Below are 57,373 nucleotides of genomic sequence, written 5' to 3' on the forward strand. Positions count from 1 at the left end.
GCTCAAACAGATACAGGACGAAGGGAAGAAGGAGGAACATCAGTGCACCGCTGACGCGATGCAGGATGGATACCTTGCCGGCCCAGGGCAACCGGTATTTCGCGATCTGCGAGATACCGATGTTCCGGTATTCGGGCCTGGTTGACTGCAGCTTTTCCATGGGGGGCTGGATCTTTTCGTTGGATGGATTCGCCGCCTTGTCCTCGACAGCGTCGACGCGGTCATAGATACCGGGACGCTCTGGGCAAGGCGTGATACGCGGCATTCTGGCCCGTCCCTGATATACTGTCCAATATCTATCGCATCTTTCTGATATATATAACGGCAGATATCGCATGGAACTGCGGCATATTCGCTACTTCCTCGCAGTGGCCGACGAGCGCAACGTAACGCGGGCAGCCGAAAGGCTTGGCATCGGGCAGCCGCCTCTCAGCCAGCAGATTCACGCGTTGGAGGAGGAGCTGGGTGTCAAGCTTTTCCGCAGAACCGGGCATGGCGTGGTCTTGACAGAGGCGGGCGAGGCGTTTGCCACGGATGCCAGGCGAATCCTGCATGACACGCGCGCAGCCGTGGAGAAAGCGCAAAGCGCGGGACGGGGGGAAATCGGGCGCCTCAACATCGGATTTACCGGCTCTGCCGCGTTCAACCCGGTGGTTTCCAGACTGATCCGCGCTTATCGGCAGGATTACCCCAATGTCGTCCTGACCCTGGCGGAAGGAAATACGTCCGAGCTCCTTGCCTATCTCAACGATGGCCGGGTAGATGTGGCCTTTGTCCGATTGAGCGGGCAATCGCCGGCCGGGGTTCAGCTTCAGCACATTGCCGTGGAGCCAATGAAGGTCGTGCTCCCCGCAACGCATCCGCTTGCGAAGAAACGTCGAATATCGCTCGACGCATTGGCAGAGGACCATTTTGTTCTGCTACCGCGCGAAGCGAGCCCGACTTTGCATGATGTCATCGTCGGCGCGTGCAAGCAGGCTGGCTTCGATCCCATTGCTGGCCAGGAAGCACCGCAGCTCTCCTCGGTTGTGAATCTCGTTGCAGCGGAGTTCGGTGTGTCGCTCGTTCCTGCCTCTGTTTGCCAGATACAGGTGGAGGGAGTGGTCTATCGAGACATAGTCGGCACTTCCATCTCGATCCGCCTGGCACTGGCGTCGAGGATCGAGCCAACGCCTGCGAAGACGGCAAATTTTCTGGCGAAGGTCCCGGAGGCAGTGTCGACCGTGTCGCGTGCAGAAGCTCCCGCGCTTGATACGCAGGGTTCGCTGTAGCAACGGCTCGCCGATTCACCTGATTGTCGGAGTTGAACAAATGATCGGTTTTGCTCGACGCTTGCTCGTTCCTGGCCTGAGCGCCATGTTGCTGTCCTTCGCTTGCAGCCAGTCCTATGCGCAACAGGTTGTCAAAATCGGCGTGTCCAGTCCTCTTACCGGGATCAATGCCGCAAATGGCAAGGACATGGAGAACGGTGTTCGCCTCGCTGTCGAGGAAGCCAATGCGCAGCGCATCAGGCTAGACGGCCATAACGTCCGTTTCGAGCTCGCTTCGGTGGATGACCAAAGTGACCCGCGTATCGGCGTTCAGGTCGCCCAGAAACTGGTCGACGAGGGGGTGACCGTCGTTGTCGGGTATTACAACTCGGGCGTCGCACTTCCGTCCGCGCCGATTTTCGCCCGGGCAGGCATACCGGTGATCCATCCGGCGGCGACCAATCCGGCCATCACGCAGCAAGGCTTGAAGACGGTCTACCGCATCATTGCGACCGATACGCAAAACTCCGGTAACGCCGGGAAGTACGCAGTCAACGTCATGAAGGCGCAGCGCATTGCCGTGATGGATGACCGGACCGCGTTCGGCCAGGGGGCAGTGGACGAGTTTAAAAAGGCCGTCGCCGCTGCCGGTGGCAAAATCGCGATAGAGGAATACATCAGCGACAAGGCGGTGGAATTCAGCGCGCAGCTCACGAACATCAGGGGCGCCAACGCCGATGTCCTGTTCTTCGCCGGCGTCGACAAGCAGGCGGCGCTCATCGCGAAGCGGATGAGAGAGCTTCGCATGCGCACCCAGTTCGTCGGGAGCGGTGGCATCGCCGACAGTATCTTTCTAAACCTTGCTGGCCCCGCTGCGGAAGGCGCGATGGCCTGGGAATATGGACGGCCTATCGAAACGCTGCCGCAAGGCAGGGCCTTCATGCAGAAATTCAAAAAGCGCTTCGGCGCCGACAACCTCATCTATGCGCCATTCGCTTACGACGCCGCGTGGGTGGCCATCAACGCGATGAAACAGGCCAATTCCGCGAAGCCGGCCGAATTCTTGTCGGCGCTGCGGGCCACGCAATACGAGGGCATCACCGGGAAGATTGCCTTCGATGCGAACGGCGACTTGAAGAATCCGACCTCGACGCTCTATCAGGTCAAAGGTGGCCGCTGGGTTCCGGTAACGACGATCGGGGCGGAATGACGTGGCGTTTTCCCTCTTTACATGAGGGAAGTGCCAGGAGGCCTTCGGGGTATCGGTGCGGTGATCCAGCATTGAGTCATTTGCTGGCCGCCGTTACAGGATCACCTCTGATTTCGCGCCGGAACCGGGTTGGCGCGCGGCCTGTCCAGCGCTGAAATGCCCGCCGAAACGCTTCCTCGCTGGCAAAGCCGGGCTGCTCCGCGAGTATGGGGCGCTGCGTTGCCGATGTCCAAGACCCATAATGTCTCAACCCATACCTGGAGGGTATTGCGGGAACAGGCCACCGCTCAGATGAGCAGGCGATCGTCGGCGTATGGCCCACGGACCATGCACTTCAATGGTGGCACAATGTTTGTGCCCGCTCCCCCGTCATTGGCTTGGTGGACGCGCGCCTTGCGAGGTGGACAACATTGTGCTGACCCTGACAGACGTCTCCAAGACATACAACGGCGCCCGACCGCGCACGGTTCTCCGCGGAGTCAGTCTTGCGCTGGACGCCGGCGAATATATCGCCGTCATGGGTGAATCTGGCGTGGGCAAGTCAACGCTGCTCCACCTGATCGCCGGCCTGGATCGGCCCGACAGTGGCCGCATCCAGTTCGACGGACAGGACCTGGGCGAGCTGGACGACGATGCCGCAACCTTGCTGAGGCGGCGAAAGCTGGGGTTCGTGTTCCAGGCCTTCCATGTTTTGCCGAACTTGAGCGCGGCGCAGAACGTGGCGCTGCCTCTGCTGTTGAACGGCCTCGAGCGGGAAAAAACGTCGGCGCGCGTTGCCGAGATGCTCGCCGCGGTTGGGCTTGAGGGGCGCGAGGACAGTCTGCCGCGCGAGCTTTCCGGCGGGGAACTGCAGCGGGTGGCGATTGCGCGTGCGCTGGTACACCGGCCGATGCTGCTGCTGGCAGATGAGCCGACTGGCAACCTCGATCACGAGACGGCTGCGCGGGTGCTAAGCCTGCTGCGCGAACTGGTCAACGCAAACGGCACGGCCGCGATTATCGTCACCCACTCGGCACTGGCTGCGGCGACGGCGGATCGCGTCCTGCAGTTGACGCCAGCAGGATTGACGCCGATGGGGCCCCAGCCGCCGACGAGTTCGGCCGCCTAAGCCATGCGAACGCCAAGCTCACCCGGCCTTGCGCTACTGCTGGGCGAACTGCGCGCCCATCCCGGACGCGCCATCATCGGCATCCTTGCCGTGGCCATCGGGGTGGCAATGGGCTATGGCGTGCATCTGGTCAACCACGCTGCGCTGGCGGAGTTTTCCCAGGCGGTGCGCTCCTTGATGGGGAATGCCGATCTGGAGATCCGCGGGCCGCGCATGGGCTTCGACGAATCGCTCTATCCGCGCATCGCGGGCCTGCCGGAGGTGGCGGCGGCCAGCCCTGTGGTGGAAGTCAATGCGCTGGTGCCGGGGCGCACCGGTGCGCTGACGCTGTTTGGCATCGATGTGTTCCGGGCGGCGCCTGTCACACCCAATCTGATCGGGCGGCCCGCCGAAGAGGGCGCGGGCAAGCTCGACGTTCTCGATCCCGACGCCGTGTTCCTGTCGCCGGCGGCGCTGAGCTGGCTCGGCCTCAAGCCCGGGGACCCGCTCACCGTACAAGTCGGGCTGACCGCGCTTACGCTGCGTATTGCCGGCACGCTGCCGGCGGCGGGCGAGGGCATGCGCCTGGGCGTGATGGATATCGGTGCGGCGCAGTGGCGCCTCGACCGGCTTGGCCTGCTGCAGCGGATCGACGTCAAGCTCAGGCCGGGCGTGGACACGGGCAACTTTGCGCAAGCGCTGGCGGCGCTGCTGCCATCCGGTGTGGTGGCAGGTTCGCCGCAGGACAACGTGCGCCGGACTTCCAACCTGTCGCGCGCCTATCGGGTGAACCTGAACGTGCTTGCGCTGGTGGCGCTGTTCACAGGCGCCTTCCTGGTGTTCACGATGCAGGCTGTCTCGGTGCTGCGGCGGCGCTCGCAGCTTGCACTGTTGCGCGCCCTGGGGGTGACACGCGGTGGTCTGCTGCGGCTGCTGCTGGCGGAAGGCGCGGCGCAAGGCGCGCTCGGCGCGATGCTCGGCCTTGCGCTTGGCTTCGTCCTCGCCGCCGCGGTGCTCGGGTACGCGGGCGGCGATCTGGGCGGTGGCTACTTTGAAGGTGTAAGGCCCAGGGTCCGCTTCGACGCGCTGGCAGCGCTGATCTTCTTCGCGCTCGGCCTGTCGGCGGCGGTGCTCGGCAGTCTCGCACCGGCATGGGAGGCCGCACGCGCGCGGCCGGCGCAGGCGCTCAAGGCGGGCGATGAGGAGACACCGCTCAAGCGGCTACGCTCGCCGTGGACCGGGCTTGCTGCGATGGCAGCCGGGCTTGGGCTGACGCCACTGCGGCCGGTGGCGGAGCTGCCGGTCTTCGGTTATGCGGCGATCGCCCTGCTGCTGGTGGGCGCCATCCTGCTGATGCCATGGCTGGCGCAGCTTGTGTTCGGCTTGCTGCCCGCTTCGCGACAGGCTGTGCCGCAGCTTGCCCTGACCCAGCTCGCCGGCGCACCGGGCCGCGCGTCCATCGCCCTGGCCGGCATTGTCGCCAGCTTTAGCCTGATGGCCGCAATGGCGATCATGGTGTCAAGCTTCCGCAACTCGGTGGACGATTGGCTGCGCAATGTCCTGCCGGCCGACCTCTATTTGCGTGCTTCGTCAAGCGGCGATAGCGCGTATTTCTCGCTTGAGGACCAGGCGGCCATCGCCAGCGTCCGTGGCGTTGCGCGTGCCGAGTTTCTGCGTTCGAGCCAGATCCTGCTTGATCCCCGGCGTCCCCCCGTAACGGTCATTGCCAGGCCGATCGATCCGCGCAATCCGGGCGCACGGTTGCCGCTGACGGCTGCGCCCGTCGCGGCGCAGCCGGGTGATCCGCCGGCGGTATGGGTCAGCGAGGCGATGGTCGACCTCTATGGCTTCCGCCCGGGGCAACGTATCACGCTGCCGCTGCAGGGCCGGCCCGTCGCCTTCCTGGTGGGCGGCGTGTGGCGCGATTACGCACGCCAGTATGGTACGGTGGTGATCGGCCAGGAGGATTATCGGCGGCTCACGGACGAGCGGCGTGTCACTGACGCCGCCCTGTGGCTGGAGCAGGGCACCGGCCCGGCGCAGGTCAAGGAGAGGCTGCGCCAGCGCGTCGCCGGCGGTGAACACATGACCTTCGCCGAGCCCGGCGAGATTCGCACCATCACCCTGAAAATCTTCGACCGCAGCTTCGCGGTGACCTACCTGCTGGAGGGTATAGCGGTCATGATCGGCCTGTTCGGCATTGGCGCCAGTTTCAGCGCGCAGGCCCTGGCGCGCGCGCGCGAATTCGGCGTGTTGCGGCATCTGGGCTTCTTGCGTTGGCAGATCGGCGCGATGCTGGCACTGGAGGGCGCGTTACTCGCTCTGCTTGGCGCGGTAGCCGGTCTTGCGCTGGGATGGGTCATCGCCTTGATCCTGGTTCACGTTGTCAACCCGCAGTCGTTCCACTGGACCATGAGTTTGCATATGCCTTGGGCATTTCTCGCCCAGGTGGCGAGCGCGGTAGTGGTGGCGGCCTCGCTGGCGGCGCTGGCGAGCGGGCGGCAGGCGATGTCGCGTAGCGCCGTGCGCGCGGTGCAGGAGGATTGGTGAAGAGGCGCGCATTCCTGCTGTTGTTGCCGGGTTGCGGCGTGGCGGGCGCGGTGCGGGGCGCAGCGCCCGCTTATCCGCCGGTCGACGCAGGCCGAACCCTGGCCTTCCCGCGCGACCACGGCGCGCACCCTGACTATCGCATCGAATGGTGGTATGCCACCGGCTGGCTGCAGACGCAGGCAGGAGCGCCGCTCGGCTTCCAGGTTACGTTCTTCCGCTCGCGCCCGCCGTTCGACCAGGCCAACCCAAGCCGCTTCGCGCCGCAGCAACTGCTGTTCGCCCATGTCGCACTGAGCGATCCCGCGGCCGGCAAGCTCCAACACGACCAGCGCGCGGCGCGCAGCGGCTTCGGCCTGGCGCTTGCCGATACTGCCGACACCGATGTGTACATCGACAACTGGTCGCTGCGCCGAGAGACGACGGGGCGCTACCGAGCCAGAATTCCCGCGCGGGATTTCACGCTCGATCTGACAATGGAGCCAACCCAGGAGTTGCTGCTACAGGGCGAACGGGGTTACAGCCGCAAGGGCCCGCTGGCGGCCCAGGCGAGCTATTACTACAGCCAGCCGAGGCTCAAGGTGAGCGGCACCTTGAAGCGGCGCAGCATGCAGGAAACCGTGCATGGCACCGCGTGGCTGGACCACGAATGGTCGTCGACCTTACTGGCCGATGAGGCCGTTGGCTGGGACTGGATCGGCCTCAACCTGGATGACGGCGGCGCGTTGATGGCCTTCCAGATCCGGGACAAGGCGGGGCGCAAGTTCTGGGGAGGCGGCACGCTGCGCGGCAGCGACGGTCGCGTCCAGGTACTGGCTCCCGAAGCGGTCAACTTCATGCCGGCGCGCCATTGGCGCTCGCCTCGTACCGGCACGAGCTATCCGGTTGCCATGCGCTTGAACGCAGGCGATCTCACGCTCGAACTGGTACCGCTGATGGATGATCAGGAACTCGATAGCCGCGCGAGCACCGGCGCGGTCTATTGGGAGGGCGCGGTGACGGCGTTGCGGGGAGGCAAGGCGCTCGGACGGGGCTACCTCGAACTGACGGGGTATTTCCAGCGCCTCAAGCTTTGACTTGTGGCGCGGCCCGGGCGGAAATGCTCCTGGCTTGCCGCGCGGGTCGCCGTTATCTCTTGCTGGTCCATCCGATCCGATGCCGCTCCTGGCAGGCTTCGTGCCGCGCATCTTCTGCGACCCGGACCTTGTCAGAAGCGGGTGCCGCTTACTGGTTCTTCATCGCCTCGGCCAGCCGCGCAATGATCTCGCCTGGCGCTCAGATTTGCGTGGCTCGGCGCCGGCTTCTAGTCCAATCCCGTGTTTTTCAGGTTCGGCTTCAATTCGAACATTTCACGGACCTGGAACCCAGGATCCGCTCGGTATCCTCGCCGAGACGAGGGGCAGGCTTATAGATCGAAGCAGGTGTCCTGGAGAACAGGGCGGTCGGGCGGGTTGTTACCACGTCGCCTTCGGTGGGGTGCGTCATGGTCTGGAACAGCCCGGTGCTTTGTACCTGGGGGTGGGTCTGGATGGTGTGGATGGAATACATTGCCGCGACCGGGATATCCATCTCCCGGCACACGTCCATCATCTCCTTTGTGGTGTACTGCGCGGTGATGTTGCGCAGCTCCGCATAGATCGCCTGGATGTTCTTGTTGCGCTCGATCCGGCTGCTGATGTTGAACTGTTCGATGAATTCGCCGCGCCCGAAGCGGTGAAAGAAGGCCTTCCAGTGCTGCTCCGTATAGGGCAGCAGGGCGATGTACCCGTCCTTGGTGGGCGAAGGCTTGCGGCCGCCCTTGAGCAGGCGCGCATAGCCGGCGTCGCCAATGGGCGGCTGAAAGCCGTGCCCACCCAGGTGCTCCGTCATCGTGAAGGCGACCATGGTCTCGAACATCGGCACTTCCACATACTGGCCTTCGCCGGTGCAGGCCTTGTGGACCAGCGCGCCCAGGATGGCGTTGGCCGTCGCCAGGCCTGCGATCTTGTCGGCCAGCAAGGTGGGCGGGTATTCAGGGATGCCGCTTTCGTGCCCAACCAGATGGGCCAGGCCGCAGGCGCCCTGGATGATGTCGTCAAACGCGGGCTGGCCGGCAAAGGCGCCGCCCTCGCCAAAGCCGGTGGCGGCACAGTAGACAATGCCCGGGTTGATCTGCGCCACCGCATCGTAGCCGAAGCCCAGCCGCTCGATCGCCTTGACGCGGATGTTGTGCACCAGCACGTCGCAGCGGCCGATCAGCTGGCGCAGCTGCGCCTTGCCGTCTTCCGTCTTGAGATCGATGCACACCGAACTCTTGTTGCGGTTGATATTCATGAAGGTGGAACTCATGCCCGGCGTGCGGCTCACGCCGTTCGCACGCATCAGGTCGCCCTCGGGCGGTTCTACCTTGATCACCTCGGCGCCATAGTCCGCCAGCACCTGAGTGGCGACAGGACCCAGTACCACGGCGGTCAGATCCAGCACGCGGATCCCGGCAAGAGGGCCTCGGGGAGCGGCGTCCGGCTTCTTCTGGTCGTTCGTCGTGTCGTTTGCCTTCATGGTTGCCTTGCTTCTCATCGTTTTTACCTAGAGCAGATTCGTTGTATCCACTCTATAGTTTTGCTTGATCGCAAGCAAGTAAGGATAAACATGGATACGCTGCACATCACTGTCGGGGACCTGCCACCCGAATGCGAGGCGCTCCGGGAGGAGGCAAGAGCCTTTGCCAGGGAGCACATCACAAAGTATTCACGCGTCGAGCGCGCGCACAACTGGGCCGGCCGCGACCCGGATTTCTCCAGGAAGATGGGCGAAAAAGGGTGGCTCGGCATGACCTGGCCAACCGATGCCGGCGGCGGCGGAAAGAGCATGCTGGAGCGCTATGTGATGCTGGAAGAACTGCTGGCCGTAGGTGCCCCGATGGGCGCGCACTGGGCAGCCGACCGGCAGATGGGGCCGCTGCTCATCCGCTACAGCCGCGACAAGCTTGCTCCCAGAATCATCCCGCAGATCCGCCGGGGCGAGGCCTTCATTTGCATCGGCATGAGCGAACCGGACTCGGGCTCGGACCTCGCTTCCATCCGTACCCGCGGCACCAGGGTTGAAGGCGGCTGGAAGATCAACGGCCGCAAGGTGTGGACCTCGGGCGCGCACCATGCGCACTACATGGTGGCCCTGGTGCGCACCAGCGAACGTGGCGATGACCGCCACGCCGGCATGAGCCAGATCTTCATCGAGATGGACCGCCCCGGCGTGACGGTGCGGCCCATCGTCTCGCAGCTGGGCATGCGCATCTTCAACGAGGTGATCCTCGACGACGTGTTCGTGCCCGATGACCACCTGGTGGGCGAGGAGGGCAAGGGCTGGAGCCAGGTAATCAATGAACTGAAGTACGAGCGATCGGGCGCGGAGCGCTTCCTGAGCAGCACACAGCTGCTGCTGGAGATGCTCGATGCGGCGCAGGCAGGCAACCGTCAGCAGGCCGTGGCCATCGGCAAGGTGATCGCGCGCTATGCCACCTTGCGCCAGATGTCGCAGGGCATCGCGCTGATGATGGCCGAGGGGCAGGACCCGTCGCTGGCCGCCTCCCTCGTCAAGGACCAGGGTGCGCTGCTGGAGCAGTCGCTGCCGGACATTGCCTATGAGGTATTCCCCGACCGGCTGGGGGATGGAAGCGAGTTCGACCAGGTGCTGAACCTGGTGACGCTGGCGGCGCCATCGTTCTCGCTGCGAGGGGGCACGAGAGAGATTTTGCGCGGAATTATTGCGAAAGGACTGGGGCTGCGATGAGCGACAACATGATTGAAGAATCCGTCAAGCGACTGCTGGCCAACGAGGTGAGCCGCGAACTGCTGACCGCTGTCGAGGCTGGCGAATTTGCCGGCGGGCTGTGGCAAGCCATCGCCGACGCCGGCATGACCAAGATCCTCTGCCGCGAGGCGCATGGCGGCATCGAGGCCTCGTGGCCGGAAGCGTTGCCCCTGTTCTACCAGGTCGGCTATACCCAGGCGCCGGTGCCGCTGTCGCAGGCGGTGGTGGGGCAGTACCTGGCATCGCGCAGCGGGCTGGACGTGGCGGCCGACAGCGTGTTTGCGCTGGCCGCCGGCGCGCAGACGCGGGCACTGGCACTGGCCAGCAATGAGGCGGGGACACCCGCCACCCTCACCGGCACGATGACAGCGGTGAAGTGGGCGCGCCATGCCCGATGGCTGGTGGTGGAGGCGGCAGGCCATATCTGCCTGGTGGATGCCAAGGGGACTGGCGTGCGGGTGGAGCCAAAGGCCGATGCCGCATCGCTGCCGGCCGACAGGGTGGTGCTTGACCATGCCCCCGTGGCGCATGTGCTGCCTGCTGGCATTTCCGGGCTGAGCCAGCCGCTGGAAGTGTTCTACGCCGCCACCACCGCCGCGCAGCTGACCGGCGCGCTGGAATACGCGCTGGACCTGGCGGTGCAGTATGTGAAGGACCGCGTGCAGTTTGGCAAGCCCATTGGCAAGAACCAGGCCATCCAGCAGCAGCTTGCCGTGCTGGCCGGCGAGGTGGCCTGCAGCTACGCGGCTGCGACCACGGCGCTGCGCGATCTGCCCGCCATGCAGCAGGACAGCGCGCCGCAGGCTGAATTCAGCGCCGCCGTCGCCAAGGTGACGGCCAGCGACGCGGTGCGCACGGGTGCCTCGATTGCGCACCAGGTGCATGGCGCCATTGGCTTTACCTACGAATACCCGCTGAACTTTGCCACGCGGCGCCTGTGGGCGTGGCGTGCCGAGGCGGGCAGCAGCACCGAATGGGCAGAGCGCCTCGGCCAGGCGTTCATCCAGGCCGGCTCGGATCAGTTCTGGCCGCACCTGACCGCGCGCACCCTGCCGTCGGGGGATGTCCCGGCAACGCCGGCTGACCACCAGGCCCAACCCACGCATGCAGAAAGGACCACCACCCATGTCTGAGACGCCGAACCAGGCCATCCTGAACAGCCGCGACGGCCATGTCGCCATCATCGAGCTGAACCGCCCGCCGCACAATTTTTTCGATGTGGAAATGCTTGCCGGGCTTGCCGACGAGCTGGACCGGTTGCAGGCCGACAAGACCTGCCGTGCGGTGCTGCTGCAGGCGGGCGGCAGCGCGTTCTGCGCGGGGGCGGATTTTTCGCGGCGCAATGGCGCGCAGGGGCGTAGCGCCTCGCGCATTAATCCCATCTATCTGGAGGCACTGCGCATCTTCGGTTTCAGCAAGCCGATTGTGGCCGCCATCGAGGGCGCGGCCGTGGGTGGCGGCCTTGGCCTGGCGCTCGCGGCGGACTTCCGGGTGTCATGCGCAGAGGCCCGCTTCTCGGCCAACTTCAACCGGCTCGGTATTCACCCTGGCTTCGCGCTCTCGTACACCCTGCCGGCGCTGGTCGGCAAGCAGATGGCGGCGTGGTTGCTGTATACCGGTGCCCGCGTAGACGGCGCCCGCGCCAGTGAGCTGGGGCTGGTGGACTTCATCGTCCCCAAGGCGGAGGTGCGCACCGCCGCGATGGCACTGGCCCGGGAAATGGCCACTTCATCGCCGCGTGCGTTGCAGTCCACCCGCCAAACCTTGAAGGCGGACTCGCTCAGCCACATCCGCAACGCCATCTCGCGCGAGAGCGCGGAGCAGGCTACCCAGTTTGCAGGGCCGGACATGGCCGAGGGCGTGAAGGCCATGGCCGAAAGGCGGCTGCCGGTCTTTGAAGACTGAATCCGGCCACGGCCGAACCATTTCGATATACAGGAGACAAGCACCATGCAACGGAGACAATTTGGCGCCACGCTGCTGGCGGGCGCGGCGGCCTTGGGCTTCCCCTACATCGCCCGGGCGCAGGGCAAGGCGATTCGCGTCATCGTGCCCTTTACGGCGGGCAGCGGCTCGGACGAGGGCGCGCGTTTTTACGCGGAGCAGATCGGTAAGGCGCTGGGACGCCCGGTCGTGGTCGAGAACAAGCCGGGGGCCAGCGGCCTCATCGCCGTGCGCACTGTGCTGGCGGAGCCGGCGGACGGCAACACCATCCTGCTGGGCAGCAACTCGCTGATCGCGGTGAACCCGGTGATGGTGAAGGACCTGGGCTACGACCCGTTCAAGGACCTGGTGCCGCTGCACGGCCTGGGCATCTCCGCCGCTGCCTTTGTGGCCGGCAACGACTCTCCCTACAACAGCATTGCGGATGTGGTGGCCCGCTACAAGGCCACGGGCAAGCCGATCTCGATCGGCAATTATTCCGAAGGCTATCGCCTGGTAGGCGAGTGGCTGGCGCAGGTAACGGGTATCAAGACCACGCCCGTGCCCTACAAGGGCGGGTCGCCCATGGTGACGGACCTGATCGGTAACCGGCTGGACATCGCCCTCAACGACATCACCGGCATCGCCTCCATGGAAAAGTCCGGGAAGCTCCGCGTGCTCGCCATCACCGGCGGGACGCGCGACAAGCTGTTGCCAAACACCCCCACGATGAAGGAACTGGGCTACACGGACTTTGAATCCTACGTGTGGTCGTCCTTCTCGATGAAGGCAGGCACCCCGCAGGACAAGCTCAAGGCGCTTGCCGCAGCGATTTCCGCCGCGCAAGGGACGGAGGCGGCAAAGGCATACCAGTCCAAGCGCGCGGGTACCTTTTTGAACAAGGCGCTCGGCGAATTGGGGGAATTCCAGCGTGCGGAATACCTGCGCTTCAAGCGTGTGGCGGAAAAAGCCAATATCCGGCCGAGTTGAGCGCCTGGCCTTACTGCTGCGCCGGAAACTGCGCACGCAGGGGCTTGTGTCGACGCAGTTCTGGAACGTGGCCCGTTCGCTTCGGTACAATTTGGGCGCCGTGCAGCTCCGCGTGAACGGATCCATACCCGGTTCAACGCAAGCCACAACGGCGCCATGGACCATTACCACTGCTTCGAGACATAGCCGGCCGATCCGTGCATCACTACCTATGAAACAGCAAACCAGTCGCACCCAGGAGCAACGGCGTGAGGAGTCTGTCAGCCGTATGGTGCAGGCCGCTATCGAGCTGATTTCTGAAAAAGGCCTCGCCGGGCTGACGATGAATGAAGTCGGCACCAAGGCGGGCTATAGCCGCGGCCTGGCGCACAATCACTTCGGCTCCAAGGAAAAGCTGCTGGAGGAATGCCTGGAACAGCTCTCGCGTGAATTCAATGCCCAGAGGAAGAAGGATGGCAGCGATACCCGCGGCATTCACGGCATCTATTCGCTGGTGGACGCCTACACCCAGCGGCCGGAAAACGCGGTCAACAGTATCCGTGCGATGTTTTTCATCGTGCTTGACTCGTCCGTTGCCGATTCGCCGCTGCATGGCTTTGTCCACGACTACAACGAAAAGAACATGGCCTACGTCGAGTACAAGCTCAACGAGGCGAAGACCCTTGGGCAGATCCGGGCGGACGTGGACGCAAAATCCGCGGCTTTCATCCTGATGAGCCTGCTGCGCGGTATCTCCGTGCACCGCCTGAACCGGGCCTCCATGGACCCTGCAGCCGTGAAGGCGGAAATCCTGCGGATGATCGGGGATTGGTTGGTGTAGAAGAACCATCGCCATGGCGATGTTGAGGGCGGGCGGCAAGGCAAGCACCTGGGCGACGCCGGCCGGTCCGAAGCATGGCAAAGACAGCGCCGGAGAGCGGCGCGGGCCAGGGAGGGACTGCTATGGACAGCGGCATGGTCAAGTCGGCGAACCGGGTGTTCGATCTGCTGGAGTTGTTCGAGCGGGTGCGCCGGCCGCTGCGCGTCGGCGAGATCGCCGAGCGCCTCGGCATCCCGCAGTCCAGTGTCTCGATGCTGCTGCGGACCATGGTGGCGCGCGGCTACATGGAGTTCGACGCCCAGCTGCGAACCTATTGCCCGTCGGTCCGCGTCGCGTTCCTGTGCGGGTGGACCACGAGAATGCACGGTACCGGCGCCTCGGTCCACGACGCCCTGCGCCGGCTTTCGAGCGAGACCGGCGAGACGGTGCTGCTGGGCCGCCAGAGCGGCAATATGCTGCAGTACCTGTCCGTCATCGAATCCAGTCATGCTTTGCGCCTGTCGGTATCGTCGGGCACCATCCGGCCGATGCATCGCACCGCGATCGGCATCATGCTGATGAGCCGGATGGAGGACGAACAGATCGGGCGGCTGCTGCGCCGCTACAGCGCCGAGGTGGCCCCGGGCGAGCCGCCGGTACGCACCGACGAGATCATGCGCGCGGTGGAGCAGGCGCGCCGGCAAGGCTACTACGAGTCGGCCAGCCTGGCGACGCCGGGGGCCGGTGTGATCGCCACGCTGGTGGCAACGCCGATACGCGGCCAGTCGCTCGGCATCGGCACCGGCGGCCCGGTAGCGCGTTTGCACGCACGCCGCAAGAAGTTGCTGGCCGCCGTGCTGGCGGTAGCGCAGGACTGCTGAGCGCCGCCGCAGCGGCGCGAAATCAGCGGCCGGGCCGTTCCCTGCGCGCCCGGATGGCATCGAGCCGCGCCAGCAGGCGCGTGGCCTGCGCCAGGTGCAGGCGCTCGACCATGCGCCCCTCCAGATTGATCACACCCGCCGCGGCATGCTCAGGCCGCGCGAAGGCCGCGACGATCGCCTGCGCCTCGGCGATGGCGGTAGCCGACGGCGTGAACGCCGCGTTGGCCGGATCCACCTGCGACGGGTGGATCAGCGTCTTGCCGTCAAAGCCCATCCTGCACGACTGCAGCACTTCATTGTCGAAGCCGGCGCGATCGCCGAAGTCATTCCAGACACCGTCGAGCACGTCCATGCCGTAGCGCCTGGCGGACAGTACCACCGACATCAGCCAGGGAAGCAGATACGCACGGTTGTCGCCCGGATACACGCCGGTCTCCTTGGCGAGATCGTTGGTGCCGACGACCAGGCAGTCGAGCTGCACCTGCCGGCGCTGGCCGGCTTGCAGGATGCCATCGAGGTGATGGATCGCGGACGCCGTTTCGATCATGGCCCACAGCTTGGGGGCAGGGCCATTGGCCATGGCGCGGATCGCCTCGGCAAAGCGTTCCAGGTCTGCACCGGTGTCGACTTTCGGCAGCAGGATCGCATCGGCCCCGCAGGCGGCGGCCGCGCGCAGGTCGGCATCGAATTCGGCGGTTGCCAGGGCATTGACCCGGATCACAGTCTCATGCGCCGCAAACGGCTGCGCGGCAAAGGCGCTGGCCAGGTTGTCCCTGGCCCGGCCTTTCATGGCCGGCGCCACGGCGTCCTCCAGGTCGAACACGATGACGTCGCAGGGCAGGTTGCGGGCCTTCTCGATGGCGCGGGTATTGGTCGCGGGCACATACAGCACGGAGCGGCGGGGCGCAGTCTTGTTCATGGTCATGAGATATAAGCGTCGCCGGTGGCGACGTGAACGTGAAGCGTTGAGGGGCAGTGTGGCCATGGCGCGGCACCGTGCGCCGCGAATGGCCGTGGATGAGAGTTTCGATCCGGCACGCACCGGCGGCCATCACATATGTGATCGATGCCCCGGCGTCGGCATCCATCACATATGTGATGCCGGGTCCGTCGGCGTTCGCCAATACTCGGTCCATCGACAACAACACGGCGCCGGCCAACGCGGCGATGCTTCCGAGTGGAGCCTGACCATACCATCGACAAGACAGCGGACAGCACCGGCTTCACCCGGGCGCTGGCCGGCTGGATCAGCACGGTCGACGATGCCGAGCTCGGCGCACCGGCTTTCGCCTGGGCGCGGCACGCCATGCTCGACTGGATCGCCGTTACCCTCGCCGCCGCCCGTGAGCCGCTGGTCGAAATGCTCGTCGCCGAATATGCCGGCTCGCGCGATTTGCCGTGCGCGCTGGTGGGCAGCCCGTTGCGCGCCGATCCGGCGCAGGCCGCGCTGATCAATGGCGCTGCCGGACACGCTCTCGACTTTGACGACGTCGCCTCGGCGATGCACGGCCATCCGACCGTGCCGGTGGCACCGGCCGCGCTGGCGGTGGCCCAGGCCGCCGGCGCCAGCGGCAAGGACCTGCTGCGCGCGCTGATACTGGGGCATGAAGTCGAGAGCCGGGTCGGCGAGGTGGTTGGCGCCGAGCAGTATCGCCTCGGGCTGCACCCGACCGGCACCACCGGCACGCTGGGCGCCGCCGCTGCCTGTGCGCGGCTGGGTGGCCTCGACCCGGCCGGCACGGCCCACGCGCTCGGGCTCGCCGCGACGCAGGCAGCCGGGCTCAAATGCATGTTCGGCACCATGGCCAAGCCGCTGCACGCAGGCAAGGCCGCCATGAATGGCGTGATGGCGGCCCGCCTGGCCGCGCGCGGGTTCACTGCCAACGCCAGCGGCATCGAGTGCGAGCAGGGCTTTGGCCGCACCCAGGCGCCCGCCGCGCCGGCGTTCCCGGCCACCTTCGAGCGCCGCGCAGGCATGGCGATCGAACGCACCCTGTTCAAGTTCCATGCGTCCTGCTACCTGACGCACTCCACCATTGAAGCCGTGCGCCAGGCTTGCCGTGCGCACCGTATCGACCTGGATGCGCTCGAGTCGATGACCATCTTCGTGTCGGGTGCGCATCGTGGCGTGTGCGATATCGCCAACCCGCAGACCGGCCTGGAGATCAAGTTCGCGATCCAGCATCTTGCGGCGCTGGCGATGGACGGCGCGCCCACTGCCTCGCTCGCCCTGTATTCGCCCGAGACCGCGCTTGCGCCGCGCTATGTCAGGGCGCGGCAGCGGATCGCCCTGCAGGTGGTGCCCGGCCCGGACCGCAACGCCGCCACGGTCGAGATCCTGACGCGCGACGGCCGCACGCTGCGCGCGCAGGCCAATGTCGCGGTGCCGGCCGCGGACCTTGCCATGCAGTGGCGGCGCCTGGTCGACAAGGCGCAGGCCATCGTCGTGCCGCGCATCGGCGCGGCCAAGTTCGCGAAGCTGGTGTCGGTGGTCGACACGCTGGACCAGCTTCCTTGCGTGGAACCTTTGTTTGAGGCAATGCAATGACATCCACCCATCCCGCCATCGAGCGCGTTCCCGAGATCCCCGCCGATCCGGTCGTCGCCCGCCTGAAAGCAGAAGCCCGGCTGCGCGCCCGCGGCAACCGCTACGAGGATTTCGAGCCGGGCCGGCGCTTCGACCATCACTGGGGCCGTACCGTCACCGCGTCGGACAACACCATGTTCTCGGTGCTGACGCTGCACTACAACCCGCAATACACCAACGAGGCGGTGGCACGGGCCAACGGCCACGCGGGCGTGCCGGTCAATCCGCTGCTGGTGTTCAACACCGTGTTCGGCCTGTCGGTGGAAGACCTGTCCGAGGGCGGCGGCCCCTTTCTCGGGGTCGACGAGCTGGCCTATCTGCGGCCGGTCTACCCCGGCGAGACGCTCTATGCCAGCTCCGTCGTGGTGTCGCGCAGGCCGGCCAGCAACCGCCACGGCTACGGCATCGTCACGTGGCACACGCATGGCACCAATCAGCAGGGCGATGTAGTGATCGAGTTCAAGCGTACCAATCTGGTCAGGATGAGGGGATAAGCATGTCAGGAGACGGTCTGGGGTACATGACGGAAGCGCGTTGCATGATCCGCGATGCGGCGCGCGAATTCACGATGAAAGAGGTGCTGCCGGTTGCCAACGCGCTGGACGGCCCGGATGCGGAGATCCCGATGTCGCTGCGCGACAAGATGGCCGACATGGGCTATTTCGGCATCACGATCCCGGAGGAGTACGGCGGCCTGGGCCTTGGCATCTTCGAGTATTGCCTGATCTGCGAGCAGCTGTCGCGCGGCTGGATGTCGGTGGCGTCGATCGTGGCCCGTGCGCAGGGCGGGTGGATCATGAAATCGATGCCCGAGGACATGCGGCGCGAATACCTGCCGCGCGTGGTGCGTGGCGACTTCCTCAATGCCAGCGCGCTGTCCGAGCCGGATACCGGTTCCGACCTGGCGTCGATCTCGTGCCGCGCCGTGCTGGATGGCGACGAATGGGTGCTGACCGGCAACAAGTACTGGTGCACCTTTGCCGACGGCGCCGACTACCTGATCCTGTTCGCGCGCACCTCGGCGCCGCCATCGCCCGACAAGCGCTGGGAAGGCATTTCGTGCTTCATGATCGAGAAGCAGCGGGGCGGCTTCCCCGCTGGCATGACCGGCTCGCCGATCCCCAAGATCGGGTATTTCGGCTGGAAGACCTTCGAGCTGGCGCTCGACGGCGTGCGCGTGCCCAAGCGCAACCTGATGGGGCCGGAGGGCAAGGCCTTCCTGCTGATGGCCAAGGGCCTGGAGGGCGCCCGCGCGCATACCGCCGCACGGGCGATCGGCCTGGCGCAGGGCGCGCTGGAAGACGCGGTCGCCTATTCGCTGGAGCGGCGCCAGTTCGGCATGCCGATCGCCGAATACCAGGCGATCCGCTTCAAGATCGCGACGATGGCCACCGAGATCGAGGCCGCGCGGCAACTGCTCTACTTCGTCTGCAACGAGATCGACAGCGGGCGCCGCTGCGACAAGGAGGCGTCGATGGTGAAGTACTTCGCCTCGGAGATGGCCGAGCGCGTGACCTCGTCGGCGCTGCAGATCTTCGGCGGCGCCGGCTATACCAGGCTGTTCCCGGTGGAGCGCTACTGGCGCGACGCGCGCCTCACCAAGATTTTCGAAGGCACTTCCGAGATCCAGCAACGCATCATCGCCAACAGCCTGCTCGGGAAGTCCGAGGTCGAGGGCATGATCGCCAGCCGCGCGTTCGGCGGGCAGGTCCGACAGTCGAAGGAGGCGGCATGAAACTCTGCGCACTCACCAGCCCCGACGGATACTTCGAGCACTTCGAACCGGGCATGCTGATCCGCCATGCGCGCGGCAAGACCGTGACCGAAATGGACAACGTCATGCTGACCAACATGGTCATGAATACGGCCGAAGGGCACTTCAACGAAGACGCCATGCGGCGTGCCGCCGGCGGCATCTTCGCGCAGCGCGTGGTCTTTGGCGGGATCAACCTGTCGATGGTGCTCGGGCTTGCGGCGCAGGACACTGCCGAGCACTGCCTGCGCGAACTGGCGCTGGACAAGATCCGCCTGTCGCATCCGGTCTTCCACGGCGACACGCTCTACGCCTTCACCGAGGTGCTGGGCAACGAGGACGCCGACCGCGAGGATGCCGGCATCGTCCGCTTCCGCCACTACGGCGTGAACCAGGACGACAAGCTGTGCGTGCAGGCGGAGCGCACTGCGCTGATCAAGCGCGAGAGCCATTGGGGCGGGCGATGAGCGCGGATGGCAGCGCAGATGGCAGAGCAGATGGCAGCGCAGATGGCCGCCCCAAGGGCGCGCTCGACGACATGGTGGTACTCGACCTGACCCAGATGCTGGCGGGCCCCTATTGCTCGATGATGCTCGCCGACCAGGGCGCGCGCGTGATCAAGATCGAGCCGCCCGGGGGCGACCAGACCCGACGCAACGGCCCGCATCTCGAGGGCGCGTTGCGGATGGAGTCCGGCGGGTTTGGCGGCTACTTCGGCTCGATCAACCGCAACAAGGAATCGCTGGTGCTGGACCTCAAGCAGTCCGCCGGGCGCGAGACCCTGCTGCGGCTCGTGCGCAGCGCCGACGTGCTGGTCGAGAACTACCGCGCCGGCGTGATGGAGCGCTTCGGGCTGGGCTATGAACGGCTCGCCGAGGCGAACCCCAGGCTGGTGTACGCGGCGCTGCGCGGCTTCGGCGACCCGCGCAGCGGCGAGAGCGCCTACGCGGGCTGGCCCGCCTACGATCCCGTCGCGCAGGCAATGGGCGGCATCATGGGGATTACCGGCCCGCAGCGCGGCGGCGCGCCGACCAAGATCGGCCCGGGCGTTGGCGACATCGTGCCGGCCATGTTCCTGGCCTACGGCATCGCGGCGGCGTGCTGGCACGCCCAGCGCACCGGCCGCGGCCAGTTCGTGGATGTGGCCATGGTCGATGCCGTGCTCGCCGTATGCGAGCGCATGGTGTTCCAGTACAGCGCCTCGGCGCAGGCGCCGGGACCCGAGGGCAACGGCCATCCGCTGCTCTGCCCGTTCGGGCTCTTCCCGGCCAGTGACGGCTTTATCAGCCTTGGGGTGCCGAACGACCGCTTCTGGCGGCTGCTGGTGGAGCGGATGGGCAATCCGCCATGGGCCGGCGATGCGCGCTTTGCCACCAACGAATTGCGCGTGCGGCACCGGGCCGAGGTGGAGCAGGCGGTCGCCGCCTGGACGGTGCGCCACACCAAGCGCGCGCTTGCCGGGATGCTGGGCGGCGAGGTGCCGTTCGGCCCGGTGTTCGATGCCGCAGACATCTTCGACGATCCGCATTTCCGTATCCGCGGGATGCTGGTCGAAACCGAGCAGCCCGGCGCGGCGCGCGGACTGACCATCGCCGGCAGTCCGGTGCGCATGAGCGCCACGCCCGGAGGCGTACGGCATCGGGCCCCCATGACCGGCGAGCACACCGACCGCACCCTGGCCGACCTCGGCTTCGATGCCGGCGAGATCGCCGCGCTGCGCGCGGACGGCGTGGTGCAGTAGGCGGTGGGGCACGCCGGGACGACTACAGACAACACTAGTACAACAAGCAGGAGACAACATCATGCAGGAAAAAACCAAGCGGCTGCGCCGTTGCCAGCTGTCCGTGCCGGGCTCGAGCGAGAAGATGATGGCCAAGGCCGCGGGCATGGGCGTGGACTTCGTCTTCCTTGACCTGGAAGACGCGGTGGCCCCCAGCGAAAAGCGCCCGGCACGGCGCAAGATCGTCGACGCCCTCAACGGGCTGGACTGGGGACGCACCACGCGCTGCGTGCGCATCAACGACCTGACCACCGAGTATGCGTACGAGGACATCATCGAAGTGGTGGAGGGCGCCGGCCGCAATCTCGATGTCATCATGCTGCCGAAGGCCATGTCGGCGGCGGATGTGCAGTTTGTCGACAAGCTGTTGTCGATGATGGAGAAGAAGCTCGGCCTGCGCCACCGCATCGGCATCGACGTGCTGATCGAAGAGGTGGAGGCAATGATGAACGTCGAGGCCATTGCCGCATCGACGCCGCGGCTGGAATGCCTGATCTTCGGCATGGGCGACTATTCGGCCAGCCAGGGCGTGTCCATGCGCGACATTGGCGGCAGCGGCGGCTATCCGGGCGACATCTGGCACTACCAGCGCCAGCGGCTGACGGTTGCCGCGCGCGCGCACCGGCTCGATGCCGTCGATGGCCCGTTCGCCGACTTCCGCAGCCCCGACGCGTTCCGCGAGGAAGCGCGCCGCGCCATGATCCTGGGCATGGTGGGCAAGTGGGCCATCCATCCGTCGCAAGTCGAACTCGCGCAGGACGTCTTCTCGCCGGCCGCCGCCGACGTGGCGCGCGCCCGCGACATGATCCGCGCCTATGACGAAGCCCTGTCGCAAGGACTGGGCGCCGTCCAGTACGAGGGCAAGATGATCGACATCGCCTCGGTCCGCATCGTCAGGAACCTGGTGCAGCGGGCCGACCTGATCGGCATGTAGCGGCATGTAGTGACATGCCGCGCCGGCCGTTGCGCATCGCGACGGCCACCCGGGTGCCCGCGAGCCATCGCGGGCGCAGGCTTGAAGCATTCCGGAGAATACCCATGCGTTCCTCTCTTCGCCCGGGCAACGACTTGCCCGTGGATACCATCGACCTTCGCCGGCGCCGGGTGCTGGGCGCAGCGGCGGGGGCTGCTGCATTGCCCTGGCTGCTGCCGCGCCATGCGCTTGCCAACGACTGGCCCTCGCGCCCGATCCGGATCATCGCGGCGCAGGCGCCGGGCTCTTCCAACGACAGCACCGCGCGTGCCTTCGCCGAGTTTTTCTCCGCCAGGCTGAAGGTGCCAGTGGTGGTGGAAAACAGGCCCGGCGGCATCGGCATGATTGCCGCCGAGGCGGTGGCGCGCGCCAAGCCTGACGGCTGCACGCTGCTGTGCACCTTGCACAGCCAGCTGGCGCAGGCGCCGGTGTTGCTGAAAAAGCCGCCCATCGATCCGTCGCGCGACCTCACGCCGGTGGCGTCGATCAGTACCGGCGTCGGCGTGATGGTGGCGACCAAGGGGCTGCCGGCCAACACCTTCAAGGAATTGCTCGCGCTCGCGCAGAAGCGGCCGGTCAGCGTCGGCAACTACGGCATCGGGTCGGGCTGGCAACTGATGGTGGCCCAGCTGAAGAAGCTGACCGGAGCGCAGTTCGACATCATCAACTACAAGGGCACCGGTGCCATGATCGGCGACCTGCTGGCCGGCCATATCGATATCGGGGCCGGCTCGCTGCTCGGGATGTCGGGCGGGCTGGCTTCCGGCGGATTGAAGCCGCTGCTGCTGATCTCCGGGTTGCGGAGCGCGAAATTGCCCGGAATACCGACGTGGGCGGACGAGGGCATATCCGACCCGGTCTTCGCTAACCTGGCCGAATGCAATATGCTGCTGGGCCCCGCGGGGCTGCCAGCCGGCATCGTCAACAGCCTGGTCACGCTGGTGCGGCAGTCGGTCACGGAATCGGAGGCCGTCAGGAATGTGCGGGAGCAGCTTGGCAGCCAGGACACGCCATTGACCGGCGAAGCCCTGCAGCGCTTCATCGCGCGTACGTGGCCGACCTACCAGGCCATGACCAGGACGGTAGGGCTCAAAATGGAATGATGGCCGCGCTGAAACCGGGCGCGCTCATGGCGCGTACCGGTCCTTCGTTTGCTCAGCTGCAGCGCGTCCTTGCCCTCCTTGGCCGCCCAAGGCTGCGGCGCCTCATTACAGCAGTGACCCTTTCCCTATAATGCGCCATACTCGAAATTTGAAAAATGGGTTCGTTCCACCAGGGCGCAACTCGACCTCTCATGCTCACGGAACAATCGGAAGCCAGGCAGACCCGCCGTTATGTCGAAAAGCGCGAGGGCATCCTCGACGCCGCCGCGGCGCTGTTCAACCGCAAGGGCGTGCGCGGCGCGACCTTGTCTGACGTGGGCCAGCACGTCGGCCTGAGCACCAACAGCATCACCTACTACTATCGCAAGAAGGAAGACCTGATACTGGCCTGCCTGATGCGCACCATCGACGAGATGCGCGGCCTGGCCGACGCGGCCTCGCGGCACGGCAGCGCGACCGAACGCGTGGAGGCCTTCATTACGCTCTTTGTCGCACGTCTGGCGCGCACGGCGGTGGGCGAACGGCCAGAACTGATGAGCTTCCGCGAGATCCGCGCGTTGCCGGACAGCCATTCCGACGTGGCGTTCTCTGCCTACAACGACATGTTCCGGCAGATCCGCGGCCTGCTGCGCGAGTCCGTGCCCGGTGACCCGGTGCAGCGCAGCGCGCTGAGCGCGCGCGCCCACCTGCTGCTGTCGCTGGCGAGCGGCGCGATGAGCTGGATCGATCGCTACGAGCCCGAAGACTACCCCAAGGTGGCGCAATCGCTGGTGGACCTCCTGCTCAACGGCATCGCCGCGCCGGGCACCGCCTGGCAGCCGGAACTGGACGTTGCCGCGCTGCTGCCTGTGCTCGGCCAGCCGGAAACCACGCAGCAGGCCTTCCTGCGGGCCGCCACCGAGTTGCTGAACGAACAGGGCTACCGGGGCGCATCGGCGGACCGGATCTCGGCGCGGCTGAACCTGACCAAGGGCGCCTTCTACCACCACAACGAGAACAAGGACGATCTGATTTCCGCGTGTTTCGACCGCATGTCGGCGGTAATCCGCGATACGCAGACGCTGGTCGACGAGATGCCCGGCACCGGCTGGGACAAGCTGTGCGCGGTGTCGCGCGCGCTGGTGCATTACCAGTTCTCCAGCCAGGGGCCGCTGCTGCGGCTGACCATCTACGGGGCGCTGCCGGAAGCCATGCGCGAGGCCAAGATGAAAGACATGGGCCGGCTGTCCACACGCTTTGTCCGTTTTCTGGTGCAAGGCATGCAGGACGGCTCGATCCGGCCGCTGGACCAGTCGATCGCCGCGCTGCAGGTGCACGGCATGATCAATGCGGCGGTGGAGCTGCGCCGCTGGGCCCGCGACGCGACTTCCGACAATGCCGCGGACCTGTTCGTACGCCCGCTGATGACGGGGCTGCTGTCCTGATCCGGCCCCGTCGGCCGCGGCGCGGATCAGGCGGCTCAGTCATCCCTCAGTCGTACAGGTGGCAGGCCACCATCTGGCCATCGCCCTGGTCGCGCAGCACCGGATCGACGCGGCTGCACTGGGGCATTGCCGAAGGGCAGCGCGTATGGAAGCGGCAGCCCGACGGCGGATGCATCGGACTGGGCACTTCGCCTTGCAGCACGATGCGCTGGCGCTGGCGTTCCGCGCGCACATCCGCCACCGGCACGGCGGACAGCAGCGCCTTGGTGTACGGGTGGCGCGGCTCGGCATAGAGCTGGTGACGGCTGGCGATCTCTACGATCCGGCCGAGGTACATCACCGCGATGCGGTCGCTGATATGGCGCACCACGGCCAGGTCATGGGCGATGAACAAATAGGACAGGCCCAGGCTGCGCTGCAGCTCCATGAACACATTGACCACCTGCGCCTGGATCGACACGTCGAGCGCCGACACCGGCTCGTCGCAGACGATCAGGCTCGGCTTCAAGGCCAGTGCGCGGGCGATGCCGATGCGCTGGCGCTGTCCGCCCGAGAACTCGTGCGGATAGCGGTCGGCCATGTAGGGCAGCAGGCCGACCATTTCCAGCAGTTCACCCACGCGTGCCTGCAGGTTGCCGCGGCCGCCCGCCATGCCGTGCACCTGCAGCGGTTCGGCAACGATATCGCGCACCTTCATGCGCGGGTTCAGCGAGGCGAACGGGTCCTGGTAGACCATCTGCACGCTGCGGCGGAAGCGCTTTTCGCGCGCGCCGCTGAAGCCGGCCAGGTCTTCGCCGTCGAAGGCGATCCGGCCTGCGGTGGCGGGCAGCATCTTCATGATGGCGAGCCCGGTGGTGGATTTGCCGCAGCCACTTTCGCCCACCAGGCCCAGCGTCTCGCCGCGGCGCAGCGTGAACGACACGCCATCGACGGCCTTGACCGAGCCGGACTGGCGCTTGAACATCACGCCGCGCGTGACGGGGAAATGGACCTTCAGGTCTTCAACGCGCAGGATCGCGTCGCTGGCATGGGGCGGCCGGCCAGTGGCGGACGCGTCGGGGCGTGCGCTGCCATACTGCCGGTCCGGCGGCGCGACGCTGCGCGCCAGGGGCGTGTCAATGTGCGTCATGGAGGAAGCAAGCCTTGAGGTGTTGGTGGGAAACCGCGCGCAGTTCCGGCGAAGTCTGCCGGCACTGGTCATGGGCCAGCTTGCAGCGCGGCAGGAAGGCGCAGCCGGGCCCGAGGGCGGTCAGGTCCGGCGGCTGCCCCTCGATCGGCACCAGCGGCTGGCTGGTGTCGCCGTCCAGGCGCGGCACGCAGGCCATCAGGCCGCGCGTGTAGGGGTGGGCGGGATGGCGGTACACCGCCTCCGCCGACGCCATCTCCACCAGCCGGCCGCCGTACATCACCGCGACGCGGTCGGCATAGCGCGCCACCACGCCCAGGTCGTGCGTGATCAGGATCAGCGCCGTGCCCATCCGCTGCGCCAGCCCCTTGAGCAGGTCCAGGATCTGGGCCTGCACGGTGACGTCCAGCGCGGTGGTCGGCTCGTCGGCAATGATCAGTTTCGGCTTGCACGCCAGCGCCATCGCGATCATGGCCCGCTGGCGCATCCCGCCCGAGAACTGGTGCGGATAGGCATGGACGCGGCTGCGCGGCTCCGGTATCTGCACCTGCGCCAGCAGGTCCGCCGCTTCTTCGTAGGCGTCCCGCCACGAGCGCCGCTGGTGCACGTGGATCGGCTCGGCAATCTGCTTGCCGACCGTGAGCGCCGGGTTCATCGATGACATCGGCTCCTGGAACACCATCGCGATCCGGTTGCCACGAATGGCGCGCATCGCGGCGGGACGGAGCTTGAGCAGGTCCTGTCCTTCGAACACAATCTCGCCGGACTCGATGGCGCCGGGCGGCTGCGGGATCAGGCCGAGGATCGACAGCGCGGTCACGCTCTTGCCAGAGCCCGATTCGCCTACGATCGCCAGCGTCTCGCCGGCGGCCACGTCGAACGAGACCCGGTCCACCGCGGTGACCACGCCCCGGTCAGTACGGAAGCGCGTGGTCAGGTTCCTCACCTGGAGGATGGGCTCTGTCATGTTTCGTCCTGGTTGACGGCAATGGGGCGGGCAGGGATGGTCAGGGGCGGTCAGAAGCCGAGCTTCTTCTTCATCTCCTGGTCGATCCACACCCGCGCGTGGATGGGTCCGTTGCGCACGGCACCGGCGCGCAGCTCGCCGTCGTAGTTCTTGACCCACGGCCACCAGGCGGTGAACAGGTAAGGCGTCGGCAGCCAGATATACGGGGCTTGCGCCAGGATGTCGCGGGTCAGGGCGCGCAGCGCTTCCTGGCGCTTGCCCAGGTCGCGCATCTGGAAGGCCTGGTTGACGCGGGCGTCGAACTTGGGATCGTTCCACTGCGAGGCGTTCCATACCTGGCCGGCGACAAAGCTCTTGCGGATCGTCGTGGTGGGGTTGGTATGGCCGTTGTTCATCATGTAGCCCGGCGCATTGGTCTTGGTGGTCATCGCCGACAGGAAGGCGCCGTACTCCATCGGCTGGATCTCGATGCGCACGCCGACCTGTTCCAGGTAGGCGCCGATCAGCGGCAGCATCTCCATATGGTCCTGGCTGCAGGCGCACACCTGGACTTTGAACTTGAAGCCCTTGGGATAGCCGGCCTCGGCAAGCAGCTGCTTCGCTTTCTCAGGGTTGTAGGTGAACAGTTCCTTGACCGACTCCGGCATCGCGCTCAGCGGCTCGAAGTAGCCGGTGTAATCCGGGTGCTGCGGATAGGCGAACAGCTCCGCATTGCCGCCGTAGTACTGTTTGACGATCTCCTGCTTGTTGACCGCCATGTTGAGTGCGCGGCGCACGCGGATATCGTTGAACGGCTTGGTGTCGACGCGCAGCGCCAGGTACTGCCCGGTGTACGACAGCCACCTCGACCACTTCAGCTGCGGCGCGCTTTTCTTGAGTTCGTCGACGGCCGTCCAGCGCACCAGTTCCAGCACGTCGAGCTTGCCGGTGCGCAGCATGGTGTTGCGGGTGGCCTCATCCTTGACGGTGCGCAGCACCACCTTGTCGGCAAAGGGCAGCTTGTAGTCCTTGCCGCCGATCTTCTCGGTATCCCAGTACTGCGGGTTCTTCGCGTAGGTGCTTGAATTTCCCTGCACGAACTGGCTCAGCGTGAAGGGGCCGGTGCCGGTGACGTTCTTCCAGTTGGAAGCGCCTGCAGTGGCCACCTCCTTGGGCATGATGCCGGAGTAGTAGCCCCAGCCGAAGCGGTAGTCCCACTCCGCGTTGAATTCCTTGAAGCGGAACACCACCGTGTGCTTGTCGATCGCCTCGACCTTGCTCAGGTGGTCGAAATAAGTCGGGATCTTCTTGGCGCTGGCGCCCTGGCGCCCATAGCTGAACACCACGTCTTCGGCGCTCAGGTCGCGCTCTTCCATCACGCCCGGCTTGGCCGGAAAGCGCACGTTCTTGCGCAGCTTGACCTCCAGTGTCAGCGGATCGGTCCATTTCCAGCTTTCGGCCAGCTCGCCGCGGATGGCGTCCTCAGGCAGCCAGGCGTCGGCCTGGAAGGCGTACTTGCCGCCGTTGCGGCGGGCCTTGGAGAGATCGGCGGCAAAGAGCTGCTCATAGACCTGGCCGGTGTCGTAGTTCTGCTTCCAGTTCCAGTCCGCCAGGTCCCACGACAACGCGGAGATGGTGGGATAGACCGAGCCGACTTCGATCGTGCCGCCGTACCTGGGCGCTTCCGCCCGCGCGGCCACCGTGCCGCAGGCGAGCGCAGCGGCCACTGCCGCTGCCACCATTGCCACCGAAGCCCGCCTCGTCGTCCTGCCGTCCACCTTCACGCTGCGCACCATCGCTTGCTCCTTTGGGGATCATGAGGGCCGGCTCACCGTGCCGGCCGTGTTCGTTGTCATGCTGCCGATGGCGGCCTATGCCGGCCGCTTGCCGTATCGCTGCTCCTGTTTCCTTTGGGCGCCGCGGCTCAGCGGCCGCCGCGCATGCGCGGATCGAGCAGGTCGCGCAGCGCATCCCCGTACACGTTGATCGCATAGACCACCACCGTCAGGCAGGCGCCAGGCGCCAGCGCCAGCCATGGACCCTGGAACATAAAGGTGCGCCCGTCGCCGGACAGCATGCCGCCCCAGGTAGGCGTGGGCGGTGGCACGCCGAGGCCGAGGAAGGACAGGCCCGACTCCGCCAGGATCGCGGTGCCCACGCGCGTGGTGAACAGCACGATCACTGGCGGCAGCACGTTGGGCAGGATGTGGCGCCACAGGATCCGGCCGGTGGAAGCGCCCATCGACTGTGCGGCATGGACGTACATGTTCTCGCGCACCGACACCACGGCGCTGCGCACGATGCGCGAGCCGCCGATGCCCAGCAGCAGGCCGAGCGTGCAGACGATCTGCCAGCTGCCCGGGCCCAGCACCGACACCACCACGATCAGGATCACCAGGTCGGGGAAGCTCATCCAGGCATCGACCATGCGCTGCACCACCAGGTCGAACTTGCCGCCCAGGTAGCCGGTCAGGATACCCAACACCAGCGAGATCACCGTCGCCAGCGTCGCCGCCGACAGGCCGATCACCACGGAAAGCTGGGCGCCGTACAGGCAGCGCGAGAACATGTCGCGTCCGAGGTTGTCGGTGCCGAAGGGATGCGCCCACGACGGCGCCTGCATGCGCGCGATCATGTTGATCTCGTTCATGCCATACGGCGCCAGCAGGTCGGCAAACACGCCGCAGAACAGGAACACTGCGCAGATCACCGCGCCGGCCGCTCCGAGCGGCTTGTCGCGGAACAGGCGCCGCAGCAGCGGGAACTGCGGCCGCCGCCGCAGTGTTGCGCGGGGCAGGGCGGCGGGCAGCGACGTGGAAACGCCTTGCGGATCGACGGTCTGGTGTGCCATCAGCGGTGCCTCACTTTGGGGTCGAACAGGCCGTAGCTCAGGTCTACGAGCAGGTTGATCAGCATCACCGCGACGCCGACCACGAGGAAGACGCCGGTGATCAGCGGGTAGTCGCGCTGGTGCACAGCATCGAGCAGCAGCAGGCCCATGCCCGGAACCACGAAGATCTGCTCCATCACTACCGCGCCGCCGATCAGCAGCGGCGCCTGCAGGCCGATCAGCGTGACCACCGGGATCAGCGCGTTGCGCAGCGCGTGGCGCAGGATCACCAGCGGCTCGTTCAGGCCCTTGGCCCAGGCAGTGCGGATATAGTCCTGACGCAGCACTTCCAGCATCATGGTCCGCGTCATGCGCATCGTGATCGCGGACAGCGCCATGCCGAGCACGATGGCCGGCACCAGCATCTGGCGCACGTGCTGCACCGGGTCTTCCAGGAAGGGGACGTAGCGCACTTCCGGCGACCAGCCCCACCACACGGACGGAAAGACCATCACCATGGTGCCGAGCCAGAAACTGGGCACCGCCAGCATCAGGATCGAGAAGGAACGCGCCACGTAGTCGGCGGCGCTGTCCTGGCGGATCGCCGCCAGCACGCCGATGGGCAGTGCCACCGTCAGCGCCACCGTCAGGGCCAGCACGCCCAGCGAGAAGGTGGCGGGAATGCGCGCCATCACCATCGTCAGCACCGGCTCGCCTTGCCACAGAGACTGGCCGAGATCGCCATGCAGCACGATATTGCCAATCCAGTGCAGGTACTGTTCCCAGATCGGCCGGTCCAGGCCCAGCGCGCGGACCAGGTCTTCGCGGGTACGGGCATCGGCGCTGATGTCGTTCTGGCTCAGCATCAGGTCGACCACGTCGCCGGGCACCACCCGCACGATCGCAAACACGATGATGCTGGCAAACATCAGCGTCGGCACCAGCGCCAGCAGGCGGCGCAACAGGTAGGCGCTCATGGCCGGCCTCCGCACAAACGTCGTGGAGATCCGGCTGTTGCCGGTGTTACTGGTGTGGCGGGTGCCCAAGGTCTTGCCGACATGCTGCCTCCTTCCTGGCGGCCGGGCCCGCATGAGCGCGTGCCGCCGTTGCCGGGGCGCCGGTTGCCGCCTCGGTGTTGGGTGATGTCCTGCCAGGCCCCGCCGCCGGGGCCGCCTGCGTCAGTAGCCGCGCAGCGCCGCCCAGCGGTCGAGTTGCCAGTTGGCGTCGCCCAGCCACTCCTGCGCGGTACGGGCGCGCTTCATGAAGAAGCCGATGTCCAGCTCGTCGGTCATGCCCATGCCGCCGTGCATCTGCACGCCTTCCTGCACCGCCAGGGTCGCCGTGGCGCCGGCCTTGGCCTTGGCCATGCAGACCAGCGGCTCGGGCCCGTCCGGCTGGCGCTCATCCAGCCGTTGCTGGCAGCGCAGCACGGCGGCGCGCGTGAGTTCGATCTCGGCAAACAGGTGCGCCGCGCGGTGCTGCAGCGCCTGGAATTCGCCGATGGCCTTGCCGAACTGCCGGCGCTCCTTCAGGTAGGCGAGGGTGCGTGCGAAGGTGGCATCGGCAATGCCGAGCAACTCGGACGACAGCACCGCGCGGGCGGTGTCGAGCACGCGTTCGAGCATCTCTGCACCGTTGCCGGCGGTGCCAAGCAGGGCGTCGGCCGGCACCCTGGCCGCGTCGAGGGCGACGCGCGCCGCATTGGTGGCGTCGGCCAGCACGCAGCGCTCCACGCGTACCCCGGCGCTGTCGCGCGGCACCAGGAACAGCGCGACGCCGTCCGCCTCGCCTGCGCCGGTCGTTCTCGCCGCGACGATGAGCGTGTCGGCCACGTGGCCATCGACCACGAAGGCCTTGCTGCCGTCCAGCACGTAGCCGTCAGCCTCGCGCCGCGCCGTGGTGGCGATGCGGTCCGGCCGATGCTTGGCGGCCTCGTCAAGCGCCAGCGCCGTCAGGTGCCGCCCGGCGGCGATTTCCGGCAGCAGCGCGCGTCGCTGGCTGTCGTTGCCAAACAGGCCGAGCAGCGAGGCACCGAGCACGGCAGTGGACATGAAGGGCAACGGCGCCAGCGTGGTGCCGATGGCTTCCGCGATCACGCCTGCCTCGACCGTACCGAGGCCGCTGCCGCCATATTGTTCGTCGATCAGCACGCCGGCGAAGCCCAGGGCGGCGCAACGCTGCCACAGCTCGCGCGAGAAGCCGGTCGGGTCATGGGTATCGCGCAGCTTGCGCAGGGTGGAGATGCGGGCGTTCTCGCGCAAGAACGTCATGGCACTGTCGCGCAGCATCTCCTGCGTGTCATGGAATACGATGGGCATGGTGGCTTCGGCGGGTCTGGTGTCGGGGCGGAAGTCAGGGCGCCTCAGGCGCCGGGCAGGCCGAGCAGGCGCTTGGCAACGATATTGAGCTGGACCTCGCTGGTGCCGCCCTCGATCGAATTCGCCTTGGTGCGCAGCCATGCACGCGCCAGCGCGCCTTCCTGGCTGCGCGGGCCTTCCCATTCGATGGCGTCGGTGCCACCCACCGACATCAGCAGTTCATAGCGGCGCTTGTTCAGTTCCGCGCCGTAGTACTTCAGGACGGAAGAGAATGCCGCCATGCCTTCGCCCTGCCTGGCCAGGTCGCGGGCGCGTTCGCCGGCCGCGGCGAAGGCGGCCTCATCGACCTCGAACTGGGCGATCTGTGTGCGCAGCATCGGATCGTCCAGGCGGTGGCCGGCATCGACACCGATGATCTTGGCGGCATGCCGCCCCAGGGGCTGGCGGAAGCCGCGGCTGCCGATCGCGCTGATCATCTCGCGTTCATGCGTCAGCAGGTATTTGGCGATTTCCCAGCCACCGTTGAGCTCGCCGACCAGCTGGTGGCGCGGCACCACCACATCGTCGAAGAAGGTCTCGCAGAAGGGCGACTTGCCGGAGATCAGCACGATGGGGCGGGTGGACACGCCCGGCGTTTCCATGTCGAACAGCAGGAAGCTGATGCCGGTGTGCTTCTGCGCGGCAGGATCGGTGCGCACCAGGCAGAAGATCCAGTCGGCCCTGTCGGCATACGAGGTCCAGATCTTCTGGCCGTTGACGACAAAATGCCCGTCGCGCTCTTCCGCGCGCGTCTGCAGCGCGGCCAGGTCGGAGCCCGCATTAGGCTCGGAGTAGCCCTGGCACCAGCGGATCTCGCCACGCGCGATCCTGGGCAGGTGTTCCTGCTTCTGTGCCTCGGTGCCGTACTTCAGCAAGGCCGGGCCGAGCATGGAGATGCCGAAGCTCTGCAGCGGTACCCGACAGTTGAGGCGCTGCATTTCCGCGCGCACGACCCGGGCCTCGGCCGCGCTCAGCCCGCCGCCGCCATACTGCCGCGGCCATTCCGGCACGGTCCAGCCCTTGTCGGCCATGCGCTGCAGCCACAGCCGCTGCGCATCGGATTGAAAGCGGAACTTGCGCCCGCCCCAGCAGATGTCGTCCTCGTCCTGCACCGGCTGGCGCATTTCAGGGGGGCAATTGGCTTCCAGCCAGGCGTGCGCCTGCTGCCGGAACGTCTCCAGTTCGTCCAAGCTTGTCTCCTGGTTGTACGCCTTCAGTCCCGTGTTCTGAGCTTGGCCGGGAGGCGCCAGAATCAGGGGCACGACGCAGCAGTCTGGTATTTCTAAAAACGGTGACGGCAGCGCAGCGGCATGGACCTTTTATACAAGCCGCATCTGGCAACGTCAATACTCCAAAACCGAAAGCGAGCGAGTCGGGTAACAGAGCCGGTCGGCTTCCCAAGGCGTCTGAAGACCAGCCGGCGGCCCCCGTGTACGGTGGTTCTGCGAGTGCTGCTGCGCAGAAAACATGGCGGAACATGCAGCGATTTCATGATTTATATCCGAATCAGCGAGTAACCAAGGCGCGGACCCCACATCCTGGGCGCTCGTTGGCCGCGCATGCCTGGCCGCTCCGTCGGTTCCGATCCCTGAATTTCGAAAAGGCCAGACATCGATCCATTTGAAAAACGAACGGTTGTGCTAGCATTCATCGCAGACATACCGAAAATACGAAAATCAATTCAGCGCCCACCAGATCACCGCGTGAGCCAGTGCGGCGCCATGGGCAGGCAGAGACCAGGAAGCGGCCGGCACCCCCGCGTGACCTGGCGCAAAGTGGGAGACAACGTGACAACGCAGGTCAATTGCGCGCCGCACGGCGCAGTCCAGGCGGGGCAGGGCGCCACGCCGCGCGTGCCGGTATGAGCGGCACGCTGCTGCGCGGCACCGACGAGGCGGAGCAACAACAGGCCGAACAACACTTTCGCGATCACGTCGCCAGGCACCTGCCGCGCAACGCGAAAGCGTTCCTGCTCCACGGCATGCTCGGCATGACGGGCTTCCGGCTGGTGACCGCGCCGACCTTCGTGCCGGCCTACCTCTACCTGCTGTCCGGCTCCAAGTTGACCGTGGGGCTGGTGCTGGCGGCGCAGTACGCGGGGATGGCGGCCTCGTCGATCTGGGGGGCGACGCTGATCGAGCATCGCCGGCGCGTGATGCCGCTGATCTACCTGGTGGGCTGGCTGGTGCGCGGCCAGATCCTGGGACTCGGCTTGTCCGCGCTGCTGCTGAGCGGCCGCGGCGCACTGGCGGCCGCAGCGGCGTTCCTGCTGCTGTTCGGGCTGCTGAACGGCGTGCAGAGCGTCAGCTTCAACTACCTGACCTCCAAGATCATCCCGCTGGCGCGGCGGGGGCGGCTGACGGCGCTGCGCAACTTCTTCGGCGGGCTGACGGCGGCCGCCGTGGCGTGGCTGGGCGGACGCTACCTGGTGGGCAACGAGGTGTTCGGCAATGGCTATGCCGCCACCTTCCTGGCGGCCTTTGTGCTGACCAGCCTGGGCATTTCGGCGCTGGCCGGCATGCGCGAACCCGCGTTGCACGATGTGCGCATGCCCGCCGGCTTCCGGCGGCGCGTGCGCGAGCTGCCGGCATTGCTGGCTGCCGACCGGGATTTCGTGCGGTTTTTCATTGCCCGCGCGCTGGTGGCCTTCGGCATGATGGCGATGCCGTTCTATGCGATCTACGCCGGCCGGCTGCTGGGGCTGGATGGCGCCATCCTCGGCTACCTCAGCCTGGCGTTCCTGCTGGCCCAGACCGGCAGCAACCTGGTGTGGGGCCACGTCGCTGACCGGTGCGGCTACCGGCTGGTGTTCCTTGCCAGCATCGCCATATGGATCGCGGCCACGGCGTGGCTGCTGGCGTGCGCCACCTTGCCTGGCTTCCTGCTGGCGTTCTGCGGACTGGGGACGGGCTTCGGCGGCTTCTTTGTTTCCGCGGACAACCTGGTGATGGAGTTCGGCGCACGCAAGGACCGGCCGATGCTGCTGGCCGTGTCCGACACCGCCACCTACAGCATGATGGCCATCGGGCCGGTGATCGGCGGGCTGCTGGCGCAGTCGCTGTATTTCCCGCTGGTGTTCGTTGCCGCCATCGCCGTCAAGTCGGCCGCATTCGTACTGGCGCTGCGCATTGCCGACCCACGGCTGCGGCGGCGCCTGGAAGCCGGAGACGGACCGGCATGACTGACCGGTTCAAACCACATCAACACAGCGTACAAGGAGCCTGCATGACCGCCATCAACGCAGTGGCCAGCCTGGCCGTGGACGGCAATATCGCCGTGCTGACCATCGATTCGCCGCCCGTCAACGCGCTGTCCGCCAGCGTGCGCGCCGGCATCCGCGACGGCATCGAACGTTGCATCGCCGACGCTGCGGTGCAGGGAATCGTGCTGATCTGCGCTGGCAAGACGTTTATCGCCGGCGCGGACATCACCGAGTTCGGCAAGCCGTTCGTGCCGCCTGGCCTGCCGGACGTGCAGGCGGTCATCGAGGACAGTCCCAAGCCGGTGATTGCGGCCATCCACGGCACCGCGCTCGGCGGCGGGCTGGAAGTGGCGCTGGTGTGTCACTACCGCATCGCCACGCGCAGCGCGAAATGCGGCCTGCCCGAAGTCCACCTCGGCCTGCTTCCCGGCGCCGGCGGTACGCAGCGGCTGCCCCGACTGGTCGGCCCGGAGAAGGCCTTGGAAATGGTCGCCTACGGCACCCATGTGCCCGCCGGCGAGGCCGCTGAAATGGGGCTGCTCGACGCACTCGCCGACGACGCCACGCTACGCGCTGATGCCATCGCCTTCGCGCGCCAGGTGGTCGCCGAGCAGCGGCCGCTGCGCAAGGTGCGCGAACTCGATGACAAGATCGCTCCGGCACGGGGCAACATGGAACTGTTCGCCACGTTCCGCAAGGCCAACGCGCGCCGCTTCCGTGGCTTTGAGGCGCCGGAGGCCAATATCCGCTGCATCGAGGCGGCGGTCGAACTCCCGTTCGACGAGGGCCTGCGGCGCGAGCGCGAACTGTTCCAGCAACTCATGGCCGGCAAGCAGTCGGCGGCGCAGCGCTACTACTTCTTCGCCTCGCGGCAAGTCTGGAACGTGCCCGACATCGGCGCCGACGTGCCGGCGATCCCGGTCGCCAGGGTCGGCATCGTCGGCGCCGGCACCATGGGCGGCGGCATCGCGATGAACTTCCTCAACGCCGGGCTGCCGGTCACCATCGTCGAAACCACGCAGCAGGCGCTGGACCGCGGGCTGCGCACCATCCGCGCCAACTACGAGAACACGATGAAGAAGGGGCGTCTCAGCGCCGCCGAGGTGGACGCGCGCATGGCGCTGCTGACACCCGCCCTCGAACTGCAGCAGCTGGCCGACGCCGACCTGGTGATCGAAGCCGTGTTCGAAACCATGGACGTCAAGAAGGAGGTATTCGGCAAGCTCGACCGCATTGTCAAGCCGGGCGCCATCCTGGCCACCAACACTTCGGCGCTGGACGTCAACGAGATCGCCGCGGCCACCTCGCGCCCGGAGACTGTAATCGGGCTGCATTTCTTCTCGCCGGCCAACGTGATGAAGCTGCTGGAAGTGGTGCGGGGCGACAAGACTTCGAAGCCGGTGATCCGCACCTCGATGGAGCTGGCGCGCCGGATCGGCAAGGTCGCGGCGCTGGTCGGCGTGTGCCCGGGCTTCGTCGGCAACCGGATGCTGGCGCAACGGCAGCGCGAAGCCCAGAAACTGGCGCTCGACGGCGCGCTGCCGTGGGACATCGACCGCGTGCTGTACGACTTCGGCTTCCCGATGGGCCCGTTCGCGATGAGCGACCTGGCCGGCCTGGACCTTGGCTGGGTGAAGGAGAAATCCACCAGCTCGACCCTGCGCGAAATCCTCTGCGAAATGGACCGCCGCGGCCAGAAGACCGGCGCCGGCTACTACGACTATGACGACAAGCGCAACGCACGTCCGTCGCCGGTGGTCGAACAGGTCATCCGCGACTTCGCCGCGCGGCAGGGCAGGGCAAGCCGCGTGGTATCAGACCAGGAGATCCTGGAGCGCTGCATCTACCCGATGATCAATGAGAGCGCCAAGATCCTGGAGGAGGGCAAGGCGCTGCGCGCGTCCGATATCGACGTCATCTGGGTCAATGGCTATGGCTGGCCGGTCTACCGTGGCGGCCCGACGTGCTATGCCGATGCGATCGGGCTGGACAAGGTGCTGCGGACGTTGCGGCAGTATGAGGAAACGCTCGGGGCGGATTTCCGGCCGGCGCAGTTGCTGGTGGATCTGGTGGCGCAGGGGAAGCGGTTTGGTGATTTGAGGTGAGTGAGTGATTGGGGGGGCGGCGCTTGCGCCGTCCGGCCCCATAGCGGGACGGGCGCCTGGAGTGTCCTGTTTTTGAGATGTGTTGATCCGCTTATGGGACGGATTCGTCGCCTCCTGGCAGCGCGGCGAACGCGCCGACGACCGCGGCATTCCTATGAGGCATCGATTTTTGCCCCGAATGGTGTAATTCTCTGTTTGGCAATCTGAAGCTGTGGATCCCGCCATACGGTGCACATGGACCAAGAGGTCTTCAGCTCCAAGCATCAGAGAGAGTCCTTTCGTCATGCGCGCGTCAGACCCCAGTGCAGCAATTGCGGGTTACGGATCAGCCTGGCCAGCAATGTCGCAGGCGGGGATAAGGGGAGGAGGGGCGATTGCACCACCTCACCTACCCACCGATAGGCAGTCGTGCCCTCAAGCCGACCGCTTTGCCCCACACTCGCCACAGAACAGGTCATCCGGCGCCATGGGTGCATGGCAGCTATGGCAGGCCAGCGCGACCGATACAGGCGCAGCCACTTGCTCAACCGCCTGCACCGAAGCCTTGGCTTGCGGCGACTCCTTCGTCTCACGCATGCCCGCCACGGCGCGATCGCGCGCTTGCTCTGCCTGGCGCCTGGCCTGTGCCATGCGCTCCTTCAGCATCGCCTCAGAGTCCGAGAAATCCATGCCGTTGACGGTCTGCAGATAAATCAGGCAAGTACCATTGATAAAGGTCAGGAACGGGATCACCAAGGCAATCATCAACAGTAAGCCGGCGCCAAAGCCAAACGACGAAGCATAGGCGATGCCGTCCTGCAAGGCAGCCATGTCACCACGGCCAAAGCCGCCGCCGTAGCTGCGACCGAAAGGACCCATGAAGCCAGAGAACATCGACAACAGCGCGCTCATCGGGCTGGCGCCAACTGCGCTTGATAGCGACGTCGAAATCAAGGCGCCATATCCCAGAATGCCAAAAACCACGATCGACAGCACCGCCACCAGCACCAGCAGCAGGAACATGTTCACGATCACCTGCAGCAGCCGGTGGCGGCTAATCTGAATCAGGCGCGCCACCGTCTGAACTGCCGAATTGCCCTCCCAGATAGCCGGCGCGGCCAGCGGGTAGCCCACGTACCACAGGCCCGCGAAAGTCGCGCCAATGACCACGGCCACCACCGGAAACGCGAACGCGTACAACAGTGGCCCAAGCCCCGGGATCTTGCAAAGCAAGAAGATCAACAGGCCCGCGAGCAATACTGCCAGGTATCCCAGCAGCAGCAAGATTCCGACGCCAAGGAATCTGTGCGCGGTGAACACTGCCTGGAGCATCGCATCAACAAAGCCGATGGTATGGCCCTGCGCCTGCCGCATCAGCGTGATGCCAACGGCGGAATATCCCACCAGCATCACCCCCAGCGTGACCAATCCCGACACTAGCCCCAAGAAAAAGCTGTGGGCAATCGTATAGGTGGTGAGCATGCCCGCAATCAGCGTCGCCACGCCCGCGATGGCGCACATCGCCAATGCGCGCCAGTTGGTGATCGCCTCAGCCGCTCGAAGAAGGGCGTAGGAGGGCGCTGCAGCTTTTTCGCTTGTTGTCATGAACTTGGTTTATCCGTATTTTTATTGATTCGGCGGTTGCTTCAGTGATCGACTCAGCGATCCAGCATTGCAACGGTGAACGTATCTCCCGTCCGAGCTAACTGCAGTTGGTTTTCCCGGCTGATGCCAGGCTTCCCATTCAGCACCACCTGGCTCCGCAGGCGATAGATGCCCTGCGGCGCGCCGGACGGCAGCCTCAACGTGAAGCTGTTGTCGTACTCACCGCTGCCCGGTTCCGAACTGACGATTTTCTCGCCACGTTTGAACTCCTCACCTGACGGCGCATAAACGGTCAGGATCTCCTTCACCTCCTGAACTGGTTCATTTATGCCGGACACGGCGCGGATCGTCGACTGCAGCTTGATCGCTTCGCCAGCCTTCACCGCACCACTGGGTGTAACGACCGTGTTGTATGCGTTCACCTCGGCAGTGCGAGGCAGGCGATTGCGATTGCTTACCTTGTACTCGCGATCTACCTCCGCCGCGGTCTTGGTCTGCCGTGTGGCAATCTCAATCACCGCGCATGCAGCCAGCCCGGCAGCGGCCCCGCCAAGGGCGCCTTTAGTGCCGCCGATCAATGCGCCCACGATGGCACCACCCGTGCCGAGCGCCGCGCAGCGCAGGACCGTGTCACTGTCTGCGGTGCCTCCGCCGCGATGGGTTGCGCAGCCGCTGGCTAGTAGCGTGCCAAGGGCCGCCGCTAGAATCGTCTTCTGGAGTTTCATGGTTTGCTGGTAGTTATTCGAGAGAGGTGTTGGCGCGGAGCGCTTCCATTTGCCTGGCTTTGGCGTTGCTGATCAAAGACCTCGCGGCGCGGTTGCCGGCATCGATGGCAAGGACGCTTTCGGCGGTAGCGATGGCTTTGTCAAACTGGCCATTGGCGACGTGGAGTTTTGCCTTTCGCAACAGCTCATCGATCTTTGCTTCCATAGGATCGGCCTGAGCCACAGGCTTCGCTGGCGGGACCGGGGCTTTGGGTGCGGCGAGGGCTGGCGCTGCAGCAGCATTAAGGAGTGGTTGCGTCGCGGCTTCTGGTGCGGGCGGTAGGGAGGATGCCACGGGTGCGCTTGGCGCTGGCTGCCCCGGGGGTTCGGTAGCCTCGACGGACTGAGCAGGTTCGTTCGGATGAACGGGTACCGTGGCTTCCGCGGGCAACGTCGGCCGGGAGGCCTGCACCTGCGTCGCCTGATCGACTGGCGTGGTGGGTTGCTTGCCGCTATACCACCAGAACAGGCCGCCTCCGCCAACAGCGACTGCGGCGGCGATGCCGGCGGCGATCAATGCTTTCGACGGTTGTCGCGGGGAGGGGGCGGTCGCGTTTTGGGAGGCCGATGCGCTGCAGCTCTGCGTCGGCCACGATGCCGATCGTACTAGCTCATCGCTTTTTGCGGCCTCGGGAGTGATGGGCAGATGCACGTGCTCAAACTCGACTTCTCGGGCCACGGTAGTTTCGGCCGGCTGCGATACTGGCGAGGCAATCTCTGGTGTTATGTCCACAACCGAGATTGCTTCCACTTGAGTGGGCTCGATTGCTACCTCGGCGGTTACGACGGCCTCTGGTGCAGGCATAGCCGCCGCCAGCAAGACGTCACCCGCATGCGCCGATTTTGCACCCGTCGGCCGTGTCCCACACTTCCTGCAGAACTTTGCCCCAGCGATCAGTTCAGCACCACACCCAATGCAAGCCAATGCGGCTACCGGCGCGGCCTGGGATTCAACTGGCGTTCCACATGATTTGCAGAAACGGGCGCTGGCAGGGGTACTCACACCGCAATTTGTACAACTCGTCATTCCATTCTCTTCGGTATGTGGTGGCATCTCTCTAGGGGCTCATTTCCCATCGTATTGCGTTGGCGCCTAGCAAGGAGATGGTCAGGCCGCTCGATTTCGACGCTCTTCGAATCGGGAAGCCGGCAAGGAAGGATCAAGCCATGCCTGCCTCGAATACTCGGCTTTCCGGGCTTTTACGGAAGACGGTTATGTGCGCTGAACCCCTCATTGGAGGGGCACTATGGATTTTTCTGGGAAGGTGGATTCCCGTCACCAGGCAACCCCGGAAAAAACGCAAGTCGCGTTCCTTGAATGCCGATGACCGCAGTGCGGTCCTGACGAGTTGCAAGTTTGCAAGGCGAGTGCGTTTGCCCCTTGTGGCTCGGCAAAATTTGAAGCCAAACTCCTTCCCGTCAGTCTCCGCCAGGAGTGGAAGAGGTACCAGCATGAGCTACTTGGAATCTGGGTCGTCAAGCGGCAACAGATTGCCCGGCGGCCTCTGCACGCGTACAACTGGGGCAAATCCGGACGGCGGTGCTTAATGACTAGCTCAGATCGAAGTTGAACAATGGTATCCCTCCATCGCCCGGGAGAAGGGCCACCGCCTTGCTGTTTAGTCTGCCCCGCTTTAGCGCGGTCTCGCCTCCGGCCTCATAGACGGTTCGCTGAAGGCGCTGTTCTATCGACGGGGGACTTAATTCTCGGCGTTGCTGCTGGATTCTCGGCGCTCCTCGGCATACTCCTGGCAGCCCTCAACAAAGGCTTGGGAGTCGCCGGTGCAGTTGTCCGGCTCGGAGATATCGTTGTCCGCCGCCCAGTAGTAGCCCGCTTCATGTCCTGAGCAGTCCTGGGTGCAGCGAGAGCCTAAGAAACGTTCACCGCCAGCCTCGCCTTGCGTCGGACGGGGCACCTGAGCTTCGAATCGGCGCTTCATTTCATCGACGGTGGCGCCTTGGTCGGCCGCAATGGCGGGCAAGAACTGGTCCCGGTAACTTTCCCAGATAAGAACTTGTTCGTCTTGAGTGGCCTCCTCAAAGCCCGCCTTGGCTTTGAATTCATTCCACTTAAGGACGGTAGGCGAAGGCGCCTCGGCGGATGAGGCTGGCGCCGCCGACGCGGCAGACGCTGATGCGCTGGATCGCGCCGGGTCAGCGGGCCGGTGGTCACACGCAGCGAGGCAAATCAAACTCCCGGCCACCAGCCAGCGCTTCATTTTGCCGGTTTGCGGCTCTTTGATATCTTTCGTGGGAATACCGGCTGCTCTGGATGCTCCGCGTGCTTTCTGTTTGCCTGCGCTGTTTCGGCGTCCTTGAGCAGAAGCCCAGTGAGAGAGCGCCGTCCGGCAGCGCGGCAGGGATGGCCACTGCCTGAGCGATCTGCACCTCGGCTGCAGCACGCCCGATAGCCGGCTCAGAGCGTTTTGGCGCTCTGTCATTATCCGATCGAGTCGAGTTGCGATTCCCATGCGAGGCATATACGTGCATGAATAAGCTGGAGTCAATTATCGATCCATCGTCGCATTAACAATCCATTCATTCGGGTATATACGCACACCAGCCCTCAGTGAACTAGTACATTGCCCAGGCGACACATCTTCTATGGCCGAGATCGCATGATCTAGTAGCGAGAGAGGCACAAAGTACGCACGCTACCCCGATCTCCAGCTTCACATCGGCGTCAGCGATCGGATGGTGGGCGTGATTGGCGACAACGTGGATTGCGTGTTGTCGGTCATTTGGGTTCCAGCGGTTATCAGCGTAGCGCGATGCCCGATGCGGCGATCACCGAGGCGTAACGGGGCAGGTCGCGCGCTAGCGTTGCATCCAGCTCCTGCGCCGACGAGGCGACCACGACGTAGCCAGCGTCTTCCAACTGGCTGCGGGTGGCGGATGCGTGCAGCACCGCCGCGACATCGCGGCTGACACGCTCCACCACAGCAGCCGGAGTTGCCGCGGGCGCGAGCAGTCCCTGCCAACTCTCCACGGCAAAGCCCGCGGCGCCGGCTTCGGCAAGGGTGGGCACCCGCGGCCACCGCGCTTACCACCAGGCCGTGACGGTTGTCGCTCAAGGTGTGGCCCATATAGCGCAGCTCACTGGCGGTCTTGCCCTTTCGATAGAGCTTGGCGTCCGGATCAGTCTTGGACTGATGCGTCTCGTTGCTGCGCTTCTCTCCTTGGAAGCCGCCGGTGCCACCGATGTCGCTGTCATCGCCATCGCCGCCGTCCTTGCGTACGAAGCTCTTGTGGCCGGCCCAGGCCTGAATCATCGTGCCATCCACGCTGAAGTGCTCACCCGACAGCAAGTTGCGCTTGTGCGCGATGGCCAGCACCTCGTTGAAGAACGTGATCACTGCATCGTGCTGGATCAGCCGTGCACAGTTCTTGGTGAACACCGTTGGCACCCAGACTGCGTCGTCCATCGACAGGCCGATGAACCAGCGGAACAGCAAGTTGTACTGCGTTTGCTCCATCAGTTGGCGTTCGGACCGGACGCTATACAGAAAATCTCCCGCCTGCCCTTGCCTGGCAAGGCTTTGCGCTTTGCGGGGTGCGGCGTGACCCTGATAGCGGGGCTGCACGGCTGGCTGCCAAGCCTGCGCTTGGCGATATGTGTCGTGGCAATTCAGCGTTCGTAGGCTTCTGGAGCGGTTTGCTGGTGTTGTAGAGCAGGTCGGAACACGTAATGGCTCTCGTGTTCGTGAGCGCCGAAGACGGTCATGTTGATCGGCAGATGATTGGCGACGAGCGTGCCGGCGCTGATGCCTTTGTCCAGCCCAAAATACTTGGGCGAGTGCCGCGCATTGAAGGTATCAAACTGCGTTTCGAAACGCTGGCCGTCGCTGCTCGAATGGATCCGGTCATCGATATTGAACAGCTTGAAAGCTGGCAGACCAGCAGTGGCGTTGCTAATTGCGTCGTTAGCGGCATGCAGGGTTTCGGGGCGAAGGTAGCTGCGCGCCGTGCTCGAGAGCGATGCGTAGCTCAGGCCCGAGACTTCTGCCATTTTTCGCAGGCCCATGTTGGTACCCATTGCGACCACGCAGGCGAGGATTTCGCGCGGGTCGGCGTCGTGCTTCACATAGCGGTCGAGTACGTGGGTGAACGCCTTCAGGAACCCAGTGCATTCTGCGACAAACCATAGCAGCCTGGCCACGTCAATGCCGGGTAGCTGGCTGTAGAACGAGTGGTTAACGGATTCATCTGGGTCGGGGTACACGAGGCTCCAGCGACGCTTGCCATTTTGCTGGCGGACATTGAGGTGCGGGTTGTCGCACTGTTCGATGCTTTGGTTTGCGATCTTCAACTAGGCTTCGATGTCGTCGTGCAGCGCGGCAAGCGTTTCCTCGATGGGAGCAAGCAGGACCGGCGAGCCAATGTCGCGGAGGATGGCGTCCTTCTGCTGCCAGCGAGCATCGCTGATCAGGTCGTCCTCGTAACGGCGAAATTCGTTGCTGCTGTTGCTGAACACATCGCCGGCTTCAAGGGCGTTACGCAGCAGACGATAGACCAGGAACTCGTAGCGATCGACGTCAAGCTGCTTCTTCTTGTCGGACTTGGCGGAATACAGGTAGGGCTGCAGGCCTTTCGGAATGACGGCAGTGGGGAACGCGGCGGGCTTGCACTGCTGGGGCGATTTGCCACTGCGAAACGTTTCCTGGAGGCAGGCAACGGCTTCCAGCAGCGGCGCATCTGACACGCGGCCTGTGACCTTGAGGCCGACAAACAGATGGCGAATGTTGCGCTTGATGGTACGCGACAATGCAGCATAGTGCGACCACTCGAACCCGGTCTTGTCGAACGCGATGTTGCTCATGTAGTTTGAAACCTGCTCGAACCGTTCCAGTGGGAGCAGCAAAAAGGCTCTTTTCTTGACGCTGGCGAACGACGCATGGCGCGGGATCGAGTCGTCGAAGAACAGCTGGAGAACCTGGCCAGCAGCCTTCAGATGGGTGCTCGCTTCGGTAAGGGCATTCTGTGCAGCTTCATCGGCGGCATGGCTGGCAGACTTCTCGTACTGGTTGACCAGATGAATGAAGGCCTCGATCAGATTGTCGTTGATTTGGCGAAACCGGTGATAAGCAAAGCACAGCAGGCACAGGCGCGTAATGCCGATCGGCATACGTTGCAGCTTGTAGTCGATGTACCAGGTAAACATCCTCAAGCGCGAGCCGAAGGACTTCAAGGTTGGCTGCGTGGAAAGCATGGCCAGGCGTTGCGCACGGCGCTCAAGTTCTGCCTTGGCGCCGCTGTCACACAGGCGGAAATCGAACAGCTCGAGGATGGTGTACTGCAGTGCGCGCCGTGTCGGCGCGGAGGGCGGGCTGATGACGCCAAGCTTTCGGTCCGGGAAGTGCCGGGCCAGGATGTAACGCAAGTCGTCCTTGACGGCGTCCAGATCGTAGAAGAATTGGTACTTTGCTTTGAAATTGCCGAGCTGCAATATCAGGTGCGCCGCGACCGGGGCCGAGCGGGAATGCATGAGCTGCTGCTCGGCCTCGCCCAGTTCGAAGTAGGCGTGCCGGTCCTCTTCGGTAAGGCGTGGGAGCGCGTACAGTTCGTCGATCTCGTGGCGAGTCAGGATCGACAGCCGGTGCGTATTGGCAGCCATGTTGCGCGTGTACTTGTTCTTCGCCGAATCCCAGGCATGCCACAGGGGCCGCTGGGATAATGGGCTCCCGGAAGTTCAGCGTGACCGCTTCGCTGGCCGCCCCCGTGCCGGATTGACCTGAGCTTGGAGCTGCCCCTGCAGTTGCGCGACCTGCCTGGCCAACGCGTCACGCTCGCGCCGCAGTTCACGCATTTCGTCCATGACGCTGGCGAGCTGTTTCTCGTGTCGTTCAGCGAGTCGCCGCTGTTCGGCGGCGTCGGCCGATAGCTGCTGAACGTCGGCGACCAACTGCTCGTTGCGCTGTTGTGTTTTCAAGAGCACTGCTTCGGCGCGTCGTTGCGCTTCGCGGGCCTCCTCGGTCTGCAGCATGACGCGCTTCTGCACGCCTTCCAGCCGGGCGGTCGCCTGGTCGACTTCCGCTCGCATTCCTAGGTGTACGATGCGAGAGCCTGCTGAAAAATCGTGTCAGTCCATGAACCTGCCCGCCACCGAGCCTGTTGTCCCCCTCATGCTGCCGGCCGCACTGGACGGCCACGACGGCACGAATCGCGCGCGCGGCGCTAACCGGCAGATCACGGCCGATACCGACCTTGAGGCCGTCCGCCTGTGGCTTGCCGAGTACGTCAGCTCGCCGCACACGCTGCGCAGCTACCGCAAGGAGGTGGTGCGGCTGCTCGTCTGGGCGACGCGCACGCTGGGCAAGCCGCTGTCTAGCCTCACGCGCGAAGATTTCCTGATTTACGAGCAATTTCTTACCGCACCGTCCGCAGACTGGGCCGATCCCGTCCTGCCACGGCGCGGGGGCACGCGGCGGCTGTTCGACGGGCCGCTCTCCGAGCGCAGCCGACGCCAGGCCCTCGGTATCCTTTGCGGGCTGCTCAATTACCTGGTGGCCGCCGGGTACCTTGCCGGCAATCCGCTTGCGCTGCGGCGCTCGCCCTCGGCAACGCCGGCACGGAGCCGCCGCATTGAACGTTACCTCGATCACGCGCTTTGGCAGGTTGTGCTGGAATCGATGGAGGCCTGGCCGCAGGTATCTGCGCGCGAGCGCCAGCACTACGAACGCAGCCGATGGCTGATCCGGCTGCTGTACCACACCGCATTGCGGGCAAGCGAAGCCGCCAACGCACAGGCGGCGGACTTCTTCCAGCGTCGCGGCCGCTGGTGGCTGCACGTCATCGGCAAGGGTGGCGCCGAGGGCGAGGTGCCAGTCTCCGACGCCCTCATGGCCGACTTCGCGCGCTACCGCGCATTCCATGATCTGGCGCCCATGCCCTTGCCGGCCGAAAGCACGCCGGCCGTAATGAGCATCGCCGGCGACGCCAAGCGGCACCTGACGCCGACGGCGATCTACCTCATTGCCAAGGAAGTGTTCCGCCGGGCGGCCGACACACTCGAGCCAACCGATCCGATCGGCGCGGCCACACTGCGCCGGGCTTCGACGCACTGGCTGCGGCACTCGGCGGCTTCGCATCAGGCTGACGCCGGCACTGATATCCGCTTTATCCAGAAGAACCTTCGCCACGCCTCGATCGAGACGACGGGGATCTACTTGCACGCCGAAGATGACCGCCGGCATGCCCAGACCACCCAGGCGGGGTCAGAACCGGAAGCCGCTGCCGTACCGGCGGGGAGCCTCCCCGCGTAGAATGCTCCCCGCGTTGTCAACCTCTGAATCCCTCAACCGATGTCTGTCTCTTACGATCCCCGCCAAATCGCGGAATGGCTGGACTCCCACACGGTGTCCAAGGCTCGCTCCTATGCGAGCGCTGTCTCGGAGTTGCGCTGGATCGACGAGGATACCTTGGCGGGACTGGTGCAAGGCACCCATACGCGTCCGTATGACGTGCGTGCGTATTTCCACGACATCGACGAAGACATGTGGGTGGAGGGGGAATGCACGTGTCCGGTCGGCATTGACTGCAAGCACGTGGCAGCGCTGCTGATCGCCGGCCTTGCGCACCAGCCGAAGCCATCGGCTGCCGGCGTGCGCGGGGAACTGGTGACCTGGCTGGAAAATTTTCGCGCTCGACGCACGGCAGCCAATCCCGCTGCCAAGAAAAAGCCAGCCAAGGCCACGCATGCACTGGCCTATGTGATCGGGCAATCGTATCGTGGCTGCGAGATTTCCCTCTACAAGGCCCGCGTGGGGGCGGACGGTACGATTCGCTCGGTCGACGATCGGTGGCAAAACGTCGAGAAAGCGCTGGTCGAACCGCCGAAATTTGTTTCCGAGGAGGATCTTTCTATCCTGCGCGGATTGTGGCTGGGCCGCTCGCATGCCGCCTATACCGGTGGTTTTGCTCTGCAGGGCACAACCGGCGCCGCCATCCTGGAAAAGCTCATCGCCACCGGGCGTGCATTTACTTCCTTTGCTCCCGCAGGCGCCCACTACCCCGGATCACACTGCCCGGTGCACTGCGGATCAGAGCGCGGCGCAAAGATGACCTGGCAAGCGCAGCCCGACACGCGCGTGCGGCCAGTCTTGCAGGCCGAGCCACCCGCCACCCTGTTGCTGACGACAACCCAGCCCTGCTGGTATGTGGACGCGCATTCTGGCGAAGCTGGCATACTCGCCATGCCGTGGCCAGCGGAACAGGTCACGGATTTCCTGTCGATGCCGGCCATCACGCTGGACGAAGCGGCGCTCGTTGGCAATGTGTTGCGCGAAGTCGCCCCCGACCTGCCTGTGCCACCCGCGCATGACGTAGCGTCAGTGCAGGTCGTCAACACCGTGCCGGTGCCCGTGCTGACGCTTGACACCTTGCCGACCTGGGCGTCATCGCAGGATTTTGCAACGGTCAGCTTTGATTACGCAGGCCACAACCTCCCGGCGCACAGCAACACTACGCTTGTTCGGGCCTCCGGCGGCGAGGTCGTCCAGATAAGAAGAGACGCCGATCTCGAGCGCCAACGGCTGACTGAGTTGCAAAAGACCGGGTTTCGGAAAATTCGGGCCGATCATGTATTTGGGCCAAAGCCGTTTCCGGATGGCATCCTCGGCCCCGAGGATGTCGACGACTGGCCGGATCTCATGAAGCTGGTGCTGCCCGCACTACGGGCAAGCGGCTGGCGCGTCGTCATGAGCGACGAATTTCGGCACAACGTGATCGAGATCGATGCGATTGACGGCAGCCTGCGTCAGACCGGCGACGGCTGGTTTGACGTCGAGATGGGCATTACCGTCAATGGTCGCACGGTGCGCCTGGAGCCGCTGCTAGCAGACCTCTTTCGTCGCGATGAGCGCTGGCTGTCGGGCAGGCTCGATACCGTCGCGGACGACGAAGCGATCGACCTGAAAACCGACCGCAACGAGCGGCTTCGCCTGCGTGCCGACCGGCTCAAGCCGGTCGTGCGCGTGCTGATCGACCTGTTCGACTCGCTCGGCTCCGGCATGAGCATTTCCGCGTGGGATGCGGCACGACTCCATGCCCTGGATCAGACCGGGCGCTGGCAATTTCACGGCGACGCGTCGATTCGGCAACTCGCGCAACGCCTGATGGCAGGTCCTGGGGTGACAGACGTGCCGGTGCCGCGTGGGCTGAAGGCCGAACTGCGTGCTTACCAGCGCCAGGGGCTTGCCTGGATGCAGTTCCTGCGCGAACACGAGCTGTCCGGCGTGCTCGCCGACGATATGGGCCTTGGCAAGACCATTCAGACACTTGCGCACATCCTCACCGAAAAGGAACGTGGCCGGCTGGACCGGCCTGCGCTGATCGTCGTGCCAACGACCCTCATGCACAACTGGTGCGAGGAAGCGCAGCGCTTCACGCCGAAGCTGCGCGTCCTGGATCTGCACGGGCCCCAACGCCACGAGCGCTTTGAGCAGATCGGCGAGCATGATCTCATTCTGACCACCTACGCCTTGCTGTGGCGCGACGAGGAAGTTCTTGCCAAGCACGACTTTCACCTGCTGATCCTGGATGAGGCGCAGTATGTCAAGAACGCCGCCACCAAATCCGCAGCAACCATCCGCGAACTGCGTGCAAGACACCGCCTTTGCCTGACGGGCACGCCGCTCGAGAACCATCTCGGCGAGCTTTGGGCCCAGTTTGACTTCCTGCTGCCTGGCTTCCTCGGTACCCGCCAGGACTTCACCCGCCGCTGGCGCACGCCCATCGAGAAAGGCGGCGATGCTGTTCGACGTGAACTGCTCGCGCGACGCATCCGACCGTTCATGCTGCGTCGGCGCAAGGATGAGGTCGCCGCCGAGTTGCCCCCGAAGACAATGATTGTGCGCACGGTCGAGCTCGAAGGCGCGCAGCGTGACCTGTACGAGACTGTGCGCGCCGCCATGCAGGAAAAGGTCCGTGCGGCCGTCGTAGCAAAAGGCCTCGCGCGCAGCCACATTATCGTGCTGGAGGCGTTGCTCAAGCTGCGCCAGGTCTGCTGCGATCCGCGGCTCGTCAAAATCAGCCAGGCGGCCCGGATCAAGGAATCGGCCAAGCTTGATCTGCTGCTCGACATGCTGCCCGAACTGATCGAGGAAGGTCGTCGCATCCTGCTGTTCTCGCAGTTCACCAGCATGCTGGACCTCATTGCGGGGGCCCTGGACAAAGCTGGGATTCCGTACGTCATGCTGACGGGGGATACCACCGATCGCGTCACGCCGGTCAAGCGTTTCAAACAGGGTGAGGTGCCGCTTTTCCTGATCAGCCTGAAGGCCGGTGGCGTTGGCCTGAACCTGACGGCGGCCGACACCGTCATTCACTACGATCCCTGGTGGAATCCCGCCGTAGAAAATCAGGCCACCGACCGCGCTCACCGTCTCGGGCAGGACAAGCCTGTGTTTGTTTACAAGCTGATCACCGCGGGCAGTGTTGAGGAGAAAATCGTCGCGATGCAGGAGCAGAAGGCAGCGCTTGCCAACGCGATCCTGTCAGAAGATGCCGCCGGCGCCGTCAAGTTCTCCGCCGACGACATTGAAGCGCTTTTCGAGCCGATCCCGGCCGCACCACCTATTGTCGCACCGGCGGCGAAGCCCCGATCCCGCACCAGGACGGGAACATAAAAATGGCCTTGCCGCGACGCATTGTCGAGGTCCAGCACGAACCCAATGGCAAAACCAGCCGACAACCAACACGAACGGCGCATCTCGATGGAGATCGTGGTCGACGCGTACACCGAAGAAGAATGCGCGATGGCGTGGTACTGCCATCTCGAGGACAGTCTTAGCTTTCCATTCGAAGCGCGGGTACGTCAGGCGATGGCGGCTTCCCCGCTGCGCTCAGGTGACAGAGTCTCCGTCCTCAGACTCGCGCATGATCAGTTGTGCCGCGTTGCCATCTTCGTGCACGCACTTTACAACCAGCGTGAACTCGTCGTGCCCCTTGCCCAGCTTGTCCCCGTCCGCGCCGACAAGTGCACGCGCCTTGCCGTCTCTGACTGGCACTACTGGCACGACCAAGGTTACAGCTTCTGACCTCCCGCACGACCTAACATCCCCCCGGCATGATCCCCGAGCGCAAGTTACAGGGCCCGCTCGGGCCGTTATCAGGTCAAGTCGCACCCTGCCAGCCCTTGCCTGGCAGGGGCTGGCCGAAGATTTTCACTTTTCGGGGGATGGCAGAAATAGCCTGCTTCGGATTTCGGCCATTTCGTTAGCACTCAACTTAATTCCATGTTGGCATAAAAGGAGGGAAGTTAGTCCGTCAAGCCAAGGCTTAGCCTCCTACTATCACATCCATCGCATCCGATTAAAGCGGAAACGCTATATGTGCTTCGGCAACGAGGCATGGCTCAACCTTTATAAGGAAATCATCATGACTAACCAACTCGATCAAGTTATCTACACGGCACACACCCACGTCACGGGCGGCCGCGAAGGCGCAGGACGTTCCACTGACGGTGCCATCGACGTCAAGCTGAGCACACCCGGCTCCGGCCGGCCTGGTACCAACCCCGAACAGCTGTTTGGCATCGGGTACTCAGCCTGCTTCATCGTTGCCGTCGAAAGCGCCGGCAGGCAGGTGGGTGTCAAGCTGCCGAAGGACGCGGCCATCGACGCCGAAGTCTCGCTGGGCAAGACCGACGGCGGCGCCAACTATGCCCTCGGCGTGACGCTGAAGGTCAGCTTGCCGGGCCTGGATGCGGCGGTGAAGAGGCAACTTGTGGAAACCGCCCACCAGACCTGCCCATACTCGCGCTCCCTTCGCGGCAACGTCGACGTGCAGTTCGAAATTCTTTAAGCAGCGTGCGGTGTTCAGGACGCTGAGATGAGCCCCCAGGACGCGAACGTCCCTCGCGCCCCCTCGTACCCCGTCCGCGTCTTCATTTCGAACCGCGCCTGGATCCGCACAACCGCAATCCATACTTTGAACGAGAAAACTGCAATGACCATGCTTATCAAGACGCTTGCCGTAGTCGCGGCGGGCACCGTTCTCGCCACGAGCGCCGTTGCCCAGAGCGCGAAGGAGATCCGCGGCGCTTCGCCGTACGTCGCGGTCGAGAATGAGCCCGCCCCGAAGCTGATCGTGGATCCTCCGCTTCCCGAGGGGCTGGCCCACGGCATCTTCTGGGCTCAGTACCGAGTGGAGAACTTGCGCATCGCACCCGTGTTCGGGCCGGAGGCCGCCAAGGTATCTCCACGTGTCGGGCATCTGCACATCACGGTGGATGACCTGCCCTGGTGGTGGGCGGATCCGAGCGACAACAACACCGTCGACATAGCCGGTCTGCCGCCCGGCCAGCACAAGGTGAAGATCTCGCTGGTCGACGCCAATCACAACGTCTTTCCCGGACAGGTCGTGACACTGGCGTTCACCGTGCCTGAGGGCGCGAAAGCGCATTCACATTAGCGCCGAGCCCAAGGACCTGAACGCGCGCTTCACTCGTGCGCGTCCGCGACTTCACTACGGCACCCGCATCAATCCGCACCACCGCAATTCCCCAGCAGGCAGCCATTCATGTCAGCGCCGAATCTGCTGCATGTCGCGAGCGGGCCGCGCGCTTCAACGCCTGGGGCGGTTGGCCGAAGACGCGCAGGAACGCCCGCCTCATTCGCTCCGGGTCGGAGAAGCCAGTTTCACTCGCGATGCGCTCGATCGTGAGTCGATCCGCTTCGACAAGAATGCGAGCCGTTTCCGCGCGCAACCGCTCGACGGCGCGCGCAGGAGGTTGACCGGTGTTCAACCGGAACTCGCGGCTGAAGTGGCGCGGGCTCATGTGGACCGCATGGGCGAGCCGCTCCACCGACAGGTCTTCGCGCAGGTGGTTCTTGGCGTAGGTCAGTGCCGCCTGGATGCGATCGGACTTGGATTCCAGCTCCGACAGCGTCGAGAACTGGGACTGCCCACCCGAGCGCCGATGGTGAACGACCAGTTGTCTTGCGACCGCTCTCGACACGTCGCTGCCGAGGTCGCCCTCCACCAGCGCCAGCGCGAGGTCGATGCAGGCGGTCATGCCGGCCGAGGTCCAGACGGTGCCGTCGCGTACGAAGATCCGATCCTCTTCGACCCGGATCGACGGATAGCGCCGCTGAAGCTCCCGCGCATGGGCCCAATGCGTTGTCACCCGACGGCCCTCCAGGATCCCGGCCTCGGCCAGGACGAAGGCGCCGGTGCAGATGCTGGCCATGCGCCGAGTGGGCTCGAGCGCACGCGCGAGCAGCCGCAGGAGTCTGGGCGATGACCGCTGCGGCGTGGTCGCGCCGGCCATGATGAGCGTGTCATAGATGTTCGGATCCAGCGCAACCGTCTGAACGGCCGTGCCCATCGAGCTTTTTACCGAACCGCCACATTCTGAGACGACATGGATGTCGTACGCCGCCTTGGGTGCGGCAAGGTTAGCCATCTCGAACACGGAGACCGCCACTATGTCCAGGATCTGGAAGCCGGGGAACACCACAAGTCCGACGCGTTTCATGTTGGCCTAAAACGAGGGAAGTTGGTCATTTGAGCTAAAGCCTAGGCCCCTATCCTTAGCCTGTCAAGACATCCATTGCTTCCCAGCCGCCCGTGAGGGCATAGGACATTCAAAGTAAAGAAATGAGCTCAATTCAAATTTCCAAAGGCGTCGCCCCGGCGACCGGCGCATCAGCCACTTTCGGTTCGACTGGAGAACTCATGCCTGCAACGCGTTCGGCGAGCTCCGGTGATTTGCACGAGCTCGGGCTCGCAGCCGCAGCACGTGCAATTCGAAACGGGGAGATTTCCTCGGAGGCATATGTTGGCAAGCTGCTGGAACGAGCGCGTGAGCACGCCGACTTGAAGGCGTTCATCACAATCGATGGCGCCTCAGTGCTGGAGGCCGCAAGCCAAGCCGATCGGGCGCGTCGAGCAGGACGCAGCGCTCCCTTGCTCGGCGTGCCTCTGGCGGTCAAGGACAGCTACCTGACCAGGGGGCTGACCACAACCGTCGGCACTTCCGTGCTGGCCGCCTTCAAGCCGACGCAGGACGCTGAGGCGATTGCAGATGTGAAAGATGCGGGGGCGATTATCTTTGGAAAGAACAACCTGGTTGAGATGTCGTATGGCCTGACGGGCCTCAATGCTCACCATGGCCAGGTGAAAAACCCCTACAACAAGGCCAACGTCACGGGCGGTTCCTCCAGCGGGGCAGGCGCGTCGGTGGCTGCTCGCATCGTTCCCGCCGCGCTTGGAGGAGATACTGTCGGCTCCATCCGTGTTCCCGCGTCGTTGTGTGGTGTGGTGGGATACAAGCCGACGCCGGGCCGCTGGCCGGCCAAGGGCGTGGCTCCGATATCCGACACCCTCGACACGACGGGACTCCTGGCTCGCAGCGTGCAAGACTGTGAGCTTATGGACGCCGTGCTCACCAAGAGTCCTGTCCCCGGCGCCAACGTAAGCGGCAACCTGAAGGGCATCAAGTTGGCCTACGCGCCTCGGCAGTACCTCGCCGACGTGGACGTTGAGGTGGACCGCGCATTCCGCGAGACCTTACGACAACTCAAGGACGCAGGAGCCGAGCTGGTGGAGGTCGATCTGGGGGAAGACTTCCTTGCCCTTGCCGATAACACGACGTGGCCCATCTTCTTCCATGAGACGATGCCCGCCGTTCGCAGATTCCTCGCTGCCAACGAGCTGCCCGTTTCCTTTGAGCAGATCTATGCGGGCCTGGGCGAGAACATCAGGAGTGGCTGGTCGCACTTCGTCGTGTCCCGCGGCGCAGGCTACGTGTCCGAGGAGAAGTACCTCGCCGCGCTTAACGTGGCCAGACAAGAGCTGAGCCAACGGCTTGCGGCGATTGCGTTCGGACAGGCCGATGCGCTGCTTTTCCCGACCACGCCGAGTGCAGCGCCCCGTATCGAGAATCAGTGGAAGTTCCAGGTTGGCGGCAAGGAGGTCACGGACCTCTTCCTGTCCCGGAACACGCATCCGTCGAGCTCCGCTGGCGTGCCAGGCATCAGCATTCCGATGGCGCTGAACTCAGAGGGACTTCCACTCGGGCTCGAGCTCGATGCGGCTGCTGGTCGTGACCGTGAGTTGCTCACCCTGGCTCGCCGAGTTGAACAAGTCCTTGGTGGCCTGCCCGGACCCAGCGGCTTCTGAGCTGCACCCGCCGTAACTTGAAGGCAGCCACATCGACCGTCGGAGCCAATTACCACGAGCGCTCGATACTAAATGTTGCTGTCGCCCATGCAACTTCGTCGCGGCACTACGATGCCGCACCCCATCCAAAGGAGATTTTTCAGATGACAGTCATCAAAGCTGCCGCAGTCCAGATCAGCCCTGTGCTTTACAGCCGTGAAGCAACCGTGGATAAAGTCGTGCAGAAGATCCAGGAGCTTGGTGAGAAGGGAGTGCAGTTCGCCACGTTTCCCGAGACCGTGGTGCCGTACTACCCATATTTTTCAGCGGTCCAGACAGGTCTTCAGCTTCTTACCGGAAATGAACACCTCAGGTTGCTCGAGCAGTCCGTGACGGTACCGTCCCCCGTCACCGACGCAATCGGGGAGGCAGCCCGTAAGGCCGGCATGGTGGTGTCCATTGGTGTGAATGAGCGTGACGGAGGCACCATCTATAACACGCAGTTGCTCTTCGACGCAGATGGGACCCTGATACAGCGCCGCCGCAAGATCACGCCTACGCATTTCGAACGCATGATCTGGGGGCAGGGCGACGGGTCGGGCCTTCGCGCTGTTGACAGCAAGGTCGGACGAATCGGCCAACTCGCATGCTTTGAGCACAACAATCCGCTCGCGCGCTACGCAATGATTGCCGACGGCGAGCAGATCCATTCGGCCATGTATCCGGGGTCAGCCTTCGGCGAAGGGTTTGCCAAAAGGATGGAAATCAATATCCGTCAGCATGCGCTGGAGTCCAGCTGCTTCGTCGTGAACGCAACAGCGTGGTTGGACCCTGACCAGCAGGCGCAAATCATGCGGGACACTGGGTGCGACATCGAGCCGATTTCTGGCGGTTGCTTGACCACTATCGTGACACCGGACGGCATGCTGTTGGGCGAACCTATCCGCTCGGGTGAGGGCGAGGTCATCGCCGATCTTGATTTCTCGTTGATCGACCGGCGCAAGGTCTTGATGGACTCGGCTGGACACTACAACAGACCGGAGTTGCTTAGTCTCTTGATCGACCGCACGGATACTGCCCACCTGCACGAACGCGCCGTGCACGCCAAATCGCTCTTGACATCCTCCCCTCCTCGGCCTGCGGCCACCGCCTGACGGCGGAAAGGGAGGGGATTCCTTCGGCGCTACGCGATGCGTTCCGCAGTCGCTGCGGTGGGTTCCTGCTTCACCGAGCGGCCCGACTGCACCGACTCTCCACAGGCTGCAACGCGGTGTCCCCGCGCCAGAATGTTGATCGCTCCGACCACATCGGCGTTTTCCTCGAATCCGCACTGGACGCAGCAAAATCTTGCCTGCGTCGTACGGTTCTGCGCCGACATCTGACCGCAGCACGGACACGTCCGGCTCGTGTTCTGCGGTGGCACAGCGATAAGCCAGCCCCCGTTCCACGCCAGCTTGTACGCCAACTGCCGGCGGAACTCGGACCAGCCCTGGTCGAGAATGGCCTTGTTCAGGCCGGACTTGGCCCGAACATTCACGCCCGGGCTTTCGCCTGTTCCCGCCGCCGACCTGGACATGTTACGTACCTGCAAGTCCTCGATACAGACCATCGCGTGGTTTTTGCTGATCATGGTCGTGGCCTTGTGCAGGTAATCGCGGCGGGCGTTGCCGATGCGGGCTTGGATGCGCTGGACTCTGGCTTTCGCCTTGCTCCAGTTTTTGCTGAACTTCGTCTTGCGGCTCATCGCCCGCTGAGCGCGGCGCAGTCTGGCTTCGTGCCGTTTGAAACTGTTGAGCGGAGCGAGGAACGTACCATCGCTGAGCGTAGCGAACCGGGTGATGCCAACATCGATGCCGACTGCGCTGGTTGCTTGCGGCACCGGCTTCTCCACCTCACGCACGGTCTGGATCGAGACAAACCACTTGCCCGCATGCAGAGATACCGTGGCGTTGCGCACCTCGCCAGGCACATCCCGGCTGCTGCGGTAACGAATCCATCCGAGCTTGGGCAGGAAGATGCGACTGTTGGCCTGATCCAGCTTGATCTGCTTCCGGTCGGGGTAGCGAAAGCTGTCGCGCTGCCCCTTCTTCTTGAAGCGAGGATGTGCGGCCCGTTTAGCGAAAAAGTTCTTGTAGGCGCGCTCCAGATCCTTGAGCGCTTGTTGCAGCGGATGCACCGGGGAGTCCTTGAGCCAAGGTGTTCCAGGTCCATTGCGCCACTCGGTGAGACGCTTTGCCATCGCCACATAGCTGATGAACTTGCCGCCAGCCTCGTAGTTTTCGATCAGTAGCGCCAGCGCCTTGTTGTAGACGAACCGGCACGATCCCGCGAATCGGCGCATGTCGCGCTGCTGCTCACCGCGCGGCATCAGTTCGAACTTGAAGGCCTGGAGTCGTTGCATCGGGACAATGTACAGGTGGCCGAAGCGCCCAAACGTGAAACTCTGTAAGGTCGCCACTGTGTCTGTACTGACGCACGATCTCGATGAGCGCTCCGCCACAACTCCCGGCGAAGTGGGAGGGCGACCATAGCGCATCACCGCATAGTTTCCGGCGGATGAGGCTGGCGCCGCCGACGCGGCAGACCCTGATGCGCTGGATCGCGCTGGGTCAGCGGGCCGGTGGTCACACGCAGCGAGGCAAATCAAACTCCCGGCCACCAGCCAGCGCTTCATTTTGCCGCTTTGCGGCTCTTTGATATCTTTCGTGGGAATACCGGCTGCTCTGGAGGCTCCGCGTGCTTTCTGTTTGCCTGCGCTGTTTCGGCGTCCTTGAGCAGAAGCCCAGTGAGCGAGCCCTGTCCGGCAGCGCGGCAAGGATGGCCGCTGCCTGAGCGATCCGCACCTCGGCTGCAGCACGCCCGATAGCCGGCTCAGAGCGCTTTGGCGCTCTGTCATTATCCGATCGAGTCGAGTTGCGATTCCCATGCGAGGTATATACGTGCATGAATAAGCTGGAGTCAATTATCGATCCATCGTCGCATTAACAATCCATTCATTCGTGTATATGCGCACACCAGCCCTCAGTGGACTAAAAATAGATTCCAATGGAAAGAGCTATCGCCTGGGCGCGGTGGGGGTCGCGGCACTACGCGATATCAACCTCGAAATTCGCAGCGGCCGGCTGACGGTGATTTCCGGCGCATCGGGCAGCGGCAAGTCGACGCTGCTGAACCTGATCGGCTGCATCGACAAGCCCGACAGCGGCCGCCTGATCGTTGCAGGCCAGGACATTGCCCGCCTGAGCGATGACGCACAGTTGG

General features: G+C 64.7%; 45 protein-coding genes and 6 pseudogenes (1 of these 51 cut by a window edge). 29 read left to right on the plus strand and 22 right to left on the minus strand.

What is annotated here, in order from left to right; genetic code table 11:
* The coding region (locus tag AB1I47_RS04240) for a succinate dehydrogenase, cytochrome b556 subunit (RefSeq protein ID WP_475572024.1) at positions 1-265 on the minus strand (265 nt) is incomplete at its 3' end.
* Positions 266-335: 70 nt separating this feature from the next.
* Here AB1I47_RS04240 and AB1I47_RS04245 point away from each other — a divergent pair.
* Complete coding sequence (locus AB1I47_RS04245) at positions 336-1,271, plus strand: LysR family transcriptional regulator (RefSeq protein ID WP_354682532.1); 936 nt, start codon at positions 336-338, stop codon at positions 1,269-1,271.
* 40 nt (positions 1,272-1,311) lie between these two features.
* On the plus strand, positions 1,312-2,460 hold the full coding sequence (locus tag AB1I47_RS04250) for a branched-chain amino acid ABC transporter substrate-binding protein (protein WP_354682533.1): 1,149 nt from the start codon (positions 1,312-1,314) through the stop codon (positions 2,458-2,460).
* Between the two features lie 76 nt (positions 2,461-2,536).
* On the opposite strand, the pseudogene AB1I47_RS04255 reads toward AB1I47_RS04250, so the two are convergent.
* Positions 2,537-2,665 (minus strand): annotated as a pseudogene (locus tag AB1I47_RS04255) (AraC family transcriptional regulator); the annotation flags it as partial.
* A gap of 207 nt (positions 2,666-2,872) precedes the next feature.
* Between AB1I47_RS04255 and AB1I47_RS04260 the strand changes: the two are divergent.
* Genes AB1I47_RS04260 through AB1I47_RS04270 form a run of 3 tightly spaced genes read left to right on the plus strand, consistent with a single transcriptional unit; the run spans position 2,873 to position 7,170 of the window.
* Complete coding sequence (locus AB1I47_RS04260) at positions 2,873-3,568, plus strand: ABC transporter ATP-binding protein (protein ID WP_354682534.1); 696 nt, start codon at positions 2,873-2,875, stop codon at positions 3,566-3,568.
* A gap of 3 nt (positions 3,569-3,571) precedes the next feature.
* Entirely contained in the window at positions 3,572-6,097 is a 2,526-nt protein-coding gene (locus AB1I47_RS04265) for an FtsX-like permease family protein (RefSeq protein WP_354682535.1), read from the plus strand.
* Positions 6,094-7,170 (plus strand): lipocalin-like domain-containing protein, encoded by a 1,077-nt coding sequence (locus tag AB1I47_RS04270; protein WP_354682536.1) that lies wholly within the window; start codon positions 6,094-6,096, stop codon positions 7,168-7,170. The genes AB1I47_RS04265 and AB1I47_RS04270 overlap by 4 nt, the downstream gene beginning before the upstream one ends.
* 259 nt (positions 7,171-7,429) lie before the next feature.
* Here AB1I47_RS04270 and AB1I47_RS04275 read toward each other — a convergent pair whose 3' ends face one another.
* Entirely contained in the window at positions 7,430-8,632 is a 1,203-nt protein-coding gene (locus AB1I47_RS04275) for a CaiB/BaiF CoA transferase family protein (protein WP_354682537.1), read from the minus strand.
* Positions 8,633-8,722: 90 nt separating this feature from the next.
* Between AB1I47_RS04275 and AB1I47_RS04280 the strand changes: the two genes are divergently transcribed.
* The 6 genes from AB1I47_RS04280 (at position 8,723) to AB1I47_RS04305 (ending at position 14,476) form a co-directional block, all read left to right on the plus strand.
* Positions 8,723-9,862, plus strand: coding sequence for an acyl-CoA dehydrogenase family protein (locus AB1I47_RS04280; RefSeq protein ID WP_354682538.1), 1,140 nt, complete (start codon positions 8,723-8,725; stop codon positions 9,860-9,862).
* Between the two features lie 8 nt (positions 9,863-9,870).
* Complete coding sequence (locus AB1I47_RS04285; protein ID WP_354682539.1) at positions 9,871-11,016, plus strand: acyl-CoA dehydrogenase family protein; 1,146 nt, start codon at positions 9,871-9,873, stop codon at positions 11,014-11,016.
* A complete protein-coding gene (locus tag AB1I47_RS04290) occupies positions 11,009-11,788 on the plus strand; it encodes an enoyl-CoA hydratase/isomerase family protein (RefSeq protein ID WP_354682540.1) in 780 nt (259 codons plus the stop codon). Before AB1I47_RS04285 ends, AB1I47_RS04290 begins: the two co-directional genes overlap by 8 nt.
* Before the next feature lie 45 nt (positions 11,789-11,833).
* The gene (locus AB1I47_RS04295; protein WP_354682541.1) at positions 11,834-12,796 is read left to right on the plus strand and encodes a tripartite tricarboxylate transporter substrate binding protein; all 963 of its coding nucleotides are present in this window, start codon (positions 11,834-11,836) and stop codon (positions 12,794-12,796) included.
* Positions 12,797-13,007: 211 nt separating this feature from the next.
* Complete coding sequence (locus AB1I47_RS04300) at positions 13,008-13,616, plus strand: TetR/AcrR family transcriptional regulator (RefSeq protein WP_354682542.1); 609 nt, start codon at positions 13,008-13,010, stop codon at positions 13,614-13,616.
* Between the two features lie 74 nt (positions 13,617-13,690).
* Positions 13,691-14,476, plus strand: coding sequence for an IclR family transcriptional regulator (locus AB1I47_RS04305; protein WP_354682543.1), 786 nt, complete (start codon positions 13,691-13,693; stop codon positions 14,474-14,476).
* Between the two features lie 22 nt (positions 14,477-14,498).
* On the opposite strand, the gene AB1I47_RS04310 is transcribed toward AB1I47_RS04305, so the two are convergent.
* On the minus strand, positions 14,499-15,395 hold the full coding sequence (locus AB1I47_RS04310) for an HpcH/HpaI aldolase/citrate lyase family protein (RefSeq protein ID WP_354682544.1): 897 nt from the start codon (positions 15,393-15,395) through the stop codon (positions 14,499-14,501).
* A gap of 258 nt (positions 15,396-15,653) precedes the next feature.
* Here AB1I47_RS04310 and AB1I47_RS04315 point away from each other — a divergent pair, with 258 nt between their 5' ends.
* From AB1I47_RS04315 to AB1I47_RS04350, 8 genes are all read left to right on the plus strand, one after another.
* A complete protein-coding gene (locus AB1I47_RS04315) occupies positions 15,654-17,024 on the plus strand; it encodes an MmgE/PrpD family protein (RefSeq protein WP_354682545.1) in 1,371 nt (456 codons plus the stop codon).
* Positions 17,021-17,557: a MaoC family dehydratase gene (locus AB1I47_RS04320; protein WP_354682546.1), complete on the plus strand. Its 537-nt coding sequence runs from the start codon at positions 17,021-17,023 to the stop codon at positions 17,555-17,557. Before AB1I47_RS04315 ends, AB1I47_RS04320 begins: the two co-directional genes overlap by 4 nt.
* A 26-nt stretch (positions 17,558-17,583) precedes the next feature.
* The gene (locus tag AB1I47_RS04325) at positions 17,584-18,798 is read left to right on the plus strand and encodes an acyl-CoA dehydrogenase family protein (RefSeq protein WP_354682547.1); all 1,215 of its coding nucleotides are present in this window, start codon (positions 17,584-17,586) and stop codon (positions 18,796-18,798) included.
* Positions 18,795-19,283 carry a MaoC family dehydratase gene (locus tag AB1I47_RS04330; RefSeq protein ID WP_354682548.1) on the plus strand — a complete coding sequence of 163 codons (489 nt, stop codon included), beginning with the start codon at positions 18,795-18,797 and terminating at the stop codon, positions 19,281-19,283. The genes AB1I47_RS04325 and AB1I47_RS04330 overlap by 4 nt, the downstream gene beginning before the upstream one ends.
* On the plus strand, positions 19,280-20,557 hold the full coding sequence (locus AB1I47_RS04335; protein ID WP_354682549.1) for a CaiB/BaiF CoA transferase family protein: 1,278 nt from the start codon (positions 19,280-19,282) through the stop codon (positions 20,555-20,557). The genes AB1I47_RS04330 and AB1I47_RS04335 overlap by 4 nt, the downstream gene beginning before the upstream one ends.
* A gap of 61 nt (positions 20,558-20,618) precedes the next feature.
* Positions 20,619-21,530 carry an HpcH/HpaI aldolase/citrate lyase family protein gene (locus AB1I47_RS04340; RefSeq protein ID WP_354682550.1) on the plus strand — a complete coding sequence of 304 codons (912 nt, stop codon included), beginning with the start codon at positions 20,619-20,621 and terminating at the stop codon, positions 21,528-21,530.
* Between the two features lie 104 nt (positions 21,531-21,634).
* Entirely contained in the window at positions 21,635-22,672 is a 1,038-nt protein-coding gene (locus AB1I47_RS04345) for a Bug family tripartite tricarboxylate transporter substrate binding protein (RefSeq protein ID WP_354682551.1), read from the plus strand.
* A 191-nt stretch (positions 22,673-22,863) separates the two neighbouring features.
* The gene (locus AB1I47_RS04350) at positions 22,864-24,096 is read left to right on the plus strand and encodes a TetR/AcrR family transcriptional regulator (RefSeq protein ID WP_354682552.1); all 1,233 of its coding nucleotides are present in this window, start codon (positions 22,864-22,866) and stop codon (positions 24,094-24,096) included.
* Positions 24,097-24,142: 46 nt separating this feature from the next.
* Here the strand turns inward: AB1I47_RS04350 and AB1I47_RS04355 are convergent, their stop codons facing one another.
* The 7 genes from AB1I47_RS04355 to AB1I47_RS04385 form a co-directional block, all read right to left on the minus strand.
* Entirely contained in the window at positions 24,143-25,225 is a 1,083-nt protein-coding gene (locus tag AB1I47_RS04355; RefSeq protein ID WP_354682553.1) for an ABC transporter ATP-binding protein, read from the minus strand.
* Positions 25,212-26,189 (minus strand): ABC transporter ATP-binding protein, encoded by a 978-nt coding sequence (locus AB1I47_RS04360; protein ID WP_354682554.1) that lies wholly within the window; start codon positions 26,187-26,189, stop codon positions 25,212-25,214. The genes AB1I47_RS04355 and AB1I47_RS04360 overlap by 14 nt, the downstream gene beginning before the upstream one ends.
* A gap of 50 nt (positions 26,190-26,239) precedes the next feature.
* Positions 26,240-27,964 carry an ABC transporter substrate-binding protein gene (locus tag AB1I47_RS04365; protein ID WP_354682555.1) on the minus strand — a complete coding sequence of 575 codons (1,725 nt, stop codon included), beginning with the start codon at positions 27,962-27,964 and terminating at the stop codon, positions 26,240-26,242.
* 128 nt (positions 27,965-28,092) lie between these two features.
* On the minus strand, positions 28,093-29,019 hold the full coding sequence (locus tag AB1I47_RS04370) for an ABC transporter permease (RefSeq protein WP_354682556.1): 927 nt from the start codon (positions 29,017-29,019) through the stop codon (positions 28,093-28,095).
* Positions 29,019-29,975: an ABC transporter permease gene (locus tag AB1I47_RS04375; protein WP_354682557.1), complete on the minus strand. Its 957-nt coding sequence runs from the start codon at positions 29,973-29,975 to the stop codon at positions 29,019-29,021. Before AB1I47_RS04375 ends, AB1I47_RS04370 begins: the two co-directional genes overlap by 1 nt.
* Positions 29,976-30,176: 201 nt before the next feature.
* Entirely contained in the window at positions 30,177-31,316 is a 1,140-nt protein-coding gene (locus AB1I47_RS04380; protein WP_354682558.1) for an acyl-CoA dehydrogenase family protein, read from the minus strand.
* A gap of 44 nt (positions 31,317-31,360) precedes the next feature.
* Entirely contained in the window at positions 31,361-32,545 is a 1,185-nt protein-coding gene (locus tag AB1I47_RS04385) for an acyl-CoA dehydrogenase family protein (RefSeq protein WP_354682559.1), read from the minus strand.
* Between the two features lie 671 nt (positions 32,546-33,216).
* Here AB1I47_RS04385 and AB1I47_RS04390 point away from each other — a divergent pair.
* A complete protein-coding gene (locus AB1I47_RS04390) occupies positions 33,217-34,536 on the plus strand; it encodes an MFS transporter (protein WP_354682560.1) in 1,320 nt (439 codons plus the stop codon).
* A gap of 44 nt (positions 34,537-34,580) precedes the next feature.
* On the plus strand, positions 34,581-36,662 hold the full coding sequence (locus tag AB1I47_RS04395) for a 3-hydroxyacyl-CoA dehydrogenase NAD-binding domain-containing protein (protein ID WP_354682561.1): 2,082 nt from the start codon (positions 34,581-34,583) through the stop codon (positions 36,660-36,662).
* Positions 36,663-37,076: 414 nt separating this feature from the next.
* Here AB1I47_RS04395 and AB1I47_RS04400 read toward each other — a convergent pair whose 3' ends face one another.
* The 8 genes and pseudogenes from AB1I47_RS04400 to AB1I47_RS04440 all read right to left on the minus strand — a co-directional run.
* Positions 37,077-38,246 (minus strand): zinc ribbon domain-containing protein, encoded by a 1,170-nt coding sequence (locus AB1I47_RS04400; RefSeq protein ID WP_354682562.1) that lies wholly within the window; start codon positions 38,244-38,246, stop codon positions 37,077-37,079.
* Positions 38,247-38,299: 53 nt separating this feature from the next.
* Positions 38,300-38,971 carry a hypothetical protein gene (locus AB1I47_RS04405; RefSeq protein WP_354682563.1) on the minus strand — a complete coding sequence of 224 codons (672 nt, stop codon included), beginning with the start codon at positions 38,969-38,971 and terminating at the stop codon, positions 38,300-38,302.
* Positions 38,972-38,984: 13 nt separating this feature from the next.
* A complete protein-coding gene (locus AB1I47_RS04410; protein WP_354682670.1) occupies positions 38,985-39,815 on the minus strand; it encodes a hypothetical protein in 831 nt (276 codons plus the stop codon).
* A 69-nt stretch (positions 39,816-39,884) separates the two neighbouring features.
* Positions 39,885-40,064, minus strand: a pseudogene (locus tag AB1I47_RS04415) (double zinc ribbon domain-containing protein); the annotation flags it as partial.
* Between the two features lie 646 nt (positions 40,065-40,710).
* Positions 40,711-41,229, minus strand: coding sequence for a hypothetical protein (locus AB1I47_RS04420; protein ID WP_354682564.1), 519 nt, complete (start codon positions 41,227-41,229; stop codon positions 40,711-40,713).
* A gap of 804 nt (positions 41,230-42,033) precedes the next feature.
* Positions 42,034-42,516: pseudogene (locus AB1I47_RS04430) on the minus strand (transposase); the annotation flags it as partial.
* Between the two features lie 139 nt (positions 42,517-42,655).
* Positions 42,656-44,624, minus strand: a pseudogene (locus AB1I47_RS04435) (Tn3 family transposase); the annotation flags it as partial.
* Between the two features lie 75 nt (positions 44,625-44,699).
* Positions 44,700-45,050 (minus strand): annotated as a pseudogene (locus AB1I47_RS04440) (DNA-binding protein); the annotation flags it as partial.
* A gap of 46 nt (positions 45,051-45,096) precedes the next feature.
* On the opposite strand from AB1I47_RS04440, the gene AB1I47_RS04445 reads away from it, so the two are divergent.
* The 5 genes from AB1I47_RS04445 to AB1I47_RS04465 all read left to right on the plus strand — a co-directional run bounded on the left by AB1I47_RS04445 (position 45,097) and on the right by AB1I47_RS04465 (position 51,421).
* Complete coding sequence (locus AB1I47_RS04445; RefSeq protein WP_354682566.1) at positions 45,097-46,272, plus strand: tyrosine-type recombinase/integrase; 1,176 nt, start codon at positions 45,097-45,099, stop codon at positions 46,270-46,272.
* Between the two features lie 39 nt (positions 46,273-46,311).
* Positions 46,312-49,635: a DEAD/DEAH box helicase gene (locus tag AB1I47_RS04450; protein WP_354682567.1), complete on the plus strand. Its 3,324-nt coding sequence runs from the start codon at positions 46,312-46,314 to the stop codon at positions 49,633-49,635.
* Between the two features lie 45 nt (positions 49,636-49,680).
* Positions 49,681-50,046: a calcium-binding protein gene (locus AB1I47_RS04455; protein WP_354682568.1), complete on the plus strand. Its 366-nt coding sequence runs from the start codon at positions 49,681-49,683 to the stop codon at positions 50,044-50,046.
* 340 nt (positions 50,047-50,386) lie between these two features.
* Positions 50,387-50,812: an organic hydroperoxide resistance protein gene (locus AB1I47_RS04460; RefSeq protein WP_354682569.1), complete on the plus strand. Its 426-nt coding sequence runs from the start codon at positions 50,387-50,389 to the stop codon at positions 50,810-50,812.
* A gap of 144 nt (positions 50,813-50,956) precedes the next feature.
* Positions 50,957-51,421, plus strand: a complete 465-nt coding sequence (locus tag AB1I47_RS04465; RefSeq protein WP_354682570.1) for a DUF6130 family protein — start codon at positions 50,957-50,959, stop codon at positions 51,419-51,421.
* 106 nt (positions 51,422-51,527) lie between these two features.
* Here the strand turns inward: AB1I47_RS04465 and AB1I47_RS04470 are convergent, their stop codons facing one another.
* Entirely contained in the window at positions 51,528-52,487 is a 960-nt protein-coding gene (locus AB1I47_RS04470; RefSeq protein WP_354682571.1) for a GlxA family transcriptional regulator, read from the minus strand.
* A gap of 200 nt (positions 52,488-52,687) precedes the next feature.
* On the opposite strand from AB1I47_RS04470, the gene AB1I47_RS04475 reads away from it, so the two are divergent.
* Together AB1I47_RS04475 and AB1I47_RS04480 are read left to right on the plus strand one after the other, a co-directional pair.
* Positions 52,688-54,133, plus strand: coding sequence for an amidase family protein (locus tag AB1I47_RS04475; RefSeq protein WP_354682572.1), 1,446 nt, complete (start codon positions 52,688-52,690; stop codon positions 54,131-54,133).
* Positions 54,134-54,276: 143 nt separating this feature from the next.
* The gene (locus AB1I47_RS04480) at positions 54,277-55,266 is read left to right on the plus strand and encodes a carbon-nitrogen hydrolase family protein (RefSeq protein WP_354682573.1); all 990 of its coding nucleotides are present in this window, start codon (positions 54,277-54,279) and stop codon (positions 55,264-55,266) included.
* A 29-nt stretch (positions 55,267-55,295) separates the two neighbouring features.
* Here the strand turns inward: AB1I47_RS04480 and AB1I47_RS04485 are convergent, their stop codons facing one another.
* Positions 55,296-56,513: an RNA-guided endonuclease InsQ/TnpB family protein gene (locus AB1I47_RS04485; RefSeq protein ID WP_354682574.1), complete on the minus strand. Its 1,218-nt coding sequence runs from the start codon at positions 56,511-56,513 to the stop codon at positions 55,296-55,298.
* Between the two features lie 64 nt (positions 56,514-56,577).
* Positions 56,578-56,667 (minus strand): annotated as a pseudogene (locus AB1I47_RS33935) (IS200/IS605 family transposase); the annotation flags it as partial.
* Between the two features lie 450 nt (positions 56,668-57,117).
* Between AB1I47_RS33935 and AB1I47_RS04490 the strand changes: the two are divergent.
* Positions 57,118-57,373, plus strand: the 5' end (the start) of a protein-coding gene (locus AB1I47_RS04490; protein WP_354682575.1) for an ABC transporter ATP-binding protein. Its footprint extends 452 nt past the window's final position; only the first 256 of its 708 coding nucleotides appear in the window; the start codon lies at positions 57,118-57,120; its stop codon lies off the right edge, out of view.

Origin of the sequence: Cupriavidus necator (assembly GCF_040578825.1) — a bacterium.
Taxonomy (GTDB): domain Bacteria; phylum Pseudomonadota; class Gammaproteobacteria; order Burkholderiales; family Burkholderiaceae; genus Cupriavidus; species Cupriavidus necator_E.

What these genes read in the sequence shown, in the direction of transcription:
- AB1I47_RS04245 (WP_354682532.1), top strand. Translation starts at nt 336, where the DNA reads ATGGAACTGCGGCATATTCGCTACTTCCTCGCAGTGGCCGACGAGCGC.
- AB1I47_RS04250 (WP_354682533.1), top strand. Translation starts at nt 1,312, where the DNA reads ATGATCGGTTTTGCTCGACGCTTGCTCGTTCCTGGCCTGAGCGCCATG.
- AB1I47_RS04265 (WP_354682535.1), top strand. Translation starts at nt 3,572, where the DNA reads ATGCGAACGCCAAGCTCACCCGGCCTTGCGCTACTGCTGGGCGAACTG.
- AB1I47_RS04275 (WP_354682537.1), bottom strand. Translation starts at nt 8,632, where the DNA reads ATGAAGGCAAACGACACGACGAACGACCAGAAGAAGCCGGACGCCGCT.
- AB1I47_RS04280 (WP_354682538.1), top strand. Translation starts at nt 8,723, where the DNA reads ATGGATACGCTGCACATCACTGTCGGGGACCTGCCACCCGAATGCGAG.
- AB1I47_RS04285 (WP_354682539.1), top strand. Translation starts at nt 9,871, where the DNA reads ATGATTGAAGAATCCGTCAAGCGACTGCTGGCCAACGAGGTGAGCCGC.
- AB1I47_RS04290 (WP_354682540.1), top strand. Translation starts at nt 11,009, where the DNA reads ATGTCTGAGACGCCGAACCAGGCCATCCTGAACAGCCGCGACGGCCAT.
- AB1I47_RS04295 (WP_354682541.1), top strand. Translation starts at nt 11,834, where the DNA reads ATGCAACGGAGACAATTTGGCGCCACGCTGCTGGCGGGCGCGGCGGCC.
- AB1I47_RS04300 (WP_354682542.1), top strand. Translation starts at nt 13,008, where the DNA reads ATGAAACAGCAAACCAGTCGCACCCAGGAGCAACGGCGTGAGGAGTCT.
- AB1I47_RS04305 (WP_354682543.1), top strand. Translation starts at nt 13,691, where the DNA reads ATGGCAAAGACAGCGCCGGAGAGCGGCGCGGGCCAGGGAGGGACTGCT.
- AB1I47_RS04310 (WP_354682544.1), bottom strand. Translation starts at nt 15,395, where the DNA reads ATGAACAAGACTGCGCCCCGCCGCTCCGTGCTGTATGTGCCCGCGACC.
- AB1I47_RS04320 (WP_354682546.1), top strand. Translation starts at nt 17,021, where the DNA reads ATGACATCCACCCATCCCGCCATCGAGCGCGTTCCCGAGATCCCCGCC.
- AB1I47_RS04325 (WP_354682547.1), top strand. Translation starts at nt 17,584, where the DNA reads ATGACGGAAGCGCGTTGCATGATCCGCGATGCGGCGCGCGAATTCACG.
- AB1I47_RS04330 (WP_354682548.1), top strand. Translation starts at nt 18,795, where the DNA reads ATGAAACTCTGCGCACTCACCAGCCCCGACGGATACTTCGAGCACTTC.
- AB1I47_RS04335 (WP_354682549.1), top strand. Translation starts at nt 19,280, where the DNA reads ATGAGCGCGGATGGCAGCGCAGATGGCAGAGCAGATGGCAGCGCAGAT.
- AB1I47_RS04340 (WP_354682550.1), top strand. Translation starts at nt 20,619, where the DNA reads ATGCAGGAAAAAACCAAGCGGCTGCGCCGTTGCCAGCTGTCCGTGCCG.
- AB1I47_RS04345 (WP_354682551.1), top strand. Translation starts at nt 21,635, where the DNA reads ATGCGTTCCTCTCTTCGCCCGGGCAACGACTTGCCCGTGGATACCATC.
- AB1I47_RS04350 (WP_354682552.1), top strand. Translation starts at nt 22,864, where the DNA reads ATGCTCACGGAACAATCGGAAGCCAGGCAGACCCGCCGTTATGTCGAA.
- AB1I47_RS04355 (WP_354682553.1), bottom strand. Translation starts at nt 25,225, where the DNA reads ATGACGCACATTGACACGCCCCTGGCGCGCAGCGTCGCGCCGCCGGAC.
- AB1I47_RS04360 (WP_354682554.1), bottom strand. Translation starts at nt 26,189, where the DNA reads ATGACAGAGCCCATCCTCCAGGTGAGGAACCTGACCACGCGCTTCCGT.
- AB1I47_RS04365 (WP_354682555.1), bottom strand. Translation starts at nt 27,964, where the DNA reads ATGGTGCGCAGCGTGAAGGTGGACGGCAGGACGACGAGGCGGGCTTCG.
- AB1I47_RS04370 (WP_354682556.1), bottom strand. Translation starts at nt 29,019, where the DNA reads ATGGCACACCAGACCGTCGATCCGCAAGGCGTTTCCACGTCGCTGCCC.
- AB1I47_RS04375 (WP_354682557.1), bottom strand. Translation starts at nt 29,975, where the DNA reads ATGAGCGCCTACCTGTTGCGCCGCCTGCTGGCGCTGGTGCCGACGCTG.
- AB1I47_RS04380 (WP_354682558.1), bottom strand. Translation starts at nt 31,316, where the DNA reads ATGCCCATCGTATTCCATGACACGCAGGAGATGCTGCGCGACAGTGCC.
- AB1I47_RS04390 (WP_354682560.1), top strand. Translation starts at nt 33,217, where the DNA reads ATGAGCGGCACGCTGCTGCGCGGCACCGACGAGGCGGAGCAACAACAG.
- AB1I47_RS04395 (WP_354682561.1), top strand. Translation starts at nt 34,581, where the DNA reads ATGACCGCCATCAACGCAGTGGCCAGCCTGGCCGTGGACGGCAATATC.
- AB1I47_RS04400 (WP_354682562.1), bottom strand. Translation starts at nt 38,246, where the DNA reads ATGACAACAAGCGAAAAAGCTGCAGCGCCCTCCTACGCCCTTCTTCGA.
- AB1I47_RS04405 (WP_354682563.1), bottom strand. Translation starts at nt 38,971, where the DNA reads ATGAAACTCCAGAAGACGATTCTAGCGGCGGCCCTTGGCACGCTACTA.
- AB1I47_RS04410 (WP_354682670.1), bottom strand. Translation starts at nt 39,815, where the DNA reads ATGCCTGCACCAGAGGCCGTCGTAACCGCCGAGGTAGCAATCGAGCCC.
- AB1I47_RS04420 (WP_354682564.1), bottom strand. Translation starts at nt 41,229, where the DNA reads ATGAAGCGCTGGCTGGTGGCCGGGAGTTTGATTTGCCTCGCTGCGTGT.
- AB1I47_RS04445 (WP_354682566.1), top strand. Translation starts at nt 45,097, where the DNA reads ATGAACCTGCCCGCCACCGAGCCTGTTGTCCCCCTCATGCTGCCGGCC.
- AB1I47_RS04450 (WP_354682567.1), top strand. Translation starts at nt 46,312, where the DNA reads ATGTCTGTCTCTTACGATCCCCGCCAAATCGCGGAATGGCTGGACTCC.
- AB1I47_RS04455 (WP_354682568.1), top strand. Translation starts at nt 49,681, where the DNA reads ATGGCAAAACCAGCCGACAACCAACACGAACGGCGCATCTCGATGGAG.
- AB1I47_RS04460 (WP_354682569.1), top strand. Translation starts at nt 50,387, where the DNA reads ATGACTAACCAACTCGATCAAGTTATCTACACGGCACACACCCACGTC.
- AB1I47_RS04465 (WP_354682570.1), top strand. Translation starts at nt 50,957, where the DNA reads ATGACCATGCTTATCAAGACGCTTGCCGTAGTCGCGGCGGGCACCGTT.
- AB1I47_RS04470 (WP_354682571.1), bottom strand. Translation starts at nt 52,487, where the DNA reads ATGAAACGCGTCGGACTTGTGGTGTTCCCCGGCTTCCAGATCCTGGAC.
- AB1I47_RS04475 (WP_354682572.1), top strand. Translation starts at nt 52,688, where the DNA reads ATGCCTGCAACGCGTTCGGCGAGCTCCGGTGATTTGCACGAGCTCGGG.
- AB1I47_RS04480 (WP_354682573.1), top strand. Translation starts at nt 54,277, where the DNA reads ATGACAGTCATCAAAGCTGCCGCAGTCCAGATCAGCCCTGTGCTTTAC.
- AB1I47_RS04485 (WP_354682574.1), bottom strand. Translation starts at nt 56,513, where the DNA reads ATGCAACGACTCCAGGCCTTCAAGTTCGAACTGATGCCGCGCGGTGAG.